Below are 57671 nucleotides of genomic sequence, written 5' to 3'. Positions count from 1 at the left end.
ACCAGATAACCACGTTGCATTCAATCTTGCATCGTCCGGGTCATACGTATCGATAAATTGAGGCACTCCTTTATAAGAGCCGGTTCCGCTAGGCGTAGCTTCCAGATTGTAAGTATCTTTATTTGCTTTATGCAGTGCATCGCGATAATATTGGAATCCATTAGCATAAATTTCATCATACGGAACCACCAGAATGTTTTCCAAAGAGTTTTCGTTATGTGTAGAAAATGGAGTCTTGTAATCTGCATCCAGTTGGTATTTACCCGAATTAAGAACGGCATTACATTCTTCTATACATTTATCCCACATAGGAGTACCTACATATACTTCTGCATTCAGATAAACATTAGCAAGTAGTGCATGCGCTGCCCATTTGGTGAATCGCCCGTATGTATCGTTTGTTTTGTCTGTGGGCAGATCTTCAATTACGGCCTTGATTTCGGATGTTACAAAGTCAAACATCTCTTGTCTGGTGGAATTGGAAGGCAGATCGTTTGATGGTTCTGTCATTAACGGCGCGTTATTCCAATTATCCATAATAATCCAGTAGTGGAAAGCGCGCAAAACACGTACCTCTGCTATCAATCGCTTTTCATTCTCGTTCGCTGCAAGTGGAAATTCTTTATTATTAAGCTGACTTAAAACCCGGTTTGCCAAAATTACTCCCGTATATTGATTTTTCCACAAATCGAGAATAAGCGTTTGCTCCGAATTCCACATGTGGCGGTGCATACGCCGGTATACACCGCCATCGTCCCATCCGCCAATCATATTTGCAGGCATTATTATTTCATCCGAAGAAATTTCTTGTGTCCGGTTTCCTGCGCCGTAGTAGCCTCTTAAGTTTGCATATATGGAACCAACGGCTTTTGTTGCGTCACCAAGAGTATAGTTATAAGAGCTTTCTGTGATGGAAGAATATACCTTTTCATCGAGGTTTGTGCAAGCAGAAGTCATAAGGAGTGCTGTTGCACCGAATGCCAATAGATGTATATTGAATTTATTCATGATTTTCTAGTTTTAGTAGATTAGAATGTCAGTATAGTTCCAAGAGTAAACGAGCGTGTGGACGGATAACGTTCACGGGTATCGCATCCCGGATTCAGGCCACTGGCGTTTACCTCCGGATCTACACCGCTGTAACCGGTTATTGTAAACAGATTGCTTCCTGAGAAATAAAGATTTACTCTCTTTAGATAATTATTTTTTAGATTGAATGTATAGCCTAATGTTATGTTATCGATTTTCCAATAGTCTCCTTTCTCTATATAATAACTTACATATTGTAACTCTTGCTGGCTACTTAACTTTTTGCCGTTCAGTTTAGGTCCGAAAGCCGTATTTAGCAGATTGCCTCTTGCCAGGAATATAGGGCTGTCATAAAATAATTTAGGCATATTCAATATATCAAACCCAAAAGCGCCGCGCATATTGACAGACAGATTAAAACCTTTGTAACTGAAGTTATTTATCCAACTCAAAAAATGTTTGGGTAAACCATTCCCAATAACTTTTTTATCATCAGGTTGCTGTTCCAATATAGGTTTAGGATTACCGTCTTTATCTTCAATAACCCAGCGTCCGTCTTCATCAATATCTACTACTTTGAATCCGTAAAAATCTCCAACTCCTCCGCCAACATACAAACGATGGGTACTCTGTTGGATTGGTTCGCCGGTATTCCCTTCATCCAGAAAACCTGATTTTAATTGAAAACGATCATTGGAAAGAGACAACAATTTGTTCTTATTGGTAGAATAATTGATAGTGCTTCCCCATGTAAATTCTTTTGTTTGTACAGGAATGAAATTCAGGCTGATCTCAAGCCCTTTGTTTTCCATTGTTCCTGCATTTGCGATGATGTTTTCGTATAAATAAGGAGGTTGGGCAACCTGGTATTGCCATAACATATCTTTTGTTTTACGCTGATATAAATCGATGCTACCACTGATACGTTCTTCCAGGAAACCGAAATCGATACCTACGTTCCATTCTTCTTTCTTTTCCCAACGGAGATCGGGATTTGAGTTGGAGGATGGTTTGATAGTCGGTATCCATCCGTCTGCTGTATAAAAATTATCACCTGTTGCCAATTTGCTTAATGATAAATAAGGTTCGGTAGGGATTGTTCCGGTAACACCGAATCCGGCACGTAACTTTAATGTGCTTAATATATTCTTTGTGCTTTCCATGAATCCTTCATTGAATAGATTCCAACCTGCAGAGAAAGCAGGGAAATTACCCCATTTATGGTCTGCACCGAACTTGGAAGAGCCTTCGTGGCGGATGCTTGCAGATAATAGATATTTATTATCAAAATTATAATTTACGCGGGCAAAGAATCCGATAAGCGTGCTTTCTTGTTTTTGAGTAAGTTGTGTCGCTTCACCTCTCTTCAAAGCGGCACCGGAGCCCATATCATTATAAGTATATTGATCAGATGGAAAATCCCAGTTAGTCATGGCAGACCTTTCAAATATGTCATTCTGGTATGAATAACCAACTAATCCTGTTACATCGTGTAGTCCGAATTGTTCTTTGTATTGGGAGGTCACTTCAAGTAAATTCTCTCTTTTGTAAATACTTTTCTTTGAAGCATAACCATTTTTGCTGTCTCTGATCGTGGAAAGATGTTTCTTTGTTTCTGCGTAACCCTGGGTTTCATTGAATGATGTACGGGAGCCTAATACCCTGATGAACCATTGACGGATAGGAGTAAGTGTTACTGTTCCGAATGTCCGCAATTGCGTGTTTTTCGCTTCGCCGCTACTTTCTTCTATAAGAGCAAGAGGATTGGCATATTCATGTATTTCGGTATGTTCAATCCAATTACCGTTGTCATCTTTTGGACGTTCTGTCGGATTGTTGATTAAAGCATTCCGATATATTTCACCTTTGAAACTGGACTTATAAGTACCGTTTTCTGCATTATCTTTTTCTCCCAACATACGGTACTTCTGTTCACGTCCCATGATGTTTAAGTTGAACTTCAATAAGCCATCCCACATGCTGTGGTTAACTTCCAGACGTGAAGTTAATACATCGTTGTTCGATTCTTTTATAATACCTTGTGCCGACTTATAATTAATATTCGCAATATAATTGGTATTTCGCGTACCACCTTTTAAGCTGGCATTTGTAACCCAGGATACAGGAGTACGTGTAATTTCGTCCAGCCAATCGGTATCATATCCAAAGTCGTTGGCCCCTGCAACGCCCTGACTTACAAGTTCGCGATATTCGCCGGCACTCATCATATTCAGCTTTTTCTTTACTTGCTGGGTCGTAACATAGGCTTGTATATCTATAGATAGAGGGGTTTCTCCCTTGGCTTTTTTTGTAGTGATAAAGATAACGCCATTGTTACCACGCGTACCGTAGATAGCTGCTGCCGAACCATCTTTTACCACATCGATACTTTCTATGTCTTCGGTGGCAACTGTAGTAAGATCACCGGGAACACCATCAATAATAACAAGAGGTGAAGTGCTGGACCTCAAAGTTCCTACACCACGTAACATAATTTGTGTGGAAGCAGTTGGATCTCCATTGGGTAATACTACTCCCAGTCCGGCTACTTTACCTTGTAATAACTGGGCGGCATCCTGTACGGCTCCTTTAACGAACGATTCGCTTTTAATACTGGCAATGGAGGAGGTCAATTCGCCTTTTTTCTGTGTACCGTAACCAACTACTACAACTTCGTCCAATACCTGGTTGTCGCTTTTTAGCTGAATGTTATAGCTGTTTTGATTATTAATGGCAACTTCTTGCGTTAGATAACCAATATAGGAAATTTGTAATATGCTTCCTGAGTTTGGGACTTCCAGAGTAAATTTCCCGTCAAGATCCGTAATCGTTCCGTGATCGGTGCCTTTAATAATTACATTAGCTCCAATAACCGTCTCTCCGCGATCATCTATTATTGTTCCTGTAATTGTCCTTTGAGACTGTTGTGCAACCGACGCTTCACGGCGCATTAACATAATATTGTTTCCTTCCATTGCATATACGACATCTGTTTTGTCGAAAATATCCGACAGAACTTCTGTAACTGTGCGGTTGGATGCCGTAACAGAGGTTTTACGGTGCAGATCCACTTCTTTACTGTTATAGATAAACAGATAATCCGTTTGCTTTTCTATTTCTTCCAGAACTTTCCGGGTGTCTACGTTTCGCACTTGTATGTTGACTCGCATCGTTTGGGAATTGACGGATGCAAACATGCCGGCGGTAAACATAAATAGCGATATTAAAGTTAACCTCATCCTTCTAATTGTTTTGTGTTGTGTTTTTTCAGGGCACAAGAATCTCTTATTCCAATTTTTTTTCATACTTTTGTTTTCTAATGATGTTAGCACTTGTAATTTTCGTAATAATTCATTAGGGTGCTGACTTTGACGCGGGGTGTGTGTGAATATACCCCGCGTTTTTGCACCACGATAATCAGGTTACATTCTTCATAGGCTTGTCTGAATTAAGATTAACAATGTGATTCGATTTATTTTATTGTAATTAGATTACGTTCGTCATCTTTTTCGTATGTAAATTTATGTTTGAGTTGAAGTACTTTTAGCACATGTTCGATACCGTCTTTTATACGGAATTTACCGGAATAACGATATTGAAGAAGCGGAGCCCGTTCTACCTTTATGGTTACATCATAGTAGAGTTGCATCTTTTCGATCAGATTTTCGATCGTTTCGTTTTCAAAGCAGAACAATCCGTCCTTCCATTTGAAATAATTATAATCAGGAATATGCTGTTTTGTTAGCTTTCCGTTGGTGAGCTGAGCAATTTCATTTGGTTGCAACCGCAAGTTTTTTGTCATATCCGGAGATGATATTTCGACAGCCCCTTTTAATAATGAAGTCTCAAACATATTACTTCTGTTGTATGCTTTCACATTGAATTCGGTTCCTAAAACATGTATGGCATATTTTCCTGTTTGGACTGTAAATGGGGCTTTTTTGTTATGCTGAACCGTGAAATATCCTTCTCCATCCAATTCTACGTTTCGTGCATCGGCTGTAAAATGATTCGGGAATCTAAATGTAGAATGGGAGTTAAGCCATACTTTTGTTCCATCGGCAAGAGTAAGCTCAACACGCTGGCCGGCCGGTACATAGACAGTCTGCATTTCCGGTAAAATCGTATCCTGATTGAATAATTGCTTGGTTACCATAAAACAGATGATAAGAATGGCTGCGATTTTGGTAAATTCTATGGCAATGCGATATAGATTAAATTTGTGTGCAGGTTTCTTGGTCTGGTTGTGGTCTTTTGTCACATTCCATAAAGAGATATCATATAGTTTGCGGGTAGCCATATATTGGCGCATATTTTCCGGGGATTGTTCGATCCATAACATCACGGACCTTTTCTCATCTTCGGTTGCTTCGCCTTTGATATATCGTAGTAAAAGTTCTTCCATGTAGTATTATATATTATGTGATTTATATAAATAACGATACATGGAAAGATATCCCTAGTAGAAAAGTAATATTATTATAAAAAAATCATCCCGATCATTTTTAAAAAACATCCCGATGATTTGAAAAAATGATCGGGATGTTTTTTAAATGATTAAGGATCGATATGGATCTTTAGTTTATGTTCAATTGTTTCCAAATCCAATTACTCCATTCCTCTGCTTGCTCGTCATACCAGAAGTGTCCGTCCTGCGGGTAAATATGTAACTCTTTAGGCGAAGTTATCGTATTATAAGCTGCTTGCATGGAGGTAGGAGGACATGTTTCATCGTTATATCCCCAACTGAACCATCCTGGGACGGTGAGGAATTTGGCAAAGTTTACGACATCATAATATTTGCAGACATTTTTAACCGCTTCCTTAACTTCTGTAGACTGACTAAGATAATGCGGCCATCCTCCGGCTCTTTTTTCCAGATAAGCCAGATGATCGCACATACCCGGCATTAAGGGAGCGTAAAAAGTTACACGTTTGTCTAATGCAGCAGTGATAACACTTAGGGCGCCTCCCTGGCTTGACCCGGCAACTCCTAATGTTTTATTATCAAATTGCTCAAGACTGCATAAAAAGTCTACAGCCCGTATGCAGCCGGCTATCACGCGGTTGTAGTAGAAAGCGTCACGGTCGGTATTGTTGATTTGCCAATAGTTTTTTAATGCACCGTTGAAAAGGTTGTTGTAAAAAGATTGCGTCATGGTGACCGGAATGCCGTGAATACCGATTTCCAGCGTTATGGCACCATGTGAAGCGGTGTAAACATCGCCGTTATAGGGGCGGATGCCTGCTCCGGGCACACGTAATAGTGCAGGATATTTACCTTCTTTCTTCGGTATGCAAAGAATGCCGTAGGTACGTGATCCGGGGCGGACGTTCTGGAAACTGATGTGATATACATTTACTTTGTCGGTACAACGTTCGGGCAGTAAAACCATTGTCGGGTTAAGATCTGTCTGACGGGCTTTTTCCAAAGTCGAATCCCAGTACGTCTTGAAGTCTTTAGGCATGTCCGTAACCGGTTTTATTTTTTCGGGAGCATAACCTACTGTGGCAAGGCCTGAATAATCTCTTCCATTTACATGGGCTGTTACTTTGCAGCGAAGGAATCCGGGAACAGGCATGCGTCCTTTCACTTCCAACTTGCCGTTTTTGAGCGGTTGATTTGTCTTTTTCTCTGCCGGATATTCGATTGGCCCCAACTCATAGTCGACTGTTACATCTTTCAGTTCGTTCTGCGCTTTGAATACACGGATAGTGAATGTGCATGGTTCGTTTTCGGTATACAGGCAATCCGCCTTGTCGGGCGAAACCATCACGGTAATCTCTTTGCTTTGTGCCTGTACTGCTGTAATAGAACAGAAAATCAAAATAAATAAACTAAGCGTGCGTTTAACATACGCTTTTTTCTCAAGTAGTGTTTTTCTCATGATACAGATAAATAATTTATTAATAAAGCTATGTTGCAAACTTACAGAAAAAAACTGAAAATGCCATTTTCGCCAAATATCAATTTTTTATATATGTCTAATAATTAGACAGTATTGTAAAATTATTGGACACTCCGGCTTTATTCCTGTATTTGTAATTCTCTGATGAATATAGTGTTGTCTGTTTTGGCACGTTTTTTGCGATTTTATAACCGTTCTTCTCTTATGAATAAATAAACCGCATAGTGCTAACTAAATTAGAAAATTATGAAATCTATATTCAGAAACTTATACAACGTTTTTCAGAGATCTAAGAGAGCTATGATTATAAATGTTTTAGGGTTGTCTGTTGCATTTGCAATTATTATTGTTGCAGGAATTAATTTTATGAATATGAGCATGGCTCTGATCCCTAAACGGATGAAGTCAATAAATATACATAAGTACTAGGAGGTACAAACTCGTCTATAAGAGTGAACTATATTTTTGAATCGATAATTGTAAGTTCACTTTCGTTTTTGATTGGATTGGTGTTCGTCTTTTTGGTTTCAAAAACGTCTATAACGTCTTTGTTTTCAGTATAATTGCTATTATTAGATCAATTACTGGAGTTTTAGGTCTTGTGTTTTTTGAAAATGAATACCGTCAAAAAGAGATAGGCATTCGTAAGGTGCTAGGCTCCGGTGAGATGGAGATATTAGCTTTGTTTAATAAAACCTATTTAACAATTTTGATTGTATGTTTTGCGATAGCATGTGCTATAGCTCATTATTTTATTGCTAAATGGCTGGAGAATTTTTCCCTGCAGACGCCTCTTTATTGGTGGGTATTCTTTGTTAGTGGATTATTCGTTGTGGTAATTACTGTAACGACTGTTAGTTGGCAGAGTTGGAAAACTGCTACGAGTAACCCGTTGGATGCTATAGTGAGATAATTTTCTCTTTCCCTACATTACCTAATGCAATTTAATAATTACATTTGCGGTTAAACTATATGATATAAAATGAGACGTATTTTCCTGATAGGCTATATGGGAGCCGGCAAAACAACGATAGGGAAGGATTTATCCAAACGGTTGGGGCTTTCATTTATAGATTTGGATTGTTATATAGAGGGCCGTTATCTTAAAACGGTGGGACAGCTTTTTGCCGAAAAAGGAGAAGATACCTTTCGCAAGATTGAACGTAATATGCTTCAGGAGGTATCCATGTTTGAAGATGTATTGATTTCTACCGGAGGAGGTACGCCTTGTTTTTTTGAAAATATGGAATTTATGAATCGAAACGGTAAAACCGTTTATTTGCGTGTTTCTGTGGATGAATTGGTAAAACGTTTAGAACTTTGTAAACATACCCGTCCGATTCTGAAAGGTCATTCAGGAAAAGAATTGAAAGATTTTGTTGCAGAGAGTTTGAGTAAAAGAAGTCCGTTTTATGAACAGGCGTCTGTCGTTTTTGACGCCGAAGTTATGTTGACGGATTCGGATGTGCAAACCATATCTGCGGCTTTGGAAAAGATATTATAGTATTATGTTATGGAAACGACAGGTTGTGGGCAGATTCAGGGAGCTTATATTCCTCAGGAGTTATTGAAGGAAATAAGTAAAATTGGTAATCGTTTGCTGATAGGTATTCCCCGTGAACGCAATAAGGATGAAAGACGTTTGATCCTTACACCGGAAGCAGTAGACATGCTGACAGGATGCGGACATCGTGTCTTGGTGGAAAGTGGTGCCGGATTAGGAATTAATTATTCTGATAATCATTTTTCCGAAGCAGGGGCAGAAATCGTTTCTACGGCAGCCGAAGTGTTTCAGGCCGATATTATATTAAAAGTGTTACCGCCGCTGGAAGCAGAAGTTGCATTGATGCGTCCGCGAACTACCTTGTTTTCGATGATTCAGTTGAATCTGTTTACTCAGGAAGCCTACGAGCTGATGATGGCAAAACGCATTAATGCGATAGCTTACGAGCTGATAGCGGATGATCATAAAAAATATCCGGTATTGAACGTAATTTCCGAAATAGAAGGAACGGCATCTATAACCATTGCCTCCGAATTGTTAAGTAACGTACAAGGGGGAAAAGGCATTCTGCTTGGAGGTATCCCCGGTGTTTCTCCCACTGAAGTTGTTATTGTGGGGGCTGGTAATGCGGGAACGGTAGCTGCGCGGGCTGCTTTAGCTTTGGGAGCCTCCGTGAAAGTATTTGATGATGATATAAATAAACTGCGGACTATCCAGCAAGTTTTGGGGCAAGGACTTTTTACCTCTACTTTTCACCCGAATGTATTACAAAATGCTTTTCGTAGTGCCGATGTTGTGATAGGAGCAATGCGATATATAAATACCCGCCACCGTTATGTAATTGCGGAAGAATTGGTCCGTACAATGAAAAAAGGAGCTTTGGTAATAGATTTGCGGATTAATCAGGGTGGCTGTTTTGAAACAACCTGTTGCTTATCTCCAGAGGAGCCGACTGTTTTTGAACAATATGGCGTATTGCACTATTGTAAGCCGAATATCAGTAACCGTGTAGCACGGACAGCATCAATGGCTTTTAGTAATATATTTGTTCCTTTACTTCTTTTTTATGGTGACGCAGGATCGATTCAAGGGCTGATAAAGGCGGATAGCGGTTTCAGGTCGGGAGTCTATATGTATTGCGGGAAACCGGTCAACAGTTATGTCTCTAATCATTTTAATTTATCCTCTAATAGTTTGGATTTATACCTCTCGGCGTTTTAAGTAATAAAAGTTTTGTACTCGTAAAGTTTATGCTTTACTTTGCAGTGCAGGGTCTTAAATTAATAAGCGATTAAGCTAATATATAATATTATGGCAGAACAGACAAAAGTTACAACTCTGGAAAAGGTTGTAGTGCGTTTCTCGGGAGATTCCGGAGACGGCATGCAGTTAACCGGAACAATCTTTTCAAATCTGTCGGCTATTTTCGGGAATGAAATATCTACATTTCCGGACTACCCGGCCGAGGTACGTGCTCCACAAGGCACACTAAGTGGCGTATCAGGATTCCAGGTACATTTGGGATCACGTAAAATTTTTACACCAGGTGATAAGGCTGACGTATTGGTTGCAATGAATCCGGCAGCATTAAAAGTAAATGTGAAGCATTTAAAGCCGAATGCAATTGTCATTATTGATACCGATTCATTCCAGAAAAATGATCTGGATAAGGCTTTGTTTACAACAGATGATCCGTTTGCCGAACTGGGTTTGAATAGCGTACAGGTGATCGCAGCTCCTATATCTACAATGGTAAAGGAAGGGCTGGTTGAGTTTGGTCTGGATAATAAATCAGCCCTTCGTTGCAAAAATATGTTTGCCCTTGGGTTGGTATGTTGGTTGTTTGAGCGTCCTTTGGATGAAGCTATGCATATGTTGCAGAATAAGTTTGCCAAGAAGCCGGATATTGCTAAAGCTAATATTAAGGTTTTGACGGACGGGTATAATTATGGTCATAATATACATGCTTCTGTTTCAACGTATCGTATTGAAGGTAAAAAAGCAACTCCCGGGTTTTATACGGATGTGAATGGTAATAAAGCAACTTCTTACGGACTGATTGCTGCTGCAGAAAAGGCAGGTTTGCAGTTATTTCTGGGTAGCTATCCTATTACTCCGGCTACAGATATTTTACATGAGTTGTCAAAACGTAAGGATTTAGGAGTTATTACCGTACAGGCAGAGGATGAAATTGCGGGTATTTGTACTTCTATCGGAGCCAGTTTTGCAGGTTGTCTTGCTGCAACATCAACTTCAGGCCCGGGTTTGGCCTTAAAAAGTGAAGCGATCGGTTTGGCTGTAATAGCGGAACTTCCTTTAGTTATTATTGATGTTCAACGTGGTGGCCCTTCAACAGGTATGCCTACCAAGAGTGAGCAAACTGATTTAATGCAGGCTTTGTACGGACGTAATGGTGAAAGCCCGTTAGTCGTTATTGCTGCTTCTACTCCTTGTGATTGTTTTGATGCTGCGTTTTGGGCTAGTAAGTTGGCTGTTGAGCACATGACTCCTGTTATTTTATTGACAGATGCCTTTATTGCTAACGGATCTTCTGCATGGAAATTACCTGATCTGGATAAGTATCCGGAAATTAAGCCGAACTATGTTTCCAATTATAATGATGAAAAAGTATGGAAAGCTTATAGGCGTGACAAAGACAGTTTTGTTCGTTATTGGGCTGTTCCGGGTACAGAAGGATTTGCTCATCGTTTAGGTGGCCTGGAAAAGGATTATGAAACGAGTGCTATTTCTACTGATCCGGCTAACCATCAGAAGATGGTTTCTACCCGTCAGGCCAAGATAGATAAGATTGCCGATTATATACCCGAATTGGATGTTGTTGGTGATAAGGATGCTGAATTGCTGATTGTTGGATGGGGAGGAACGTATGGACACCTGTATGAAACTATGGAAACAATGCAGGAAAATGGCAAGAAAGTTGCTTTTGCACACTTTAAGTTCATTAGCCCGTTGCCAAAGAATACGGCAGAGGTTCTTTCCAAATACAAAAAGGTTGTTGTTGCTGAACAGAATAATGGGCAGTTTGCAAATTACTTACGTAGCAAAATATCAGGATTTAATCCGTATAAATTCAACCGTGTAAAAGGACAACCTTTTGTTGTCTCACGATTAGTTGAGGAATTTACTAAAATAATGGAGGCTTAAAAAGATGGCAACAGAAGAAGTAAAATTTCAACCGAAAGATTATAAAAGCGATCAGTATGTACGTTGGTGTCCGGGTTGTGGAGACCATGCAGTATTGAATTGTTTGCATAAAGCGATGGCCGAAGTTGGAGTAGCTCCTCACAATATGGCTGTAATTTCTGGTATTGGGTGTTCTTCACGCTTACCTTATTATATGAATACTTATGGTTTTCATACGATACATGGCCGTGGTGCTGCTATTGCTACGGGTGTAAAGACAGCACGCCCCGATTTGAATGTATGGCTGATAACTGGTGATGGAGACTGTCTGGCTATTGGCGGTAACCATTTTATTCATGCTGTACGTCGTAATGTGGATATTAATATTGTGCTTTTCAATAATAAAATTTATGGTCTGACAAAAGGACAATATTCTCCAACGTCAGATAGAGGATTTGTTTCTAAAAGTTCTCCTTATGGAACTGTAGAAGACCCTTTTGTTCCGGCAGAGCTGGCTTTAGGAGCCCGTGGTAATTTCTTTGCCCGTGCTATAGATGTTGATTTGAAGAATACCACTGAAATCCTGGCAGCTTCGGCTCGCCATAAGGGAACATCGGTAACCGAAGTGTTAGTGAATTGCGTCATTTTCAATGATGCTATTCATAAAGGTATCGTTGATAAGGAATATCGAGCAGAACGTACTATTTTTCTTCGTCATGGAGAGAAAATGTTGTTTGGTAAGGATAACCAGAAAGGTATCGTATTGGAAGGTTTAAAGCTGAAAGCTGTAACAGTAGGAGAAGATGGTTATACAATAGATGATGTTCTTGTACATGATGCTCATGAAAAAGACAATACACTTCACATGATGCTTGCAATGATGGGAGATGATATGCCGGTAGCCTTGGGTGTGATCCGTGATGTGGATGCTCCTACATATGACGAAGCAGTTCACCAGCAGATAGAAGAAGTACAGGCCAAAAAACCGATTCGTAAGTTGCATGACCTGCTTATGAGTGGTGAAGTCTGGGAAATTAAGTAGCAAAATGAGGTGAATTGTAATCTCCACTGAGCAAATGGAATACATGTTTTGTTAAATGCATAGAAAAGAGTCATTATTACTGAAAAATTTCCTTAATAGGGTTCGGACTATAAAAAAATGTATTACTTTTGTACCGCGGTTAACAAGGGGAACTTAAAAACAGCAAGGTTAGAGTATAAGTATATTAAAACCGCTTTACTTACTGAGTGAGATAAAAATTATATAAGTCAATTATTTAAATTAATTCAAGATGGCTAATTTAGATTTAAGCAAGTACGGAATTACAGGTGTTACAGAGATTGTACACAATCCGTCTTATGATGTTCTGTTCGCTGAAGAAACAAAACCAGGTTTGCAAGGTTTTGAAAAAGGTCAGGTAAGTGACATGGGCGCTGTAAACGTTATGACAGGCGTTTATACAGGTCGTTCTCCTAAAGATAAATTCTTCGTAATGGACGAAACCAGCAAGAATACTGTATGGTGGACTTCTGACGAATACAAAAATGATAACAAGCCGGTAGATGAAAAATGCTGGAAAGCTTGTAAGGAATTAGCAACTAAAGAACTTTCTAACAAAAGATTGTTCGTTGTTGATGCATTCTGCGGTGCTAACGAAAATTCTCGTTTGAAACTGCGTTTCATCATGGAAGTTGCATGGCAAGCTCATTTCGTAACAAACATGTTCATTCGTCCTACAGCTGAAGAACTAAAGAACTTCGGTGAACCGGATTTCGTTATCATGAACGCTTCTAAAGCAAAAGTTGAAAATTACAAAGAACTTGGCTTGAACTCTGAAACTGCTGTTGTATTCAACCTGACTGAAAAGATCCAGGTTATCCTGAATACTTGGTACGGTGGTGAAATGAAGAAAGGTATGTTCTCTTATATGAACTATCTGTTACCGTTGCAGGGTATGGCTTCTATGCACTGTTCTGCTAACACAGACAAAGAAGGCAAGAGTTCTGCTATCTTCTTCGGTTTGTCAGGTACAGGTAAGACTACATTATCTACAGATCCGAAACGTCTGTTGATTGGTGATGACGAACACGGATGGGATGATGAAGGTGTATTCAACTTCGAAGGTGGTTGCTATGCTAAGGTTATCAATCTTGACAAAGATAGCGAACCGGATATCTGGAATGCTATCAAACGCGACGCTTTGTTGGAAAACTGTACTCTTGATGCTGAAGGTCATATTAACTTCGCAGATAAGAGCGTAACAGAAAATACTCGTGTTTCTTATCCTATTTATCATATTGAAAACATTGTTAAGCCGGTTTCTAAAGGACCTCACGCTAAACAAGTTATCTTCTTGTCTGCAGATGCATTTGGTGTATTGCCTCCTGTATCTATCCTGACTCCGGAACAGACTCAGTATTACTTCTTGTCTGGTTTCACGGCTAAATTGGCTGGTACAGAACGCGGTATTACTGAACCTACTCCTACTTTCTCTGCTTGTTTCGGTGCTGCATTCTTATCATTGCACCCAACAAAATATGGCGAAGAGTTGGTTAAGAAAATGCAGAAAACCGGTGCTAAGGCATATTTGGTAAATACAGGTTGGAATGGTACCGGTAAGCGTATTTCTATCAAGGATACAAGAGGTATCATCGATGCTATCCTTGATGGTTCTATTGATAAAGCTCCTACAAAGGTTATCCCTTATTTCGACTTTGTTGTTCCGACAGCTCTTCCAGGTGTTGATCCGAATATCCTTGATCCTCGCGATACATATGCAAGCCCTGCACAATGGGATGAAAAAGCTAAGGATTTGGCTACCCGCTTCCAGAAAAACTTCGCTAAGTTTACTGGCAACGCAACAGGTAAGGCTTTGGTTGCTGCTGGTCCTAAGTTATAATTGGTTAAAATTCGTTGGTAATTTTTACTTACGATTAGAAATATTTGAATTAAAAAGCTCAGAATATTACATTCTGGGCTTTTTTTTGTTATATATGAGTTAATTTTATTAGAATTGTGAAGTTGTTTTAAAAATATATTCATATCTTTACCCCAAATTATCTGTTATTACAGGGAAAGAAGGTATAATGATTAAAAAACTAATATATTTTGTCGGAATCTTGTTGTTTTTGTCATCATGTGGCAGGAATGATACTTACCAGATAGAGGGTAAACTTATAAATCTGGAAGACCAGACAATATATGCCGTTTTTGAAGGAGGTGATTATAAGGTTGTTGATACCGTAACTTGCGAAAAGCCAGGCGTTTTTGTAATTGAACAGGCACAAAATGATTTTAATTGTGTAACTGTGTTTTTTGAAAATAAAACCCGGTGGATTACTGCATATCTGAAGCCGGGAGAAAAAGTAACAATATCGGGAGATGCGCAATATCCTTTGTTGCTGCAAGTAAAAGGCGGACGTATTAATGATAAATTATCAGCTATGCGTAGAGGTATAGCACCTTTGCTAAAAGAATTTACCGATCTGAATCGTATATTAAACGAAAAGAAATACAATAGTGCGATAGAAGAAGCCGATGTAGCTTCACGTTTGGCAAATGTAAATTTGCAATTGTCGGAGCACGCTATGGAATATATAAAGGAAAATCCTGATGAAGAAGCATCTATTGTATTGATTCAGTTATTTTTTAATGATGCCGAAGATACACGTAAAACAGATGAATTATTAGCTTTGCTAGATCCGAAGATAAAGAGTTTTTATCTTGTGCGTGAGTTGGAACAAGCCAGTGCCCGTGCAAAACGGACAGCTATTGGAGCCGAAGCACCCGGATTTACAGTAAAAAATATATATGGGAATTCGGTTAGCCTTGATTCGTTTTCTCAGAAATATGTATTGTTGGCTTTTACTGCTCCCTGGTGTGACATGTGCCAAACAGAAGACCTTTATCTGGACAAGGTAGCAACTGAATATCCAAAAGAAAAACTAGATATTTTATTAATCAGCCTGGACGATAATCAAAAAGGCGTTCGCGATGTATTAAAGAAAGATAGCATTGACTGGAATCTGGTAACCGATTCAGCCGGACAAGCCACAATGCTTATCGATTTATATAATGTGAATGCTTTACCCCGTTGTTTTTTAATAGATGAAGAAGGTAAGATCCTTTTGAAAACGGATAATGGGGCGGAAATAAAACAGACGTTGGAAAATCTGATTGAAAGATAAGAAGTCCGACTATAACTTATAAATCTTAACTATGTTAGTAAAATCCTATGCTGCTGCCTTGCAGGGTATCTCGGCTACTGTTGTCACTATTGAAGTAAATTGTACGAAAGGAATCCAGTTCTTTTTGGTAGGGTTGCCGGATGTTGCTGTTCGTGAAAGCCATGAACGGATAATATCAGCATTACAGGTAAGCGGTTATAAATTTCCCCGAAATCGAATTGTTATAAATATGGCTCCAGCGGATATCCGGAAAGAAGGTTCGGCTTATGACCTTCCTTTGGCCGTAGGGATATTGGCTGCAGCAGAAGAACTGGATGTCTCTCTGCTTGATAAATTCCTGCTGATGGGTGAGCTGTCATTGGATGGAAGCCTTTTACCTATAAAAGGAGCTTTATCTATAGCAATTAAAGCCAGGGAATCGGGTTTTAAAGGTTTTATCCTTCCGAAGCAGAATGCTCGTGAAGCTGCTGTTGTAAATGATCTGGATGTGTATGGTGCAACTAATATTAAAGAGGTTATCGAGTTTATGAATGGTAACCAGATAATGCAACCAACAATTGTAGATACCCGGAAAGAGTTTTATGAGCAGCAGGACTTTTTTGATTATGATTTTTCGGATGTTCGCGGCCAGGAGAATGTAAAAAGAGCGTTAGAAGTTGCTGCAGCCGGCGGCCATAATTTAATAATGGTAGGGCCACCGGGAAGCGGCAAATCTATGTTGGCAAAACGTTTACCATCAATTTTGCCTCCTTTTACATTACGGGAATCACTTGAAACAACTAAGATACATTCGGTTGCAGGTAAGATAAGTGGTGATACATCTCTTATGGTTCAACGTCCGTTCCGTTCTCCGCATCATACAATTTCTACGGTAGCAATGGTTGGCGGCGGAAGCTTTCCTCAACCCGGAGAAATTAGCCTGGCACAAAATGGAATCCTTTTCCTTGATGAACTGCCGGAATTCAATCGTAGTGTTCTTGAAGTCATGCGCCAGCCGCTTGAAGATCGTAAGATAAGTATTTCCAGAGCACGTTTTACTGTCGATTATCCGGCTAGCTTTATGTTAATAGCCTCGATGAATCCATGCCCTTGTGGTTATTATAATCATCCGGAACGTCCCTGCTTGTGTACTCCCGGAGCTGTACAAAAGTATATGAACCGTATTTCCGGTCCATTACTTGACCGTATAGATATACAGATTGAAATAGTTCCGGTTCCTTTTGAAAAGATATCTGAGCAACGCCCTTCCGAGTCCAGTGCGCTGGTTCGTAAGCGTGTAGTGAAGGCTCGCGCAATTCAGCAAAAACGTTTTGTTGACTGCAATGATATTTATTGTAATGCACAGATGACTACCCGGTTGCTCCACAAATACGCTGTCCCTGACGAAACGGGTTTATTGCTTTTGAAAAATGCTATGCAGCGCCTTCATCTTTCTGCACGGGCATATGATCGTATATTAAAAGTATCCCGTACCATTGCCGATTTGGATGGTTCTTCCGATATACATTCTTCCCATTTAGCTGAGGCCATTAATTATCGTAATCTGGATAGGGAAAATTGGGGTACGTAATTCTCCTTAGCTATTTCTGTATTCCTGAGGCCCCATGCCTACATTTCTCTTAAAATATTTGCCGAAAAAAGACATATTTGTGAAGTTTAGTGAATATGCAATATCGTGAATAGTTAAATCTGTTGATTTTAATTGGGTTTTTGCATCCATAATTACCATTTGAGTAATGATTTCGATACAAGTTTTGCCAGTTACCTGTTTTACAATGGTGCTGAGGTGGGCAGGAGTGATGCCAAGCCGCTTGGCATACCACGCAACATTACGTTGCGTGGTGTAATTTTGCATAACGAGTTGTCCGAAGTCTTTACTTATTTGTTCGGCTTTGGACAGATTTGTTTTGTTTGGAACCTTGTCTTTATATATTGCTCCAACACCTAATAATATGCCTGATAGAAGATGGTTTAATATATCTTTGCTTAATTGAAAATTAGCATAAGTCTTGATCAATAGTTTAAAATAGTCTTCTATTAGATAGGCTGATTCTTCCTTTAGAGGTATAATAGGAGTTTCTTTTATTGAATATATGGCATCTAATGCTGGTTTTGTGATATTGGTATTGTTGATGAAATCAGAAGAAAACCCTATAAAATAGATACGTAAATCACCTTTTATGGTATGTATCTGGAAAATAGAACCTGGTAGAATTGTGATGAAACAGCATGGTTTTACCTGGAAACGGGTCAGATTAATAGATACTTCTATCTCTCCCTGCATGCATAGTACAAAAATCTGGGCTTTTAACCGGCATGGGAAATCAGTATAAAGACTCAGGATTTCTTTAGTGACATTTGTTCCTATTACCCAGTCATGCGGCAGATCTATTTTAGGTATATCGTTTTCCATTCTATGATATATTTCTGTATGTGCAAAGATAAAATGATTTTAGAAGCTGTCTGAAAATTAGGTTTTAATTTTACAATAGTTGGTTAAACAACGGATTGTTGTATAAGAAAAAAGTCGTGGGCAGGTAAGTTTTAAAATCATCGGGATGTTTTTGAGAAATCATCGAGGTGATTTTATAAAAACATCCCGATGAAATTTAAATAAGGTTCAAACAGGTTTATCAGCTTGCATTTTGCGAAGGGTCGATTTGCTTTTTTGTATAAGGTTTATTTCTGAAAAATAGGACACGAACGAAATGGCACTAATTCCTTTTTATGCAAAATCAGCATGTTAAAATATTACCTTTTATATAATTTCTAAAAAAAAGAACATGTAATCGAATAAATAGACCTTGCTAAGTTTATGCAGTTGTCGTTTCTTTGCATCGGTTTATTAATAGGTGAAGAAGGGTATTATTTTATTTTTTGTTTGTGTTTTATTGAGGCTGAATTAAGTAATTATTTACTATATAATGAAAAAAAGTAAATTAGCACATAGCCTGTTGGAGGCTATGTTGTATTCTTTCAGCATGCTGATCGTAGCAGCATGCCTTTTCTCGTGTGATACGGATAAATTGGGCGGTGTTGAACATGCCGGCTCTTTACAATTGAGTTTAGGGGCGGACACAACAGGCGTTGATAATGGTAATGTGGTTACTAAGTCGCCAGTGTTTAACTGGACTCCGTTTTTGGATACTGACCAGTACAAAATTGAAATCCTTCAAGGAAATGAGAATAGTGTTGTAAAGACATTCGACCAGTATAAGGATATGCCTGATGTTGTTGAACTGGAACGTGGTGACTACAAAATTCGTGCTTCAATGGGCAAACAAGTCGCTGCTGCATTTGATGCTCCTCGTTTTGAAGGAATTTCCGATTTTATAATTAAAGAAAATATGACTACCAAGCTGGATGTTACCTGTGAGTTGGTTAATGCCCGGGTGTTGGTGTTTTATACGGACAGTTTTAAAGCCGTTTATCCTAAATATACTGTTACGTTTGAAAGTTCTCATACAACGGAACCTTTTGTATTTGAACAAGATGAAAGCCGTTCCGGTTGGTTTCAGGTTAATACGGATGGAGAGGACTTGAAAGGAGTTCTTACAGCTACGCCCGATACGGGAGAAGTAAAGAAATATACCATAACTATTCCTTCTGTGAAACCAAAGGATAATGTTAGGGTAACATTCAATTCTACACCGAATACACGACCAGATAGAGGATTAACAGTAAAAGTGACAATCAATAATGAGACGATTGATGTACCGGTCAATATTTATGTACCCGACTATATGTTACCAGTAAAGGCTGTGGCTCTGGAAAGTACGGGTTTTGCTAATGAAGATGCCATTTCGTTGGCTGCAGGAGATAATAAAGATATGGCCAAGGTGCGTATTTTTGCCCCTGGCACGATCAAGTATTGCTGGTTGACAAAAAAGAAGGATGGAGCAGTTGTTGGAGAATATGATTTGGCAACGAAAGACGGTGCTATTAATGCTATAAATGCAAATGAAGGTTTGACATTGCCGGAGATATTAAAGAAAAAGGATGTAACTATCGATTTTACAGCAATGGTAAATAAATTGCCTCGTAATGCAGCAGGCGATAAAAGTGTTCATATTTATGATTATATATTGCAGGTACAAGACTCTTTAGTGAATCCGCATAAAAGTGATCCTTTGACCCTTCGTGTAAAAATGGTTCCGGACGTTGCGCCGAAAATAACAGTATATGGTTTTACCAGCGGTTTGGAAGAAAATATTATTGAAGGAGGAGTGAGTTCGGATGGAAGTAATACTTTGCAAAACTATAAAGCAACAGTGGAAACGAAGTCTGGTATTAGTTCTTGTTCTTTGGAAGTTATAGGTGTTGATGGAAACAAACAGACATATACAGGCTCTACATTACAAGAGTTGGCAACAAATGCTGGTATTGTGTTTAATGGACAAACTTTTGATTTTTCAGAATCTGTTAGTAAATTGGAAACGCCGGAAGGAAAAGTGTCAAAAGCTTCCTATGTGTTAAATGTAAACTCGTTATATGAAGGAACCACTTATACGGCGACAAGTAATTTGAATGTGGCTGTGGCTCCGCCTAAGTTTGAAATGACGATGAATGGTGATGCGGAATGGAATGGCGATGCCTATGCTAAGCGTGCACTTTTGAGAGCTAAAGTGGTACGTGGTAAAGTAGATGCGATTACAGGCTTTGAATATAAAGATGATTCTAATACATGGGTGCCTGTGCCAGAAAATGCAACTTTTGATGCAGATGAAGAAGCTGTCTCTATTTTGAAAGGCTTGACCCCTGAGAAGTCTTATGCAGTTAGGGCGGTTTATGGGAAACATAAATCTGAAGAAATGACATTTACAACAGAGGCAATTATGCAGTTGCCGAATGTTTCAGAAAAAGGGATTGATAAATGGACTTCAGAAACATATGGCAGTGGTGGACGAACAATTTGGTATCCGTGGGATAATAATGACGAGACGACAAAAGGATGGGATACGTCAAATAAAGAGTCTATGCAGAGTGGTAATGGTAATGTATATGAATCGGCTGCAAGTGTAATGGTAAAAGATGGAGAGACATTAATTCGTACGGTTGGTTGGGCTGCGAAAACGGGAATTTCTTGGATTATAAGTCATTATCTTTTAAAACAGACCGTAGGTATGTTATCGTTTAATAGTGATAATTCAAATATGACATTCACGTCTCGTCCATTATCTTTATCATTTAATTATAAATATTCGTTGAAAAATAATCGAAATTCTTCTTTTAATGTTTCTATAATAGTTAAAGATGATGAAGATAAAATTATTACAACAAAAGAATATGGAATGACATCAGGGACAGGTATATGTAATGTGATTTTAGACTATCCTAAGAGTTCCCGTATAGCAAAAAGTCTTGAGATATATTTAAAATCAGATGATGCTGGAGGAACGCTGGAAAAGGATGATGCTAAAGGCTCTGCATTTGCAGCTCCTGGATCAGAAATTATCGGTAGCCAATTAACAATTTCGAACCTTAAACTCAATTACGAATAACATTATGCAAAAGATACATTATATATTATTGTTGTTCCTTGCTGGTATAATAATTTCATGCCAGCAAGATGAGGAGATATCGGCTGTTGGTCGTTTATCTCTCGATATGGACACTAAGAACGGAACCGATATCCCTGTCGTTCTTAAATCTGCAGTTACTGTAGATGTAGACACATTTCATATTGTGATAAAGGATGCAAGTGGGAACCCGATCAAACAGAACTTCGATACGTTTGCTGAATTGAAGAAAGAAGGAATGCCTTTGGTGCTTCCGGTTGGTTCATATACAGCAGAAGCATCTTCGGGAGTGTTGCCGGAAGCTGCATTTGATAAACCGTGTTACCGGGGAAATAAACCATTTGCTATTGAAGAGAATACGGTAACGGAAATAAAGATACATTGTAAACATCAAAGCATCAAAGTATCTTTGAAATATACGGATAACTTCTTGAACATGATTAATTCCGACTTTAAAGTCTCCGTTACTAACAGCCGTGCGGAATTAATCTTTACCGAAAAAGAGAAGCGTTCCGCTTTCTTTACCGTAAGTCAGTTATTTACAGTTCATGTGACAGGTACCTCTAAAGAATTCGGAACCCGGATAGACTTTGCCGGAGATATTAAGCATATTAAGGATGGTGCAGAGCAGGAATTAAAAGCTGGCGATCATCTGATTGTAACGTTGGATGCCTATAAAGAATCACCTATCGTTAAATCCATACAAGTATTATGAAAACAGTATTATATACGATAGCCTTAATCATTTCATTTATAGTTGGATTTACTTCCTGTGAAATGAAAAAAGAGTTGACAGGCGGAATAAAACCTGTTGATCCGGATGAGGTTCCTTCCGATCCGAAAGTGGCGGGAGTGTTGGATTTAAAGTTGAATCTTCAGCCCGAAAGTGATACGCCGGAAACAAAAGCGAAGGCGGATGTGGCTGCTACTGTTGATATCAACGATTTTGGAGTGCAGATTATTGATTCGACAGGTACGGTAGTCAAAACTTTTGACTCCTACAGAGAATATCAGGAAACAAAAGAGTTGTTGCTGAGGAAGGGCAAATATACGATTCGTGCTTCGTGGGGAGAGCTCTATGAAGCTGCTTTCGATGCTCCTTATTTTATTGGAGATACATTATGTGAGATTGAGCCGGGAGTTGTGAGTACGATCAAGACGAATTGCATGCTGCAGAATGCTAAAGTGAATGTTGAATACAATGATGATTTCCTGAAAGTATTTAAAGACGATTATTCAGTGGTTGTCACTAATGGAGCCGGAGTTCTTACTCTGGATAAAGAGGAACAACGGGTTGCCTATTTCCGTTCGGATGAAAATATAAATCTGATTATTAGTTCTACTACGCATAAAGGATTGGATATTGTGTCGAAGCACAAGATAGAGAAGGCAGCTCCTAATGCGTTGTATAATATTATATTGGGTATAGATGTCAGTGTTGATTCAGTAATAGATCAATTGGTAAAACCCGGGATAACAGTAGATATAACTATGCATACCCGTGACACGGTAATTAATATAGAAGCGCCTACATTGCCTCCTGATCCGGATGATGGAACAGATGAGCCGGGGGGAGCTATATCTATAACCGGAAACGGATTGGATTCTCCGCTTGAAATGACGGATGCCGAAGCTACTGCCGGCTCTGTTCCTGTAAAAGTGACAATTAAGGCCTCTGCCGGGTTGAAGAATGTAGTTGTCAAAATTGTAGCTCCGGCTTTGGAGGCAATTTTGGGTCCGGAAAATCCGTTTGATTTGCTTAATCTGACGCCAACAATGACTGGGATATTGGATGGTGTAGGCTTAGTACGTCCGAAGGAAGGAGATACGGAATATACGTTGGATGTGACATCTATGATGAAAATGCTTGGAGGTGCTGGAACTTATAAGTTTGAGGTGAATGTTACTGATAAGGCTGGAAATAGCTTGCCTAAAACATTAACAATAATCATTAAGTAATGAGAAATATGAAACGATATATAGGCGTGTTGCTATTTCTTTTGGTATTCTTCCCGTCGTGTGAAGAAAAAGATAACCTGATAGAAGAAGGCTATCTGTATGTTTCTACAACAAAAGACTTGGATGTGATAACGCGGTCTGAAGCAGACGTGGAACCGGTAAGCGTGGCAATTTGCAAGGCGGCAACGGGTGATACGGTGAAATTTTTTGAAAATTATGATAAAGATTTGGGAGCTAAGGGAAAAGTACAACTTCCTGTAGGCTTGTATCATGTAAAGGCTGGTACCAAATATGCAGGAAAAGCAGCTTTTGATAAACCGTACTATTTTGGAGTAGATACAATCGAAGTGGTGAAAGCAACCATGAAAGAAGCAGAGGTCGTTTGTACATTAGCGAATGTGAAGGTAACTGTAAAATATTCCGATTTACTCAAAAAGTTTTTTACCGGGTATAAAGTTACAGTTGGTAATGCTAGTGGCGAGCTTATATTTGACGAGGAAGAGGTTCGAGCAGGCTATTTTACACCTTCAAAGTTAAATGTAACATTGAATTTGGTAAATAATGACGGAACAGCCTATAAGATCGTAAAGGAATTGCCGAATGTAAAAGCAAGAGAACATTATCGTTTGAATTTTTCAATAGGGGAAGAACCGGATAGTCCTGAAGCCGGTGGTGATTTTGATATTACTGTGGATGAAGAAACGAATGATATAGAATGTACGTTGAAGATCCCGGTATTTGAAGATGACTTTGGAAGAAATATGCCGAAGATAGTGACAACACCGGATGGCGAATTGAATATAAAGGAGACAAATCCTGCCAATACTCAATTGTCTTCAGCAATTACTTCAAAAAATGGTTTGCAATTGTTGGCATTAAAACTTGTGTCTACCTATTTTAATGAAACAGAAGGGCTTCCTGCTTATATCGATTTGATGAAAATGGATGATAATGTGCGAAGCAGATTGTCTGGCCTGGGAATTAGTATTCCTCAATTAGCAGAAGCTGCTATAGAAACAAATCTGGATTTTTCTGGTTTGTTAAGTAAGTTGCCTCTGAAGGATGGAAAGAAAACATCACATTCTATCACGGTTATTGCTCGTGATAAGTTGGGGCAGCAAGTAGAGGATACTGTATTGATAGAGGTAAGACCGAATGTGGCTGTAGAAACAACTGTTGGTGTATGGTCTACATTTGTTTATTTATCTGCAACAGCGGGTACGAATGAAAATATAGCTGTTTATTATAAAAAGCAAGATGATGAATCTTGGATGATGGCACCACTGACCCCGTCAGATATAAAAGAGACTGCCGATGGAGACTATATATTCTCTGTGAAAATTAAAGATTTAATAAAGAATACTGCTTATTCTTATAAAGTAATAGCTGATAGAGATGAACAGGAAGGTAGCTTCCAAACAGGGGATGAAGCACAGATACCTTATTCTAATTTTGATTCGTGGTATACGAAAAGCAAAGCACAATATGTTGGAACAGAGAGTAACCATCTTTGGGACTCTGGAAATGAAGGTGGAGCAAGCTTTGGTTTTGTTCCTACAACGGAAGAAACTACAGATGTTATAAAGGGGTCTGCTGCAAAGTTGGCATCAACATACGCAGTAGTGAAATTTGCTGCAGGAAACCTTTATACAGGGGATTTTGTGGAGTTGTATCAGACGACGCAGGCTCGGCTGGATTTTGGAATTCCTTATTCTTGTAAACCAACAGCCTTGAAAGGATATTATAAGTATTCTCCGGGGACAATTGACAAAGGAAGTTATTTGAATTTGAATGGAACAGTAGATAGTTGTCATATTTACATCGCTTTATGTGATTGGACTAAACCATTCAGAGTGGAAACAGGTTCTCAGACTTTTGTTGATTTAAGTGTGGATAATAAAAGTATTATTGCATTTGGTGAGTTGAAAACTAATAAAAAAATGGAGAAGTATGAACAGTTTAGGATAGACCTTGAATATAGAGATAAATACCGTCAACCAACTTATATATTAGTTGTTGCTTCAGCTAGTAAATATGGTGACTATTTCACAGGAAGTACCAGTAGTGTATTATTGATTGATGAATTTGAATTATTGTTTGATGATCCGCAAGATAAAATAAAATAAATGAAAAAAAGACTGTTATTTCTGATCTGTTTCTTTCCTCTTTTTGTCTTTGCCAAAGAGACGAAGGAAACAAGAAAAACAAAATATGATCGTGGAATTGTAATGAAAACCTTTATACCAAAAGGTCAATGGATGGTAGGTGCCACGTTCTCTTATTCGGAGCATGTTGATGATAATTTTGAATTTTTATCAGTACTGAAAGAGATAAATAGTGAAGGATATACATTTAAGGTGACACCTTTGGTGAGCTACTTTATTCGGGATAATATTAGTATTGGAGGCCGTTTTGCTTATTCGCGTACCTTTACAAAACTGGATAATATTAAATTGGCGTTGGGCGATGACCTGAGTTTTGAAATACAGGATTATAATAGTACGGCTAATACGTATTCCGGAGCTATTTTTCTTCGTACTTATTTGAATTTGGGTGATAGCAAACGGTTTGGACTGTTTAACGAAGCACGTCTTAGTTATGGCTATTCGCAAAGTAAAGGCACTACGGGATTGGGTGTTGATTTATCTGGGCTGCACGAACTAAAGCATAATCTAAATATTGGCGTAGCTCCGGGTATTACGTGCTTTGTGAATGATTTTACGGCCGTAGAGGCATCGATTAATGTAGCAGGTCTGAATTTTAACTGGTACGACCAGACAAAAGATCAGGTTTATAAAGGTTCCCGCCATTCCAGTTCTGCTAATTTTAAAATAAATCTGTTATCTATTGATTTAGGTATTGTTTTTTATCTGTAAACAAATAATATGACTACATATAAGCTTTCCATAATAGGAATATTGGTTTGTATACTTGGTTCCTTTCAGAGCTGTATAGAAAATGATATTCCTTATCCTACAATCAAAGGAGAAATTCTTGAAATTGATATGGATGGGATGATATCCGCTAAAATAGACGACGATGCCAATACCGTTATGGTAAAAGTTGCTGATACGCTGGATTTAGTAGATATACGTATAAAAAAACTTGTGGTAACAGAAGGAGCAAAAGTTATTCCTGATGCGTTGAGTTGTATTGATTTTGCTCATTTTCCAGATACAGGTTTTGTATCGGTGGACAGCTTACCTGTAACTGCCAATACCCGAATGAATTTTAAAAAGCCTGTTCCATTATTATTGAAGATATACCAGGATTATCAGTGGACAATAAATGTTTCACATGAAATCAATCGTATATTCCAGGTGAAAAATCAAACAGGTACGCCTTTGGTTGACGAGTTGAACAAGCAGGTTATCATCTATGTGGATAAAGACGAACAACCCAAATTCGATAATATAGAAATAGAGAACATGCAATTGGGAAGTTCCATTGCAGAGACTAACCCTAATCCTGTTACGGTTCATGATTTTCGACGTCCTCAGAAGTTTGAAGTAAAAGCGTTCGGGGAAACTGAAATATGGACTGTAAGTATAATGCATCCTTCTGATGATGAGAAGTCTGCTCAGTTATCTGCATGGACTAAACGAGCTTATTTATCCGGTACGACAAAGACGAAGCAGGTTTCAGCACAATATCGTAAAAAAGGAGAAGATTCTTGGGAGTCTGTACTTCCGAATGAAATAACTATTGAAGAAAATGGTTCATTCCTTGCTATGATGACTCATTTGCAACCGGAAACAACGTATGAATATGAGTTAACAGTGGATGGTAAAACAGAAGGACTGAAAGAGTTTATTACGGATGCTATTCAACAAGTTCCAAACCTTAATTTTGACTCATGGTTTTTAGAAGGAAAAGTATGGTATCCGGATATTGATCTATCTGCGGATAATTATTTCTGGGACACAGGAAATAAAGGAGCAAGTTTGGCTGGAGGCTCAGATCTTCCAACTATGGAAGAAAAGAAAAATGTGATAAAAGGGAGCGCTATAAAAATGGCTTCCAAATATGTTATTATAAAATTTGCTGCCGGAAATATATATTCAGGTAGTTTTGTAGGCTTGGCAGGAGGAACAAAAGGAGCGGAACTTGATTTTGGCCGTCCATATACAGGGCGCCCTTCCCGGATGAAAGGATATTATAGTTATGCACCTGGAATTATTGATAAAGCGGATAATGATAAATATGGGTATATGAAGGGGCAAAAAGATTCCTGTCATATATACATAGGGTTGTTTAATTGGACAAAGCCTTTCCGGGTAAATACAGTAACGGAGACATTTGTTGATCTTACCTGGAATAATGAGTCTATGATTGCATTTGGCGAGTTAAAAACAGATCAGTCAACAAGCGGTTACCAATCTTTTAATATAGAACTTAAGTATCGAGACTATTTTACAAAACCTACTTATATAGTTATAGTAGCTTCAGCTAGTAAATATGGTGATTATTTTGTAGGAAGTACAAGTAGTGTATTATATTTGGATGAGTGCAAATTGGTGTTTGAGTGACAAAGAATAGAAAGAAACTGCTCCGCTTATCATCCAATTATTGGATGATAAGCGGAGCAAATTGTTTGTAAGTGGTTGATTATTCCTTTATATGTTTCTTCAATACCGGATAAAGTAATTCCGAATATCTCATAAAGCCTAAGTCTGTGAAATGAATCCCATCGACGGTTGCTTCTGCATCGTGGCCGATCATATCTTTGGAGGAAAGCATATAGATATTTTTTTCTCCTTTTTCTTTTAACGAACGGAAGATTGCATTGATCTCGTCGTTTTTGTCTTTTACCTCCCTGGCAATTTGCTGGTCGAAACGTGTATGAGTGAATATGGGATCTTCTATAAATAGGATTGGTGTATCTGGATGTTTTTCGCGAATGATGGTATAGAACTTAACAGCCCGTTCTTTCATTTGCTCTACACTGGCATTAGGCACGAAGTCTAATACGAACATGGAGGCATCCACTTCGGAGATCAATTCTGCTATTTCGAGATCCAACAATGCGTTACCACTAAATCCCAGATTTATACATTCCCGGTTTAACCAGCGGGAAAGAATATTTGTGTGTGCCATGCCTGGACGATTGGCACATCCTCCCTGAAGAATACTGCTGCCATAAAATACGATGGGTTTTTCTCTTACGGGCAAGTTTATTTTAGGTTGTGTAATTTCTGCAAGCGAGTCAATACCGATACTTAAAGAAACTGTTCCGTCGTATAATGGGAGATATAGCATATATTCCCGTTCTTCCGGTTTCATGTTGGAAATTATAGTTGCCGTATTATCTTTTCCTGTTGGCCGTCCGCTATTAACGAATGTCCATTTTCCGTCAAGCAGACAATAAAGGTCAAGTCCTTTTGTTCCTGTCGGGGTCATGTGGTTCATGAGATTGTTGGTCAGAACCTCCCATTTGGCAGCTATGGTTGTGGAGTTGGAATGAAAGCGGATGGCAAGCCCCGCGCTGTTTTTACCAAGTTCCCAGACGGGCCCTCTCGATATGGACTTTAGAGATTCAGGCAAACGGCTATAGCGTGTATAAGTATTCTCTGTAGCTTTACCTAAAAGAGGAAAATTGGATGCATCGTGATAAACGATTTGTCCTTTTATTGAAAAAGAAAACGAGAAAAGAAGTAATGAAATTAAAATAACAGGTGTTTTCATAATGTATATTATTAAAAATTGATTCAAAGGTATGAAATAGAATAAGAATCTCCAATATCAGACTTTCATAATAATTCCTTACCTTTGCATCTTAAAAAGAGAACGCAAAGATATGGAAAAACAATTTAAGAGGACGCTGATAACTACGGCGTTGCCGTATGCAAACGGACCGGTACATATTGGTCATCTTGCCGGTGTGTATGTGCCTGCCGATATTTATGCACGTTATCTTCGTTTAAAAGGTGAAGAGGTTTTGATGATAGGGGGTTCGGATGAACATGGTGTGCCTATTACATTACGGGCAAAGAAAGAGGGGATTACTCCTCAGGATGTTGTTGATCGTTATCATGCTATTATAAAGAAGTCTTTTAAAGAATTTGGAATCTCATTTGATATTTACTCCCGGACGACATCTCCTACGCACCATCAAATGGCTTCCGACTTTTTCCGTACTTTATATGATAAGGGAGAATTTATTGAAAAAACAAGCGAACAGTACTATGATGAAGAGGCCAAACAGTTTTTGGCCGACCGTTATATTACCGGAACTTGCCCCCATTGCGGTAATGAAAAAGCGTATGGCGACCAATGCGAAGCTTGTGGTACGTCTTTAAGCCCTACGGATCTGATTAACCCGAAATCGGCTATTAGTGGTAGCCAGCCTGTAATGAAGGAGACCAAGCACTGGTATTTACCGCTGGATAAATGGGAACCATTTTTGCGTGAATGGATTTTGGAAGGGCATAAAGAATGGAAATCGAATGTGTACGGTCAATGTAAAAGCTGGCTGGATATGGGGTTGCAACCTCGTGCAGTAAGCCGCGACTTGGATTGGGGTATTCCCGTACCGGTTGAGGGAGCCGAAGGTAAGGTTCTTTATGTGTGGTTTGATGCACCTATTGGTTATATTTCTAATACAAAAGAGTTGTTGCCTGATAGTTGGGAGACTTGGTGGAAAGATTCTGAAACGAAGATGGTTCATTTTATCGGAAAAGATAATATTGTATTTCACTGTATTGTGTTTCCTGCCATGTTGAAGGCCGAAGGTTCTTATAATTTACCGGAAAATGTACCGGCTAACGAGTTTCTGAACCTGGAAGGTGATAAAATCTCCACTTCGCGAAACTGGGCTGTTTGGTTGAATGAATATTTAGTAGATATGCCGGGTAAACAGGATGTATTACGTTATGTCCTGACTGCAAATGCTCCGGAAACAAAGGATAATGATTTTACCTGGAAAGATTTCCAGGCACGTAATAACAATGAGTTGGTTGCCATCTTAGGTAATTTTGTCAACCGTGCATTAGTGCTTACCGAGAAATATTTTGAAGGAAAAGTACCTGCTGCAGGTGAACTGACCGATTATGATCGTCAGACTTTAAAAGATTTTGAAGATGTAAAAGCCAATGTAGAACGTTTGTTGGATACCTATCATTTCCGTGATGCACAGAAAGAAGCTATGAACCTGGCACGTATCGGTAATAAGTATCTGGCAGATATGGAACCATGGAAGTTGGCAAAGACAGATATGGCCCGTGTCGCTACAATTATGAATATTGCTTTGCAGATTACTGCAAACCTGGCAATTGCTTTTGAACCATTCCTTCCGTTCAGCATGGAAAAATTGAATAAAATGTTGAATGTGCAACCGCTTGGTTGGTGTCGTTTAGGTGCGACAGATTTGTTGAAAGCCGGACATCAATTGGGAAAAGCTGAACTTTTATTTGAAAAGATAGAAGATGCTGTTATAGAGGCTCAGGTGCAAAAACTATTGGATACCAAAAAAGCAAACGAAGAGGCTAATTATAGAGCAAAACCGGTACGTGAAAATATCGAGTTTGATGATTTTCTGAAATTAGATATCCGTGTAGGTACAATTCTGGAATGTGCTAAAGTGCCGAAAGCAGATAAACTTTTGCAGTTCCGTATTGATGACGGTCTGGAAAAACGTACGATCGTTTCGGGTATTGCACAACATTACAACCCGGAAGAATTGGTAGGTAAACAGGTTTGTTTTATTGCAAACCTGGCTCCACGTAAGTTAAAAGGTATAATTTCGGAAGGTATGATCCTTTCTGCAGAAAATTTTGACGGTAAATTGGCCGTTATTACTCCTGAGAAAGAGGTAAAACCAGGTAGTGAGGTAAAGTAAATAACTACTTAATACGATATTATTATGGAAGGAAAGAATATTCCGATGGTGGATTTGCGTAGTCAGTATCATCGTTTAAAAGGTGAAATTGATGAGGCTATTTTAACTGTAAATGAAAGCACAGCTTTTATTAATGGTCCACAGGTAAAAGAGTTTGCAACTCATCTTGAGGAGTATTTGGAAATTCCTTTTGTAATACCTTGTGGTAACGGAACGGATGCGTTACAGATTGCATTGATGGCATTAGGGCTGCGTCCGGGAGATGAGGTAATTGTTCCTGCATTTAATTATGTGGCAGCAGTGGAAACCGTTACTCTCTTAGGATTGGTTCCGGTGTTGGTCGATGTAGACCCGTGGACATTTAATATTAATCCCTGGCAGATCGAACAGTGTATTTCCAGACGGACTAGAGCGATTATTGCAGTACACTTATTCGGACAGGCATGTGATATGGGAATCATTTTGGGAATTGCAAAATCTTATCATTTGTATGTTATAGAAGATAATGCCCAATCCTTGGGGACTGGTTATATTTGTGAAGACGGGACTGTAAAAAAAGCCGGAACGTTAGGCCATGTCGGTACTACTTCATTCTTCCCTTCCAAGCCGTTGGGATGCTATGGCGACGGAGGTGCTTTGATGACGTCCGATCGTCGGTTGGCAGATCGAATCCGGATGATAGCCAGTCATGGACAGACCGAAAAATATCATCATAAATTGGTAGGTTGTAATTCACGCTTAGATACGATACAAGCAGCCATTCTGGATGTGAAGTTGAAATATCTGGATGAATTTAATGATAATAGAATAAAATTGGCTGTCCGGTATGATGAAATGTTGTCTTCTTGTAAGCATATTGAAGTTCCTCAAAAATCAACTTTCTCACAGCATATATTTCACCAATATACATTGGTTGTGAAAGATGGAAAACGAGATTCTCTCCAACAATACCTGAAAGAAAAGGGAGTTGCGTCTACAGTCTATTACCCAATACCTTTGCAGGATCAGGAGGCATTTAAGGACACAGCCTTTATTCCTTATAAGATAAAGGTGGCAGGCGATTTGTCAAAATCCGTATTATCAATTCCGATTTACTCTGAAATGACGGTTGAAACACAGGATTATATTATAAAAACGATTTTGGAAGCAGATCAAAAGATCTGATAGGAATATAGAATGAAACAAGGTAATAAAATTCGTTTTGCTGTTATAGGTTGCGGCCATATAGGTAAACGTCATGCAGAAATGATAACCCGTGATGAAGGGGCGGAACTGGTAGCTTTGTGCGATATCCGTACTAAAGGAGAATTGGAAGTTGATATTTATACAGTTCCTTTTTTTCAGAGCCTGGAAGATTTGCTAAACTCCGGTTTGGATATTGACGTAATTAATATCTGTACTCCTAACGGTTTGCATGCACCAATGGCAATTCGCGCGATAGAGACCGGCCATCATGTCGTAATAGAGAAACCAATGGCATTAACTCTCCCTGATGCTGAAAAAGTTGTATATACTTCTCTTAAATATTGTAAGCAGGTATTTTGTGTAATGCAGAACCGTTATTCTCCTCCTTCTGTGTGGATAAAGGAGATGGTAGAATCCGGAAAGTTGGGTAAAATTTATATGGTACAGCTTAATTGCTATTGGAATCGTGACGAACGGTATTATAAGGCTGGTGGTTGGCATGGCGATGCAGCTTTGGATGGAGGGACTCTTTTTACTCAATTCTCCCATTTCATAGATATAATGTATTGGCTTTTTGGTGATATATGTAATATCCAGGCTCGTTTTGCTGATTTTAATCATAAGGATTTGACCGCTTTTGAAGATTCCGGTTTTGTGAATTTCCAATTTGTAAACGGAGGAATGGGATGCCTGAATTATTCTACATCTGTCTGGAATAAAAATATGGAGAGCAGTATGTTGGTCGTAGCTGAAAACGGTAGTGTTAAAATCGGCGGCCAATACATGAACGAAGTAGAGTATTGCCATATTAAAAATTATGAAATGCCCGAATTAGCTCCTACTAATCCGGGTAACGATTATGGACCATACAAAGGATCTGCGCAAAACCATAACTTTGTTATCCGTAATGTTGTGAATGTATTATCCGGCTCCGCTGCTATTACTACGAATGTACTGGAGGGCATGAAGGTTGTGGATATAGTGCAGCGGATATATGCATTGAAATAATAAAACCATCCCGATCATTTTAGGAAACCATCCCGATGATTTTGAAAAATCATCGGGATGGTTTATAATTGCTTGTATGGGAAGTCTTATCCTTATGCAGGATGTTTTACCAAAACCTTTAAAATTCAAACGGAATTTAGATTATATTATGTGAAAAGGATTTTGATTCAAATAACGAAAGCCCGAAACCAGATAAATAACTACCATTTTATGAACTTTAATTTATTCAAATTCCTATCTTTGTGGCACTTTTAGTTGTCCTCAGATGGGGGTGACGAGCTTTTGTGTATCTATAAGAGAATTCCATAATGTATAGCTTAAGGATTAAAAGGGAGATAAAATGAAACAAATTCTGGTCACCGGTGGAGCCGGCTTTATCGGTTCGCATCTTTGCGAACGTCTTTTGAAAGAGGGTAATAGCGTTATTTGTATGGATAACTATTTTACCGGGAAAAAGAAAAACGTCCTTCACTTATTAAACAATCCTTATTTCGAATTGGTTCGCCATGATGTAACATTTCCTTATTATGTGGAAGTAGACGAAATTTATAACTTGGCTTGCCCTGCTTCTCCGGTTCATTATCAGTTTGATCCGGTAAGTACAGTGAAGACATCGGTTATCGGGGCTATTAATATGCTGGGCTTGGCGAAACGTATAAAAGCCCGTATATTACAAGCTTCTACCAGTGAAGTATATGGAGACCCGGCGGTACATCCACAGGAAGAAAGCTACTGGGGAAATGTGAACCCGATAGGACTTCGTTCCTGCTATGACGAAGGTAAACGTTGTGCGGAAACCTTATTTATGGATTATCATCGTCAGAATAAGGTAGATATAAAGATCATCCGGATATTCAATACTTATGGCCCAAATATGCGTCCTGATGATGGTCGTGTAGTTTCTAATTTTATTGTACAGGCTCTAAAGGGTGAGGATTTGACAATTTACGGTGATGGTACACAGACTCGCAGTTTTCAGTATGTGGATGATTTGGTGGAAGGTATGATCCGTATGATGGCTACAGAGAATTTTACAGGTCCTGTTAACTTAGGTAATCCGGGTGAGTTTACTATGCTGGAGCTAGCAGAGATGATTATCCGTCTGGTTGGTTCGAAGTCAAAGATAACTTTTATGCCATTGCCATCAGATGATCCAAAACAACGTAAACCGGATATTTCGCTGGCAAAAAAAATGTTGAATGGTTGGGAACCTAAAGTGAAGCTGGAAGAAGGATTGAAGCCTACCATCGAATATTTCCGTAATTTATAATAGACAGTAATTCTGATATGAAAATCGCTATAGTAGGGACAGGGTATGTTGGTCTTGTCAGTGGTACTTGTTTTGCAGAAATGGGTACCGAAGTTTTTTGTGTGGATGTAGATACTAAAAAGATAGAAAACCTGAATAACGGAATTATGCCTATTTACGAACCAGGTCTTGAAGAAATGGTAAATCGTAATAAAAAAGCAGGCCGTTTGCAATTTACTACAGATTTAACAGAATGCTTGAATGAGGTGGAAGTAGTCTTCAGTGCCGTAGGTACACCTCCCGATGAAGATGGTAGTGCTGACTTGAAATATGTGCTGGAAGTTGCCCGTACAGTTGGACGTAACATGACGAAATATTTATTGCTTGTTACAAAGAGTACCGTTCCGGTTGGTACGGCTAAAAAAGTACGTCAGACTATACAGGAGGAACTGGATAAGCGGGGGCTGGATATACCTTTTGATGTAGCCTCTAATCCCGAATTTTTAAAAGAAGGAGCTGCTATCAAGGACTTCATGAGCCCTGACCGTATAGTTGTTGGTGTGGAGTCTGAACGGGCACAGGAATTGATGACTCGTTTATATCGCCCTTTCCTGTTGAATAACTTCCGTGTAATCTTTATGGATGTACCTTCTGCAGAAATGACTAAATATGCTGCCAACGCTATGTTGGCAACCCGTATAAGCTTTATGAACGACATTGCTAACCTCTGTGAAATTGTGGGAGCCGATGTCAACATGATTCGTAAAGGAATAGGCACAGACGATCGTATCGGCCATCGTTTTTTATATGCCGGTTGTGGTTATGGAGGCTCTTGTTTTCCGAAGGATGTAAAAGCATTGATAAAAACTGCTAATAAAAGCGGATATCCGATGCGTATCCTTCAGGCAGTGGAAGACGTAAATGATGAGCAAAAATCTATTCTTTTCCGAAAATTGGAAAAACAGTTTGGCGGACAATTACAAGGCAGACGCATTGCCATTTGGGGGTTGGCTTTTAAACCGGAAACAGACGATATGCGTGAGGCACCTTCTCTGGTTATTATAGACAAACTTCTGAAAGCCGGTTGTGATGTTCGTGCTTACGATCCGGTAGCTATGGATGAATCCCGCCGTCGTATTGGTGATATTATCTACTACGCTAAAGACATTTATGATGCTGTTGTGGATGCTGATGCTTTGTTGCTCATCACCGAATGGAAAGAGTTCCGTATGCCTTCATGGACTGCCGTTCATAAGTTAATGGCAAATCCATTGGTAATAGATGGACGTAATATTTATGATATCAAAGAAATGGAGGAATATGGGTTTGAATACCATTGTATAGGACGGTAAAAGACAGATATTAAATTAACAGATAGACCAAGACCTTAATTATGAAAAAAGAAATCGTTAAATTTCAGGAAGTTGAAGACCGGATTATTATTGTAAGAGATCAGCGAGTATTATTAGATTCGGATGTTGCATATCTTTATGGAGTAGAAACCAAGAGAATTAATGAAGCTGTTAAAAATAATCCATATAAATTTCCAAGTGGATATGTTATTGGATTAAATAACAAAGAGTTAATGTCTTTGCGGTCGAAATTTCCGACCGCAAATTGGGCTAAAATAAAAACCGTACCTAAAGCCTTTACCGAAAAAGGACTCTATATGCTCGCCACCATTTTAGAGAGTGAGCGTGCAACTCAGACTACGATAGCTATTGTAGAGATGTTTGCCAAACTAAAGGAACTTTCCCATACTGTTTCCGCTTTATCCGAAGCAAACGGACAGGAACAAAAAAGTCTGATGCAGAAAAGTGGAGAATTGATAGCTGATCTTTTGGATGATGAACAGAAAGTAACAGATTCTGAAACAACAATCTGGGAGAATGAGTGAGGATGAAAAGTTGTAATTTTATTATCGGTTCACTGAATAGTTGAATTTGGTAGTATTAAAAGTGAATATTTAATAAAATCTTTTTAATCGTTTTTAAAGGTAAACGATATGATTAAGAACTAGAACGATGAATTTGCCTATATCAGTATTTGAACTGTCATTATACTATTTTGTTCCAATTATTACGTTGTTGTTTCTTTATGGATTAGGAAGGGGCATTAAATATGTTCTTTTTAATAGAATAGAAGAACTTTCTGCCTATTCTATTATAGCATCTTCTATTTTGGGACTAACAGCATTTGTTATAATTTATTCAATTATAATGACAAAAGGATTGACAGTTAATTGGATATTGCTAGGTTTATTTCTGATATATTGTTTTACCTGTAAAAAATGTTCATTTAATAATTTAAAACTTCATACGACTTCTTCTTGGAAGGTCTATTTGTTAATAGTATTCTTGATAAATACTATATTCTATATCTATTATGTGTATCGCATAATTGATTTCGATAAGGGAGCTTTTTCTCCTTATTTTTGTGATTTAGACTATTATGCTAAAGTGTCTCAGTACTTAAATAAAGGGTATGAGAATGGTCTTCTTGAATATAACTTTTTCAAGTATATAGCACCTCAACCATACCATTATTTTGAATTATGGACGAATGCTTTTTTATATAAAATATTTGGACTGAATGCTGTTATTACTTATATGGTTTCTATGCCAATGCTGTTTAATATTTTGATATTTTTCTCTTTATTGGCAGTAGTAGAAATACGGAAAAAGATATCCTGGATGTATTTAGGCTTGGTTTTGACGGCCTTCTTAATGGTGGATGTAATATCATATTTGTCCGAATTTGTCTCATTAATTAAAGGAAGTACGTATCGGTTGAATTACCCTAAAATGTTGCCAGTGATTATGTTTTTTCAAATGGCTGTAGTTACTTATTTGTACGGAAAAAAGAAATACTCATATTATTTACTTTTGGCAATTCCGATCCTTAACATAATTCTATTGGTAGGGGTATGGGGGACGATAGGTATCTTTTTGTTTTGGTATACATATAAAGTGAAATTTGTTGATTGGAAACTTTGGTTGCCTTATTTTTTTGTAATAGTATGCTATTTGCTGTATATTTTGCAATCTTCCTCTCGCAGTACGCATTGGGGAGAACCATTCCATTGGAATTTATTCCGTCTTTATATTACTCAACCGATACTTTACATACTTGCATATATTCATTTTATTATAGGAATAATTATTATAGGTTGGAAAGATAGAAAGAATGTAGCTTTGAACCCTCTCCTTAATATAGGATATGTATATGGCATATTGTGCTTTATTACTATCACAGTGAGTATAATAATGCGTCCTTATAACTATGATGCAACGCAGTTCATTAGTGGCACTCTTCCTATTTTTATGTATACTCTTCTCTCTGTTACTTTTTTGATTATGGTAACTAAACAAGAATTTTCTGCACACAAAAAAATATTTTTATTTTGTTTTTGTGGAAGCAGCTTGTGGTTTACGTGTAAAGTATATAATAAAGATCTTGTACCTTTGAATTCTATGAATCTGGAGTATGAGTCAACGATAGTAAAGTTTTTACCTGAACAAGATGAATACCGTATTGGTTTTTATATTGGAGAGCATATTAGGCTGGGAGAAGGTGGAAACTATGTCTCTGGAGTAGTTGATGCTATAACGTTCCCTGATGCGTTGGACTATTATTATAATAATGTGATTCACTATTCTATAAATAAAGGAAATAATGATGCCGAATGGTCTACTGACCATACACCTTACCGTGATTATTATGCGAAGTCTAAAGTTTCATCATCCGATATATCGGATGATGAAATTAGAATAAATTTCATCATTGAGAATCGTATAGAATATATTCGTATTTTAAAGAGTGCAAAGCCTTCAGAATACTTTCTTTCTCATTTGTCTTTATTAGTAGAGGATGTAGAAAATGGGGAGTGTTTTTATAAAGTAGTTGAATAGTATAGATGGAAAAAGACACTTTAAAGCAAAAGACTGTGAAAGGACTCTTTTGGGGCGGTGTAAGTAATGGGGTACAACAATTGTTGGGAGTGTTGTTTGGCATTTACTTAGCTCGTATTTTGAATGCAGAAGATTACGGTTTGGTTGGTATGTTAGCTATCTTTTCAGGGATTGCAGGTACCATTATAAATAGTGGCTTTACTGTAGCATTAACTAATAAGCAAGATGTAGCGCATGAGGATTATAATGCGGTATTTTGGTTTACATTCTTTGTTGGCTTAGTTTGTTATATAATATTATTTTTTTGTGCTCCATTTATTTCTGATTTCTACAAACGACCGGAGTTAACTAATTTATCTAGGGTTGTTTTTTTAAGTTTTTTTTTTAATGGATGCGCAGGGGTTTCTTATACGGTGTTGTTTAGACAATTAATGGTGAAAAAACAGGCGCAGATTGATATAACTGTTATGGCTTTATCTGGTATAGTGGGAGTTACTCTTGCGATGAAAGGATATGCTTATTGGGCATTAGTATTTCAAAGTATGATTTTTATTTGTGGAGGGGCTTTGCTGCGTTTTATATTTGCTCCATGGAAACCTTCTTTTGATATTAATTTTCAACCATTAAAAGGTATGTTTTCATTTAGTTTAAAACTATTTATTACTAATATATTTCAACAATTAAATATTTATATTTTTCCTGTATTGTTAGGGCGATTTTATAATGCTACAGATGTTGGATTTTTCACTCAAGGACAGAAGTGGGTAGTTATGGGTAGTCAATCTTTATGGGGGATGTTTTATGCCGTTGCCCAGCCTGTTTTAGTGGAAGCTTCAAATAATAAGGAACGGCAGATAAATGTGTTTCGTAAAATGTGTCGTTTTGGGGCATTTGTTTCTTTTCCTGTAATGTTTGGATTGGCATTTGTTTCGCATGAGTTTGTTTGTATAGTGCTTGGCGAAAAATGGTTACCTTCTGTTCCTGTTTTACAAATTTTATCAGTATGGGGAGCTTTTTTATTTTTACAAATTCTATACAATCAGTTATTAATAGCTCATGGTCGTTCAGAGCTTTATTTAAGTGGAACTATATTTCAGGGATTATTGCAAATTGTTTCAGTTTTAATTGCTTTTAAATGGGGCATAATGGTTATGGTTAGTGTGTATGTATTTAGCTTTTTATTATCATTATTATATTGGCACCATTGTGTGAATCAAGAAATAGAATTATCATTGAAAATGGTTTTTCTAGACGTAGGAACATATTTATTTATAATCATAGTGACACTTATTATAGTGTATTTTTTATCACTAGAAATTGTAAATATTTATTTGTTGATAGGGTTTAAGATCTTTTTTTCTGCAATTATCTATCTTAGTTTAAGTTATTTATTAGGATCAAAAATTTTAAAAGATACAATTCTGTTAATAAAAAATAAGTCGTTATGAAAAAAAAGAAATTATCAGATGTAGACTATATTGCTTCTTATTTTCTTCATCCTATACTTTTGAAATGCTTTGAAAAAAACGCTAAAGGCAAATTATTGGATATAGGATGCGGAAATAAACCTTATGCGAGTTATTTGGAAAAATATGTAGATACTATTTATGGCTGTGATTTTGTACAATCAGATGAAGGTAATGTTGATTTAGTATGTGATGCAATAAATATTCCTTTGGATGATGAATCATTTGATACCATAATCTCTACACAGGTATTAGAACACGTATATGATACAAGAAAATGTGTATCGGAAAGCTATAGATTATTAAAACCTGGAGGGACATATATAATATCTGTTCCTTTTGTTTGGCCTGTTCATTTAGCTCCATATGATTATCATCGTTTTACAAAATTTGGAATAAATAAATACTTGGAGGAAGCCGGTTTTTGTGATATACGAATTTATTCGAATGGAGGAAAGTGGGCTATGATTGGGCAAATGATAAGTTTAGGGTTGTTTTTCCCTGTACAGGGAAAAACATTTCTTAATGCCATTAAGAAATGTTTTTTGTGCTTATCAAATAAGTTCTTTGTATTTATGGACAAAAAGTGTTTTAATGACGATTACACGCAAAACTATGTAGCGGTCTGTAAGAAATAAATGAATCTAATTTTAAATTTGGCGAAATACTGGTGAATAAATTCTATTTATGTTAAATCTAAAAATAGACAGCAAAACAATGATTTTTTAATATGTGTCTGCTTAATTAATAAAATATGAATATTCTTTTATGCAATAACTCTCCGTTTACACCAAATAATAGCTTCTATTGGTTTTATAAACAATTGACAGATCAGTTGACTAACGATAGTTATGAAAGTTGTCTATATTTTGCGTATTTAGAAAGATCCGAAGAAAGTGTAAATGGAGTTTTATTGCCTGATAATAATAGGTATAATACACAAAAAAATGTAGAAACTATTGTTCATTTTATACGCGAGAAGAAAATTCAAGTTATATTTAATTTTTATTTGCCTATCTGGGAAATAGAAGATTTTTTTTCGGCAATTAAGAGAGAAATACCAACTATAAAATTTGTAGAGTTAATACACAATTGTCCGAATCATACAATACAATTGAAAAAATATTGCTTACTAAACTCTTTCCCTCGTATAAGATCAAAAACGATTAAAGACAGCATAATAAGTCTTTTTCCTAATTTGTATTTGTTCCTATTGAAGAAAAAAATTTCCAAAGATAACAGGCACGCATACAATCTCCATGATGCAGTTGTGGTTTTGTCTCCTTCTTACATTAAAGAATATTTAGCAATAGTAAAAGTAAAGAACCCTCATAAAGTTTTTGTAATTCCGAACTCATTAGCTCCATCTTCATTTTATCAAAGTAATATTCCGATTGAAGAGAAATCAAAAGAAATAGTTTTTTGTGCGAGTTTGCGTGTAGAAAAAGCAGTTTGGATATTATTAAAAGTGTGGGAGAAAATACAATATAAAATACCTGAATGGAGACTTACCATAGTTGGAGATGGGGAATATATGTTTTATTGTAAAGAAGTTATTGATAGTTTAAATTTAGAAAGAATAGAGCTTAAAGGTTTTACTAATTCTAGACCTTTAATAGATAGAGCATCAATATTATGTTTAACGTCTGTAATAGAAGGATTACCTACTGTTTTTTTAGAAGCAATGTCAATGGGAGTAGTTCCTGTTGGTTTTAATTCATTTTCTGCCATTTACGATATGATTGATAATTGGAAGAATGGAGTTATTGTTCCTGCTTTTGATATCGAAAAATATGCTGAAAGTTTGGTTGAGTTAGCTAGCAATGATGAATTGAGATGCAGTATGGCAAAGGAGGCAAAATTTAAAGTTCAACAATACAACATTTCGGATGTTTATGCTAAATGGCTTTATCTTTTTAAAAAAATAAAATTATTATAATAATGGAAGTGAATTTAAAATATAGATTGTTTAAACTGATAAAAGTAATAAAACTGTTTAATATTTTGGGGATTAAGTCGTTTTTATGTCTTTTTACTCCTTTCTACATGAGAGGAAAGGTAATAAAAGTGGGAAGATTTTATTTAAGGTTAGGAACTAGTGATATAGGTATATTGGAGCAAATATTTTGTTCGAAGGAGTATGAGATAGCGTTATCGTCTCCGAAATATATAATTGATTGTGGTGCAAATATTGGTTTAGCAACATGTTATTTTAAAGAAAAATGGCCAGAAGCTAATGTTATAGCTATTGAACCAGAGGATTCCAATTTTGAATTATTAAATTTAAATACAGTAAATCTTTCGAATGTAAATTTGTTAAAAGCAGCAGTTTGGAATAAATCTAGCTATTTAAGTTTTAATTCTAGCGATGCGAATTTTGATGCTTTTTCAGTAAAAGAGTCAAATACTTGTACAAGTATTTCTGCTATTACAATAGCAGAAATACTTGTACAAGTATTTCTGCTATTACAATAGCAGAAATAATATGTAGATATAATTATCCTAGAATTGATTTGTTGAAGATTGATATAGAAGGAGCTGAAAAAGAAATATTCGATGAAACAGCTCATCAATGGCTTCCTTTAGTAAATGTTTTAATAATAGAATTACATGATCGGATACAAGCTGGATGTGCTAAATCAGTTTTGTCTACGTTATCCATATATGATTATATATTAGATGTAAAAGGCGAAAATCTTATTATAACATTTAAAAAATAAAGAATAGTTTATATGATTTGTTTTCTTGATTTATTATGATAATTGTATGGATAAAAAAGTGAAAAGTATTCTGAGAACAAATTTTTCTATAAAACTCCTGTTCAATACTTTGATAGGATATAAAAGTGGAGAGCGTACTTTGAAAGCATCATTAGCTTATTTTATAAAAGGAGTTTCGAATAAATTAAATATTTTTTCTACTGCAGTAAATAGGTGGTATTTATTGATAGATCAAAAAGAATTTGATAAATTATGGTTGATAGATTTTAGATTTTATAATTTCAAAGGAGCCTTAGTCCCCTTTGAAAAACATTTTCCTGTGAAAAATGTTTTTCAAGATACGTTCTACTTTTATGTTCTTTTTAATGATAACTATGATTCTGAATTGGTACGGAAATTGGATACTTATTTAAATGAAGGACCATATGGTTACGAAGGAGATGGTATAAATGTTAAAGTAGAGAAGGGAGATGTTGTAATTGATGCTGGAGCATGGATTGGAGATTTTTCAGCATATGCCGCAGCTAAAGGTGCAATAGCTTATGCGTTTGAACCAACTAGTACAACTTTTGAAGTTCTAGAACGAACTGCTAAACTAAATGAAGGCCGATTTTATGCTATAAAGAAAGGGTTAGGAAATATTTCGGGTATCTGTAACATGTTTATAGATAATGACAAAGGAGAGGCTAATTCTATTGCAATATTACAAGAGGGGAAAAATGAAAAAATAGAGATTACAACTTTAGATTCGTTTGCTCAACAGGCTAATTTAGAAAAAATATCTTTTATAAAAGCTGATATAGAGGGTGCAGAAAGAGATATGCTGTTAGGTGCACGAGAAGTTTTGAAAAAGTTCTCTCCTAAACTAGCAATTTGTACTTATCATTTGCCTGATGATCCGGAGGTGTTAGAGCGTATAATTTTAGAGGCAAATCCAAGATATAAAATAATTCATACTAAAAGTAAATTGTTTGCTCAAGTTAAATGATAAATAATGAAAAAAGTATCACTAATATTTCCCGTTTATAATGTTGCTTTCTGTGTGGAAAATAGTTTGTTGAGTGCTCTTAGCCAAACATATGAAAACATAGAATATGTTATTATAGATGACAGGGGAGAAGATGATAGTATGAAAATTGTGTATAGGAGTTGTAATAACTACCCACAAAAAAATATAAAGATAATAGATCATGGAGTCAATAAAGGACTTGGCGCGACTAGAAATACAGGAATTAAGTATGCATCCGGAGATTATATTTTATTTATGGATAGTGATGATATTTTAGAAAAAACGGCAATACAACAATTTATAGATTCATTAGATGATGATTATGATATGGTGGTTGGATCTTATGTTAGAAAAGTGCAAACGAAAGAATATCCATTACATTTAAAAAATGAAGTTTTGGATAGAGAGATTTTATATCATTATCTTGTTGGTAAGAAATACTATCCTCAAGTGTGGAATAAATTGTATAAACTTTCTTTTATCAAAGAAAATTCTCTTTCTTTTATTGAAAAATGTAACCATGAAGATAATCCTTTTACATTCTATTTTTCAGCATGTAATCCAAAAGTCCGTATATTGGCAACTATAACGTATCAATGGATATTTAGAACGGAATCGGTTACTTCAGTATATAGAGAAAAAAATGTAGAGGATCTGTTGTCTGGATATAAGTTTATGTGTGATGTGGCGAGAAAATTTTCGATATCAGACTTATATGTTATTAGATATTTAAATAACTTTAGATTATTTCCTTTATGGCTGTTATTAAAGAGAATTGTGATATCTAAGCAAGAAAATACATTACTTATGGGATTGATGGAGCCTGTTTCATCTTTTGAGTCAATAAACCAGTTGAGAATGCCATTTAAGGAAAAACTGAAATTTATGATTTTTTATTTGCCTTTTTCTTTAAAAAAAATGATTTTGAAAATAATTTCTTGTACCCAGAATGTATAATACCCCAATCCTTTTTTTGATTTTTTCTCGTCCGGATACTACAATACGAGTATTTGAGCGTATTCGACAGATAAAACCTACTCGCCTCTATGTCGCAGCAGATGCTGCAAGGGAAAATAATCCTGATGAAATAAAACGTTGTGAAGAAACAAGGGCTATTATTTCAAAAATAGATTGGCCCTGCGAGTTAAAAACTTTATATCGGATAAAAAATTTAGGATGTAAAGTTGCTGTTTCAGAAGCCATAACTTGGTTTTTTGAACAAGAAGAATATGGTGTTATTTTGGAAGACGATTGTTTGCCGGATTTGTCTTTTTTTCCTTTTTGTGAGGAACTTCTTGTTAAATATAAAGATGATGATCGTATAGGTCATATTGGAGGGAATAATTTCTTTCCCGGAATTGTTGATAAAGGCTTGAGCTATGATTTCTGTTCAATTTCTCATATTTGGGGGTGGGCATCTTGGCGTAGAGTCTGGAAAAATTATGATGTGAATTTTTCGTATTGGGAAGAATCAAAAAAGAATCAATTAAAAAGAAAATCATTATTTAAGAGTTTGAGAGAGGAAATTTATTTTTCTTCTTTTATAGAAGATACTTTAGCCGGTGATAAGGGGATTAATACGTGGGATGTACAGTATTGGTTTATGCTTCGTACGCAAAATCAGTTGTGTCTTTATCCATCTGTCAATTTGGTGACAAACATAGGATTAAATTCCATAGGGGCTACGCATATGTCATCGAAGAATAGTAAATTGCATATTGAATCGATGCAAATAAATTTTCCATTATTACATCCAAAGTATGTGTTGGCAAATAAAATAATTGATGATAAGACTGTTAGGAAAAACTTTTTTTCATATAAAAGATTTATGCGTTTCCTGGTCAACTTAATATAAGCGTTATGCAAAAAAATAAAATAATTAGTTTACCAAAGATACTGGATCGTCGTGGCAATCTTTCTTTTATCGAAGCAAAAAATCATATTCCATTTGAAATAAAGCGAACTTATTGGATATATGATGTTCCTGGAGGAGAAATACGAGGAGGACATGCTTATAAAGAGAATGAAGAATTTATTGTCGCCTTGTCCGGCAGTTTTGATGTTGTTTTAGATGATGGCAAAGAAAGAAAAGTTTATTCATTGAATCGGTCGTATTATGGTTTATATGTTCCTAAAATGTATTGGAGGGAAATGGAGAACTTTTCAACTAATTCATTAGCATTGATTTTATCTTCAACAGATTATGATCAATTTGATTATATTCGTGATTATGATGAGTTTTTGAAACAAATAAATAATAAGTAAATGACTGTATTTGATTGTTCTATAATACAATTACCTCGGATTGAAAATGAAAAAGGAAATATAACTCCTATTGCCGGAAGAAAAAATATACCTTTTGAAATAGAGAGAGTTTTTTACACGTATGATATTCCTGGGGGAGAAGCTAGAGGGGCGCATGCCCATAAAGAATGCCATCAACTATTGGTTGCCGCTAGCGGTAGCTTTGAGGTTGTTTTAGACGATGGAATAAATAAAAGAACGGTGTTATTAAATCGACCATTTTATGGGTTGCATATACCTCCAGGTATCTGGGCGGCAGAACAAGGATTTTCTTCGGGATCGATTTGTCTGGTTTTGGCTTCTCATAAATATGAAGAAGAAGATTATATTAGGGATTATCCAAAATTTTTAATTTATAAAAATGATATTACGACATCCATTATCTGATATTCAATCTGAAAATATTGGAGATAATACTCGCATTTGGCAATTTTGTGTAATATTGAAAGATGCAAAGGTGGGTCAGAATTGTAATATTTGTGCCCATGTTCTTATTGAAAATGATGTGGAAATAGGAAATAACGTAACAATAAAATCCGGTGTGCAAGTTTGGGATGGCGTGACTATAGAGGATAATGTCTTTGTTGGTCCTAATGTGACATTTACTAACGACCTATTTCCCAGATCTAAAGTATATCCTAAAAGCTTTGAGAGAACATTGTTGAGAAAAGGATGTTCTATTGGAGCTAATTCAACGATTGTGGCAGGGGTTGTAATAGGAGAATCTGCTTTCGTAGGTGCAGGAAGTGTGGTGACAAAAGATATCCCGTCTGGAACACTTTGGTATGGTAATCCTGCTAAAATGAAAGGTTATATTGCGGAAGATGGAACGGTTGTAAAATTGTAATAAGATGATTAAATTTTTGGATATAAAACAAATAACGGATAAATACTCTCATGAAATACATGATGCCGTATCACGTGTAATAGATTCTGGTTGGTACCTTCAAGGAAAAGAAAATGAACAATTTGAAACAAATTATGCAAACTATATAGGTACATCTTATTGTATAGGTGTGGCCAATGGCCTTGATGCATTGAATTGGGTCTTGCGTGCATATATAGAAATGGGAGTAATGTCTGAAGGAGATGAAATAATTGTTCCTGCTAATACGTATATCGCATCTATATTGGCTATAACAGATAACAATTTGAAGCCAGTTTTGGTAGAGCCTTCTCTGGACACCTATCAGATTGATGATACACGGATTGAAGAGGCCATTACAAAACGTACAAAAGGAATTATGATTGTTCATCTATATGGACAATGTGCTTATACGGACAAGATTGGAGATATATGTAAGAAGTATAATCTGAAACTTATTGAAGATAATGCGCAAGCTCATGGCTGTTTGTTTAAAGGACAAAAAACGGGCTCCTTAGGCAGTGCCTCAGGACATAGTTTTTACCCAGGTAAAAACTTAGGAGCTTTAGGTGATGGAGGAGCTGTTACGACTAATGATAAAGAGCTCGCTTTCATAGTACGTTCATTGGCTAATTATGGTTCTTCAAGAAAGTATGTATTTCAATATAGAGGCCGCAATAGTCGATTAGATGAGATACAGGCAGCGGTTTTAAATGTGAAGTTGAAATATTTGGATGCGGATAACAAAATTCGAAAGGAAATAGCAGCGTATTATATGCAGCGTATAACGAACCCGAAAATTATATTGCCTCAGGTTGAAGATTGGGATTCACATGTTTTCCATTTGTTCACGATTCGTTGTTCTGGGCGTGATAAACTCCAGCGATATCTAATGGAACAAGGTGTTCAAACGTTGATTCATTATCCGATTCCTCCCCATAAGCAGGAATGTTATAAAGAATGGAATTCTCTATCATATCCAATAACAGAACTAATTCATCGTGAAATTTTGAGTTTGCCGATGGGACCTTGCATAAATAATATGGATATCGATAAAATAGTGGATGTTATAAATCAATTTGAATTATAATATCTGAATTACAAAAAAAGGAATAAATAAAGTAGAGCATGTCTGATAAATTACTTTCTATTATTTTATTGAGCTATTATAGTGGTGAGCGTATATGCACTTCTTATTTCCAACTAAAAGAATTGTTGGATGGAGAGAATATTCCATTTGAATTTATAGTAATGGATGATGGATCTACCGATATGTCTTTTGAGATTGCTAAAAAGCTGGGAAGTAAATATTCTAATGTAAAAGCATATCAATTGAGTCGAAACTATACTAGTAATTATTCCTGGTTTGCTGGCTTATCAGTTTGTAAGGGTGCATGTGCAATTGCTTTACCTGATGATGAACAGCAACCATACCATACAATAATAGATATGTATCGATTGTGGGAACAGGGACATAAAGTAATTATACCAAATCGTATAACGAGAGATGATCCTTGGAGTAGTCGGATATTTTCTATTTGTTACTATAAAATAATAAATGTCCTTTCTGAAATAACTTATCCGGAAGGTGGTGCAGACTTAGCTTTTATTGATAGAGAAGTGATAGATGTATTAAACAACCGCATTCACCCTATTAATACAGCTGTTATTCCTGAGATTTTTCGTTTAGGGTTCTCTCCACTCTATTTTCCTTATGAACGCCCTTTGGGATTAAATCAAGGAAAATCCAGATGGACATTTAAGAAAAAAATTCGTTTGGCAAAAGATGTGTTTTTTTCATCTTCATCTTTTCCTATAAAATTTATCACGAATCTTGGATTTTGGACAGCATTTTTATCCGTGGTTGTTATGATATTTTATGGTTATATTGCGTTATTTGGAAACCGTCAATTTTGGGGAGTAATAGTTCCTGGATGGGTCTCTATTATTTTATTTATTACTTTTTTTGGAGGACTTATTCTGTTAAGTTTAGGGATAATAGCGGAATATATTTGGAGAATATATGAAGAAGTAAAAGGAAGACCGGGATATATAATAAAAAAGAACGAATAGTATATAAGTTTAGTTTTTTGAGATTATAATGAAAACATTATATAGACGAATAGTTTTTAACAAGCCTGACAATATACTCATCCAGCTATTCCGATATACATTGGTTGGAGGGACTGCCTTTATAGTAGACATAGGACTACTCTACCTATTAACAGAATATCTATATATACACTATATAATATCCGCATCTTTATCATTTATCGCAGGATTATTAGTAAACTATATAATCAGTACCCATTGGGTATTTGACAAAGAGTCTTCTATAGTAACAAATAAGAGCTTGGAGTTTCTATTTTTTAGTTTGATTGGAATTATAGGGTTAGGATTAAATGATGCACTGATTTGGGCATTTACAGAATTTTTAGGCCTATATTATATCTTATCTAAAATAATTACAGCTGTTCTAGTCTACTTATGGAATTTCCTTGCTCGAAAATATTTCATCTTTAATAAAAAATCATCATGACAGAATCTACAAAAACCGCAATTATTGCAGGCGCAGGTCCGGCAGGTCTGACTGCAGCGATTGAATTCCTTCGGAAAACAAATATTCATCCTGTTATTTATGAGTCAACAAATGATATCGGAGGAATTTCAAAAACCGTATGCTACAAAGGTAACCGAATGGATATAGGTGGACATAGATTTTTCTCTAAAGAAGATACTGTCATGAATTGGTGGGCAGAAATGATGCCTCTACAAGAAATGCCTGCCAAAGATGAAATATTATTAAACAAGACGAACTCGGATTTAACTAAAAATGGTATTAATCCGGAAAAAGAAGATCGGGTTATGCTTGTAAGACAACGGGTATCACGTATATTCTATTTACGCAAGTTCTTCGATTATCCCATTTCATTGAAATTAGAAACATTTTCAAATATGGGGCTATTCAGAACCATAAAGGCAGGAACAGGTTATTTGTTATCAACTATTCATAAAAGAAAAGAAAATTCATTAGAAGATTTCTACATTAATCGCTTTGGTGAGCCTTTGTACAAAATGTTTTTCGAAGATTATACCGAGAAAGTGTGGGGAATACACCCTGCCAAGCTGGGGGCAGATTGGGGGTCGCAGCGGGTAAAAGGACTTTCACTTATTACAATTTTGAAGGATATGGTAAAAAAGACTTTTACTTCTCCCAAATCAATTGATCAAAAGCAAATTGAAACCTCTCTTATTGAAAAATTCATTTATCCTAAATATGGGCCGGGGCAACTTTGGGAAACCGCAGCTAAAGAAGTAGAAAACAAATCCGGTGAACTATATAAAAATCAGGAAATTGTAAAAATCAATATAGAAGAAAACCGCGTAATCTCTGTAACTACTCGTTCTATAGAAGGAAAAACAGAGACTCGACCTTGTGATTATTTCTTGTCCTCAATGCCTATAAAAGATTTAGTAGCATCACTATCCGGAATCTCTATTCCTGAGGAGATTCAAAGTATTGCAAAAAAATTACCTTATCGGGATTTTATTACAGTAGGATTATTAGTAAATAAGCTCCGGATAAGGAATAAGACTAAAATAAAAACATATCTGGAACGGGTTCCTGATACTTGGATATATATCCAAGAGCGTGATGTAAAAATCGGGCGTCTGCAAGTTTTTAATAACTGGTCTCCTTATCTGGTTGCCGATTATGAAAATACGATGTGGATTGGCTTGGAGTATTTCTGTACAGAAGGTGATGACATGTGGAATATGCCCAAAGAGGAGTTTATAAAAATGGCAATAGAAGAACTAGTTAAAATAGATATCATAGATAAACAAGACGTACTAGATGCCGTTCAGGTGAAAATAAAAAAAGCTTATCCTTCTTACTTTGGCAGTTATTACCAATTAGACAAAGTAAAAGCTTTTCTCGATAAAATACCGAACCTATATTGTATTGGAAGAAACGGACAACACCGATACAACAATATGGATCATTCAATGATGACTGCAATTGCCACTGTTGACAATATAAAAAATGGTATTATAAGTAAAGAGAATATATGGTCTGTAAATACGGAGGAAGAATACCATGAAGTCAAAAAATAAGTTTGATTATTATGTTATTTAATTCTGCTGTTTTTTTATTCTTTTTTCCAGTTGTTTTTATTCTTTATTGGTTCGTTTTCTCCCGTAATGTGAGATTACAAAATATATTTATTATTCTATCAAGCTATTTTTTTTATGGTTGGTGGAGTTGGAAATTACTTTTACTACTTATTGCTGTAACTATAATTAGTTATTTGAGTGGTTCCGTATTGGAATTATTTAAAGATCGAAATAAACAAATATGGATATTAAGGTTTGCTGTTTTTATTAACATTGGAATATTGTTTTTGTTTAAATACTACGATTTTTTTGTTGTAAATTTTGTGTCGGCATTTCACTTGTTTGGAATAAATTTAGATATAAATCCTTTATATTTGATATTACCAATAGGTATTAGTTTCTATGTATTTCAAGCATTGGGATATACAATAGATGTTTATAATAAGAAGATACATCCTTCAGAGGATATAATTTCATTTTTTGCTTTTATAAGTTTTTTCCCTCAACTATTATCCGGACCTATCGGAAGAGGAAGCCATTTATTACCCCAATTTTCGTCTAAAAGAAATTTTATTTATACAGAAGCAGTAGATGGGCTTAGACAAATTTTATGGGGATTGTTTAAGAAGATTGTAGTTGCAGATAATTGTGCCATATTAGTAAATGGTATTTTTGAGAATTACAATACAGTTCCTGCTAGTACCTTATTGTTTGGGGCGTTTTTCTTTACAATTCAAATATATGGAGATTTTTCCGGTTATTCCGATATTGCTATTGGATGTGCCAAATTATTAGGTATACAATTGGGGGATAATTTTAAATATCCTTATTTCTCCAGAAATATTGCAGAATTTTGGAGGAGATGGCATATTTCATTAACGACATGGTTTCGAGATTATATTTACATACCACTAGGAGGTAATAGGTGTAGTAAAGCAAAGGTTATCCGAAATACATTTATCGTTTTTCTTGTCAGTGGCTTATGGCATGGAGCTAATTGGACTTTTATTATTTGGGGATTATATCATGCAATGTTCTTTTTACCGTTATTATTATTGAATAAAAAACATAAATTCCAATCTGTAGTAGCGGATAATTCATTATTTCCTTCATGTTATGAATTTTTACAGATGTTGTTGACATTTATTTTAGTTATGTTTGGTTGGGTAATATTTAGATCAAATACGATATCTCAAGCTTATGGTTATATTAGTAATTTGTTATTTTATAAGACGCTGTTTGTCGTTCCTGTTTTTCCAGGAATTCCCATTGATATATTGTTTTTGATCGTACTTTGTTCTGCAATTCTTTTTATGTTTGTGCAAGAATGGTTGAATAGAAAAGGTAAGCATGGTTTAGATTTACAAGTTACTTCTCAATGGAGAAGATTATTATTGTATATGTGTATTCTTATGTTTATTTCTTATTATTCTTCAAGTGTACCTGCTTCTTTTATTTATTTTCAATTCTAATTTATGAGACTGTTTCTTTTAAAAATAATTTATTTTTTTAGCCTTTTGCTATTATGGTGTTTGGTTAATTTTTTATGGGGCAGTTTTTTTTTATCTAAGATAATATGTGGTTCAGAAAAGAAAGATCAAATATATGTATTTGGAGATTCTCATACAGAATATTCTTTGTTACCTAATGATGATAACCAATTGAAAAATCTGTCAGTTAGCGGTGAACCTTTAAGAGATACATATTATAAATATCTTAGTTTAAAAAAAGAAATAGGAGATAGCTCTACTGTTATTGTTGGAGTCGGGTATCATTCCTTTTATTTTTATACAGAAACTGATACATCTAAATTACAAGTAAATGAAATGTATAATATTATAAATGATAATAGTCTACTCCTTTTTTATTTTCAAAAAATGGAAAAAAGAGAATGTATAAAATTTCTTCCATTTCTTTATTCTTTGCCTATATATGTATTGAATAAGGAACGATATGGAGGATATAAAGAAATGAAAAGAAATCTAGACTTGTCTAAAGATGCTGCATGTCAAAGATTCAGAAAACATTTTGAGAATAAATCATTTGATCCGAATACAATTTCTTTTTTGCGGGAAATTTGTAATAATAAAGCAGAACGTGTTATTATATATTTTGCTCCAGTACACTCTAATTATTATAAGTTAATTCCGGATACAATTAAATCGAGGGTTGATAGTTTATTGGCTAGTCTTGTGGATAATAAGAAGGTTTTTTTATTAAATTATTCAAATGTAGAACTTGATGATTCTTGTTTTTATGATTCTGACCATTTAAATTTAAAGGGAAGTGAAAATATAACCCGGGTATTGTTGGAAAATATTGATGAAATAAAATATGGAAAGAAAGAATAGAATTATAAGTAGGTCTATTTTGGTTTTGTTATTAATGAGTATTGTTTTGTATTCTATTATTTGGGGAGAGAAAGTTCCTTTAAATGATGGTGCTGGTTGGGATGGTTCAATATTCAGAAATATGGCATCATCTTTTTGGGATTCTCCAGTCGGAGTTTATAATAGTTATTCTATTCAACGCATATTCCCTTTTGTGTTAATAAATTTAGTATATATATGTTTCAATATCCCTATAGATAATGCTTCTTTGATGCTAGGAATGCATATAACAAATGTTTTGTTTCTGGCATTAGGAATTTATTTCTTTTTTCGTATCAGTGATTTTTATAAATATTCTGTTAAAGTTGAAATAATAGCATTTGTTTCATTATTTTTCAATGTGCAGACTTTGAAATTTATAGGATATATGCCTTTTATTACAGACTACGTAGCTGTAAATTTAGCAATAGTCCTATTTTATTATTTTCTTACAAAACAAGATTTTAAAATGTTAATAGTAGGTTCTATTGGAGCATTTAATTATCCTACGTATCTGTTAATTACTCTATGTTTATATGTTTTGCCACGTGTGTCATTTGACATTAGTAACCCTATTATGGATATGAAATACAAAAGATATATGATGTTTGTCAAATCTTTTTTTGTTTATTGGCTAATTCCTATATTGGTTTTAATTGTTTATTATACTAATGTTTATTCTGTAGGAAGTGTTGGATTAATACATTTTTGTGATCGTACATATACTCCACTGATTCATGAATATATGTTAATAATATCATGTCTTTGTACAATGTGGTATATATATAGGATGCTCAAACCTATAAATTTTAATATCCGTGACTTTTTCAATTTGTTCTTAATAAATATAAAATTGAAAAGAATTTTAACAGGTCTTCTAGTCTTTTTGGTAATAAAATTATTAATTTCTTTTTTAGCGGACCCTAATGCTATTCCTTATTATAAGTGGGATGTTTTCGCTAAAAATTTAGTTCAAGGGCAGGCACGCTTGCCGTTTTTATATATAGAAACACGTTTGATGTATTGGGGATTAATTTATTTGCTAATTATTTTAAATTGGGGAAGATTATGTAAAGTATTGGGAAATTATGGATTTGGGTATATAGCATTAACTTTTCTTATGATGATATTTTCTGTAGATGTAGAAAGTCGGCGTTCTTTTAATTTATTGCCTTTTATTTTATTTCCATTATGTGAGATTTTTAATAATACACAATTCCGAAAGACTGAAATTGTGGCGTATGTATTTATATCATTATTATTTTCAATGTTTTGGTTTAATATTAATGTCCCCGGTATTAATAATGCATTTGAAAATTGGGAGACGGAAGTTTTGAATTTTCCAGCTCAGCGATATTTTATGTTTGGAGGAACGCTACAAAGTACAGAGGTCTATTTAGGAGTTTCAGCAATATTGATAATTATTTTCTTTGTATTTTGGATTGGATATAAAAGAGGTTTATTTAAAAATTTTCTAAGATAATCATTATGTACTCTTTTTTATATTATTATTTAGTCCTTATATTTTTACTACTTGTTTTTTTTCTTTTAGGGGCTTCTCTTTGTTACATTTTTAGATATCGAAAAATACAGCCAATTTCAGCGAAGAGTATTTTTATAAATTTCTTTGTTGGAATGAATTTTTGTATATCGCTATTTTCTTTATTCTGTACGCAAGGTCTAACTATTAATTGGCTTATTGTTATTATAGGATTTCTGTATTATTATCAGACAAAAGAACAGAGAAAAGATAAATTGGTACTTAAAACAAATAGAAGTGTTTTGTATTATATTTTTATATTTTTATTCTTTACATTGGCCTTGTTCTCATTTTATTATTTTTTTAATTATTCGATAGATACGCATTGTTTTAGACCTATAGAAATAGATAATTATTTTCATGCTCAATTGTCTGAATATTTAAGAAAAGGCTATGAAAATACATATTTCACATTAAATTTAACAAATAATGCTAATGCTTTATCACCATACCATTATTATGAAATATGGTTATCTTCTTTAATATCTATAATTCCGGGGGGAATAACATTATTTTCATATACTGTTGTAGTACCTGTAATTGGATTAACAATAATCTTGTTTGGTTTTTTGGCTATCATTGAAACACAAAAAAAGATAGCTTGGTATATACCAATTTTAATATTACCGACTGTCTTACTTTCTGATTTAGCAATTATTTTACATGAATATTTTTCATGGATGTACTATCCAACTCGCTTAGGGGGAGTAATTAATGCAACAAAACAAAACTATATGGCTGTTTTTTTTATGGCTGGAGTATTATTCTATTTAGAGAAAAATTGGCGCGCATTGTTTTATTCACAAATGATGTTGTTGGCTGTAACAACGATGGCTATTCCTATTGTATGTGGAGTTACAGGTTGTGTCCTTCTGGAATGTATGATTAGAAATAAAGCATTTATGTGGTCATATACATTGCCATTTGTGTTTTTGGTATTTTGTTATGGACTGTATACGTTTATTTGTACGAAAGATGGGGATATTCCTATGGGGATAGACAAAGAAATACCATGGTATAAATTGAGGATGCTAATAACAATCCCTTTAGCACAAATATTGAAATATTTTCCATATTTATTTTTAATTATTATACTTGGCTCTCAGGAAATTAGGCGTTTCTTGGGAGAAAATAAGTATCCAATTATTGCATTTGTGGCTTTCCCTGTTGTATTTAGTGTTGTTATGCGTTCGGTGCATCCAGATGCTGATCAATTTATAAGTTGTGTGTATCCGGCTTTTTTTTGTATTATTATCCCTTCTTCGATATTATTTTTATGGACAAATAAAACTAAATTGTCAGTGTTTCCAAAAGTAGCATTTACTGTGGTTTATTGCTGTATGCTAATAGTTAGCTTATTGACTAATTTATATATTATGGAGCGTAAAGTTCTTCCAATTTCTCCAGAGCGCTTAAATTACGAAAAAAGAATAATAAATCTTGTTACATTGGACAAAATGGATAATATTGGTATTTATTCTCCTAATTATATATATAAACCCTCTGAAAATATCATGAGCTATTATGGTGCCTATACTACTTATCTGAACACTGTTCGAAATGACATAGTGTATTGGCAAATTAATAAACGAGAACATAGTATTTTTGGAAAAGTACCTTATGAATTTGCATTGGAGAAAAATGGTAATCAGTTTTTGAATGAAGATGATTTTCGTATGGCATTTATGGAAGCAAAAGGAATTGAATATTTTTTTGCATGGAACGATGCTTTGCCTTCTGATAAATTTTTAAAGTATTTTGAAATTATATATTCAGATCCTCAATCAGGAGAAATTCTTTTCAAAAAAAAATAGAATGAAACTCCTTTTCCTAAACACCTCCGAACGTACTGGCGGTGCTGCCGTTGCTGCTAATCGTCTCATGCATGCTTTACAAAGTGCAGGTATAGATGTGAAAATGCTTGTACGTGATAAAACAACAGATAATTGTTCTGTTGTATCATTGAATGACTCTTTTGTAAAGCGAAAGATTAACTTTTTTCGTTTTGTCTGGGAAAGGCTGGTAATATTTATCTGTAACCATTTTAACCGGAAAGATTTATTTAAAGTTTCAATAGCTAATACTGGTACAGATATAAGTAAGCATCCATTAGTACAAGAAGCAGATATTATTCATTTGCATTGGATTAATCAGGGTTTTCTTTCCTTGAAAGATATTCGAAAGTTGATAAAACTTGGTAAACCTATTGTCTGGACAATGCATGATATGTGGCCATGTACAGGGATATGCCACCATGCATGGGGATGTGATAAATTTATGTTGTCATGTGGTCAATGTAAGTTTTTGGACAGTAAAAGCAATATTGATTTATCTTATCGCATATTAAAAGGAAAAGGCTTTATTATAAAGTCGGATATCCATATCGTTGCTGTGAGTTCTTGGCTGAAAAATCTTGCGAAGAAAAGTGCTCTTACTAAAAGACTAAATATTTCGGTTATTCCGAATGTTATAGATACTGCAATATTTTATCCGACGGTTAGGAAGGATGCACGTTTGTTATTATCAATTCCTATGCAAAAACGTGTGGTATTGATGGGAGCAGCCCGCATTGATGATCCGATAAAAGGGCTGGATTTTTTGCGAGAAGCATTAGGTGTTTTGTCGAATGGATGTAGAGATGATATTTTATTAGTATTATTTGGAGGAATGAAGGGCGATATATCCTTTTTATCTTCTTTTCCGGTAGAAGTTCTTTATTTGGGGTCTATTTCTGATACTCAAAAAATTGCTCGGCTATATGCAGCTGCAGATGTTACTGTATGTCCCTCTTTTTATGAAACATTTGGACAAACGATAACGGAAGCGATGGCTTGTGGGTG

Annotated in this window: 47 protein-coding genes (2 of these 47 cut by a window edge); 41 read left to right on the top strand and 6 right to left on the bottom strand. The window is 35.9% G+C overall.

The genetic code is table 11. The features are described 5' to 3' along the window. The 4 genes from C4S38_RS10235 to C4S38_RS10220 form a co-directional block, all read right to left on the bottom strand. On the bottom strand, positions 1 to 1008 hold the 5' portion of the coding sequence (locus C4S38_RS10235) for a RagB/SusD family nutrient uptake outer membrane protein (RefSeq protein ID WP_103983667.1). The gene continues 606 nt to the left of window position 1, outside the view; only the first 1008 of its 1614 coding nucleotides appear in the window; the start codon lies at positions 1006 to 1008; its stop codon lies off the left edge, out of view. A 20-nt stretch (positions 1009 to 1028) separates the two neighbouring features. After that, positions 1029 to 4268, bottom strand: coding sequence for a TonB-dependent receptor (locus C4S38_RS10230; protein WP_103983666.1), 3240 nt, complete (start codon positions 4266 to 4268; stop codon positions 1029 to 1031). A gap of 233 nt (positions 4269 to 4501) precedes the next feature. Then, the gene (locus C4S38_RS10225) at positions 4502 to 5434 is read right to left on the bottom strand and encodes a FecR family protein (protein ID WP_103983665.1); all 933 of its coding nucleotides are present in this window, start codon (positions 5432 to 5434) and stop codon (positions 4502 to 4504) included. 172 nt (positions 5435 to 5606) lie between these two features. Further along, positions 5607 to 6917: an acetylxylan esterase gene (locus tag C4S38_RS10220; protein ID WP_103983664.1), complete on the bottom strand. Its 1311-nt coding sequence runs from the start codon at positions 6915 to 6917 to the stop codon at positions 5607 to 5609. 490 nt (positions 6918 to 7407) lie between these two features. Between C4S38_RS10220 and C4S38_RS10210 the strand changes: the two genes are divergently transcribed. The 8 genes from C4S38_RS10210 to C4S38_RS10175 all read left to right on the top strand — a co-directional run bounded on the left by C4S38_RS10210 (position 7408) and on the right by C4S38_RS10175 (position 17344). Then, the gene (locus C4S38_RS10210; RefSeq protein ID WP_103983662.1) at positions 7408 to 7851 is read left to right on the top strand and encodes an ABC transporter permease; all 444 of its coding nucleotides are present in this window, start codon (positions 7408 to 7410) and stop codon (positions 7849 to 7851) included. Between the two features lie 69 nt (positions 7852 to 7920). Further along, the gene (locus C4S38_RS10205) at positions 7921 to 8442 is read left to right on the top strand and encodes a shikimate kinase (protein ID WP_103983661.1); all 522 of its coding nucleotides are present in this window, start codon (positions 7921 to 7923) and stop codon (positions 8440 to 8442) included. Between the two features lie 9 nt (positions 8443 to 8451). Next, positions 8452 to 9663, top strand: a complete 1212-nt coding sequence (locus C4S38_RS10200) for an alanine dehydrogenase (protein WP_099464687.1) — start codon at positions 8452 to 8454, stop codon at positions 9661 to 9663. 90 nt (positions 9664 to 9753) lie between these two features. Beyond that, positions 9754 to 11607, top strand: a complete 1854-nt coding sequence (locus C4S38_RS10195; protein ID WP_103983660.1) for a 2-oxoacid:acceptor oxidoreductase subunit alpha — start codon at positions 9754 to 9756, stop codon at positions 11605 to 11607. A 4-nt stretch (positions 11608 to 11611) separates the two neighbouring features. Continuing rightward, positions 11612 to 12628 (top strand): 2-oxoacid:ferredoxin oxidoreductase subunit beta, encoded by a 1017-nt coding sequence (locus C4S38_RS10190; protein WP_103983659.1) that lies wholly within the window; start codon positions 11612 to 11614, stop codon positions 12626 to 12628. Positions 12629 to 12878: 250 nt separating this feature from the next. Continuing rightward, a complete protein-coding gene (gene pckA, locus C4S38_RS10185) occupies positions 12879 to 14486 on the top strand; it encodes a phosphoenolpyruvate carboxykinase (ATP) (RefSeq protein ID WP_099464684.1) in 1608 nt (535 codons plus the stop codon). A 187-nt stretch (positions 14487 to 14673) separates the two neighbouring features. Further along, positions 14674 to 15774 carry a TlpA disulfide reductase family protein gene (locus C4S38_RS10180; RefSeq protein ID WP_103983658.1) on the top strand — a complete coding sequence of 367 codons (1101 nt, stop codon included), beginning with the start codon at positions 14674 to 14676 and terminating at the stop codon, positions 15772 to 15774. Positions 15775 to 15805: 31 nt separating this feature from the next. Next, positions 15806 to 17344 (top strand): YifB family Mg chelatase-like AAA ATPase, encoded by a 1539-nt coding sequence (locus C4S38_RS10175; protein ID WP_103983657.1) that lies wholly within the window; start codon positions 15806 to 15808, stop codon positions 17342 to 17344. 6 nt (positions 17345 to 17350) lie between these two features. On the opposite strand, the gene C4S38_RS10170 is transcribed toward C4S38_RS10175, so the two are convergent. Further along, entirely contained in the window at positions 17351 to 18187 is an 837-nt protein-coding gene (locus tag C4S38_RS10170; protein ID WP_103983656.1) for a helix-turn-helix domain-containing protein, read from the bottom strand. Positions 18188 to 18698: 511 nt separating this feature from the next. Between C4S38_RS10170 and C4S38_RS10165 the strand changes: the two genes are divergently transcribed. The 6 genes from C4S38_RS10165 to C4S38_RS10140 are packed head-to-tail and all read left to right on the top strand — an operon-like array spanning position 18699 to position 27781. Beyond that, the gene (locus C4S38_RS10165) at positions 18699 to 21275 is read left to right on the top strand and encodes a DUF4493 domain-containing protein (RefSeq protein ID WP_103983655.1); all 2577 of its coding nucleotides are present in this window, start codon (positions 18699 to 18701) and stop codon (positions 21273 to 21275) included. Positions 21276 to 21279: 4 nt separating this feature from the next. After that, positions 21280 to 22008: a DUF4493 domain-containing protein gene (locus C4S38_RS10160; RefSeq protein ID WP_103983654.1), complete on the top strand. Its 729-nt coding sequence runs from the start codon at positions 21280 to 21282 to the stop codon at positions 22006 to 22008. Beyond that, entirely contained in the window at positions 22005 to 23252 is a 1248-nt protein-coding gene (locus C4S38_RS10155; RefSeq protein WP_103983653.1) for a DUF4493 domain-containing protein, read from the top strand. Before C4S38_RS10160 ends, C4S38_RS10155 begins: the two co-directional genes overlap by 4 nt. 8 nt (positions 23253 to 23260) lie before the next feature. Then, the gene (locus C4S38_RS10150; protein WP_160034703.1) at positions 23261 to 25378 is read left to right on the top strand and encodes a PCMD domain-containing protein; all 2118 of its coding nucleotides are present in this window, start codon (positions 23261 to 23263) and stop codon (positions 25376 to 25378) included. Then, positions 25379 to 26128, top strand: a complete 750-nt coding sequence (locus tag C4S38_RS10145) for a hypothetical protein (protein WP_234999342.1) — start codon at positions 25379 to 25381, stop codon at positions 26126 to 26128. Positions 26129 to 26137: 9 nt separating this feature from the next. Next, entirely contained in the window at positions 26138 to 27781 is a 1644-nt protein-coding gene (locus C4S38_RS10140; protein ID WP_103983651.1) for a PCMD domain-containing protein, read from the top strand. Positions 27782 to 27860: 79 nt separating this feature from the next. Here the strand turns inward: C4S38_RS10140 and C4S38_RS10135 are convergent, their stop codons facing one another. Further along, positions 27861 to 28937, bottom strand: coding sequence for an SGNH/GDSL hydrolase family protein (locus C4S38_RS10135; RefSeq protein ID WP_103983650.1), 1077 nt, complete (start codon positions 28935 to 28937; stop codon positions 27861 to 27863). A gap of 112 nt (positions 28938 to 29049) precedes the next feature. Here C4S38_RS10135 and metG point away from each other — a divergent pair, with 112 nt between their 5' ends. From metG to C4S38_RS10000, 27 genes are all read left to right on the top strand, one after another. Beyond that, positions 29050 to 31089, top strand: a complete 2040-nt coding sequence (metG, locus tag C4S38_RS10130; RefSeq protein ID WP_103983649.1) for a methionine--tRNA ligase — start codon at positions 29050 to 29052, stop codon at positions 31087 to 31089. 24 nt (positions 31090 to 31113) lie between these two features. Next, positions 31114 to 32253, top strand: a complete 1140-nt coding sequence (locus tag C4S38_RS10125) for a DegT/DnrJ/EryC1/StrS family aminotransferase (RefSeq protein WP_103983648.1) — start codon at positions 31114 to 31116, stop codon at positions 32251 to 32253. A 12-nt stretch (positions 32254 to 32265) separates the two neighbouring features. Then, on the top strand, positions 32266 to 33282 hold the full coding sequence (locus tag C4S38_RS10120; protein WP_099464672.1) for a Gfo/Idh/MocA family protein: 1017 nt from the start codon (positions 32266 to 32268) through the stop codon (positions 33280 to 33282). A 340-nt stretch (positions 33283 to 33622) separates the two neighbouring features. Then, positions 33623 to 34552 (top strand): UDP-glucuronic acid decarboxylase family protein, encoded by a 930-nt coding sequence (locus C4S38_RS10115; protein WP_103983647.1) that lies wholly within the window; start codon positions 33623 to 33625, stop codon positions 34550 to 34552. Positions 34553 to 34569: 17 nt separating this feature from the next. Then, positions 34570 to 35883, top strand: coding sequence for a UDP-glucose dehydrogenase family protein (locus C4S38_RS10110; RefSeq protein ID WP_103983646.1), 1314 nt, complete (start codon positions 34570 to 34572; stop codon positions 35881 to 35883). Between the two features lie 41 nt (positions 35884 to 35924). Further along, entirely contained in the window at positions 35925 to 36428 is a 504-nt protein-coding gene (locus tag C4S38_RS10105; RefSeq protein WP_103983645.1) for an ORF6N domain-containing protein, read from the top strand. A gap of 127 nt (positions 36429 to 36555) precedes the next feature. After that, positions 36556 to 38442, top strand: a complete 1887-nt coding sequence (locus C4S38_RS10100; RefSeq protein ID WP_103983644.1) for a hypothetical protein — start codon at positions 36556 to 36558, stop codon at positions 38440 to 38442. 5 nt (positions 38443 to 38447) lie between these two features. Next, on the top strand, positions 38448 to 39890 hold the full coding sequence (locus tag C4S38_RS10095; protein ID WP_103983643.1) for a lipopolysaccharide biosynthesis protein: 1443 nt from the start codon (positions 38448 to 38450) through the stop codon (positions 39888 to 39890). Further along, entirely contained in the window at positions 39887 to 40546 is a 660-nt protein-coding gene (locus C4S38_RS10090; RefSeq protein WP_103983642.1) for a class I SAM-dependent methyltransferase, read from the top strand. Before C4S38_RS10095 ends, C4S38_RS10090 begins: the two co-directional genes overlap by 4 nt. Before the next feature lie 116 nt (positions 40547 to 40662). Beyond that, entirely contained in the window at positions 40663 to 41847 is a 1185-nt protein-coding gene (locus C4S38_RS10085; protein WP_103983641.1) for a glycosyltransferase, read from the top strand. A gap of 2 nt (positions 41848 to 41849) precedes the next feature. Beyond that, positions 41850 to 42383 (top strand): FkbM family methyltransferase, encoded by a 534-nt coding sequence (locus C4S38_RS10080; RefSeq protein WP_103983640.1) that lies wholly within the window; start codon positions 41850 to 41852, stop codon positions 42381 to 42383. Continuing rightward, the gene (locus tag C4S38_RS10075) at positions 42317 to 42628 is read left to right on the top strand and encodes an FkbM family methyltransferase (RefSeq protein WP_103983639.1); all 312 of its coding nucleotides are present in this window, start codon (positions 42317 to 42319) and stop codon (positions 42626 to 42628) included. Before C4S38_RS10080 ends, C4S38_RS10075 begins: the two co-directional genes overlap by 67 nt. A gap of 46 nt (positions 42629 to 42674) precedes the next feature. Then, positions 42675 to 43616, top strand: a complete 942-nt coding sequence (locus tag C4S38_RS10070; protein ID WP_146059476.1) for an FkbM family methyltransferase — start codon at positions 42675 to 42677, stop codon at positions 43614 to 43616. Between the two features lie 6 nt (positions 43617 to 43622). Then, positions 43623 to 44594 (top strand): glycosyltransferase family 2 protein, encoded by a 972-nt coding sequence (locus C4S38_RS10065; RefSeq protein ID WP_103983637.1) that lies wholly within the window; start codon positions 43623 to 43625, stop codon positions 44592 to 44594. Continuing rightward, a complete protein-coding gene (locus C4S38_RS10060) occupies positions 44587 to 45492 on the top strand; it encodes a hypothetical protein (RefSeq protein WP_103983636.1) in 906 nt (301 codons plus the stop codon). Before C4S38_RS10065 ends, C4S38_RS10060 begins: the two co-directional genes overlap by 8 nt. A gap of 5 nt (positions 45493 to 45497) precedes the next feature. Next, complete coding sequence (locus C4S38_RS10055; RefSeq protein ID WP_103983635.1) at positions 45498 to 45902, top strand: sugar 3,4-ketoisomerase; 405 nt, start codon at positions 45498 to 45500, stop codon at positions 45900 to 45902. Beyond that, on the top strand, positions 45903 to 46328 hold the full coding sequence (locus C4S38_RS10050; RefSeq protein ID WP_103983634.1) for a sugar 3,4-ketoisomerase: 426 nt from the start codon (positions 45903 to 45905) through the stop codon (positions 46326 to 46328). Further along, positions 46303 to 46788, top strand: coding sequence for an acyltransferase (locus C4S38_RS10045; protein WP_103983633.1), 486 nt, complete (start codon positions 46303 to 46305; stop codon positions 46786 to 46788). Before C4S38_RS10050 ends, C4S38_RS10045 begins: the two co-directional genes overlap by 26 nt. 4 nt (positions 46789 to 46792) lie before the next feature. Beyond that, positions 46793 to 47896, top strand: a complete 1104-nt coding sequence (locus C4S38_RS10040) for a DegT/DnrJ/EryC1/StrS family aminotransferase (RefSeq protein WP_103983632.1) — start codon at positions 46793 to 46795, stop codon at positions 47894 to 47896. 38 nt (positions 47897 to 47934) lie between these two features. Then, a complete protein-coding gene (locus tag C4S38_RS10035; RefSeq protein ID WP_103983631.1) occupies positions 47935 to 48879 on the top strand; it encodes a glycosyltransferase in 945 nt (314 codons plus the stop codon). Between the two features lie 28 nt (positions 48880 to 48907). Then, positions 48908 to 49345, top strand: coding sequence for a GtrA family protein (locus tag C4S38_RS10030; protein WP_103983630.1), 438 nt, complete (start codon positions 48908 to 48910; stop codon positions 49343 to 49345). Then, positions 49342 to 50922: an NAD(P)/FAD-dependent oxidoreductase gene (locus C4S38_RS10025; protein ID WP_103983629.1), complete on the top strand. Its 1581-nt coding sequence runs from the start codon at positions 49342 to 49344 to the stop codon at positions 50920 to 50922. The genes C4S38_RS10030 and C4S38_RS10025 overlap by 4 nt, the downstream gene beginning before the upstream one ends. Before the next feature lie 11 nt (positions 50923 to 50933). Next, on the top strand, positions 50934 to 52394 hold the full coding sequence (locus C4S38_RS10020) for an MBOAT family O-acyltransferase (protein WP_103983628.1): 1461 nt from the start codon (positions 50934 to 50936) through the stop codon (positions 52392 to 52394). Between the two features lie 3 nt (positions 52395 to 52397). After that, on the top strand, positions 52398 to 53273 hold the full coding sequence (locus C4S38_RS10015) for a hypothetical protein (RefSeq protein WP_146059475.1): 876 nt from the start codon (positions 52398 to 52400) through the stop codon (positions 53271 to 53273). Beyond that, on the top strand, positions 53257 to 54774 hold the full coding sequence (locus tag C4S38_RS10010) for a hypothetical protein (protein WP_103983626.1): 1518 nt from the start codon (positions 53257 to 53259) through the stop codon (positions 54772 to 54774). The genes C4S38_RS10015 and C4S38_RS10010 overlap by 17 nt, the downstream gene beginning before the upstream one ends. A gap of 152 nt (positions 54775 to 54926) precedes the next feature. Beyond that, the gene (locus tag C4S38_RS10005) at positions 54927 to 56645 is read left to right on the top strand and encodes a hypothetical protein (RefSeq protein WP_103983625.1); all 1719 of its coding nucleotides are present in this window, start codon (positions 54927 to 54929) and stop codon (positions 56643 to 56645) included. Beyond that, a protein-coding gene (locus tag C4S38_RS10000; protein WP_317044659.1) for a glycosyltransferase family 4 protein crosses the window boundary here: on the top strand, positions 56590 to 57671 show its 5' portion. The gene runs 241 nt beyond the window's last position; 1082 of the gene's 1323 nt are visible here — the first part of the coding sequence; its start codon is at positions 56590 to 56592; its stop codon lies beyond the right edge, outside the window. The genes C4S38_RS10005 and C4S38_RS10000 overlap by 56 nt, the downstream gene beginning before the upstream one ends.

Source organism: Parabacteroides chinchillae (assembly GCF_900108035.1).
GTDB classification, from domain to species: domain Bacteria; phylum Bacteroidota; class Bacteroidia; order Bacteroidales; family Tannerellaceae; genus Parabacteroides; species Parabacteroides chinchillae.
This window is presented reverse-complemented; position numbering and strand designations above follow the sequence as displayed.

Coding starts and splice junctions, on each gene's coding strand:
- C4S38_RS10110 (WP_103983646.1), top strand. CDS start 34,570: ATGAAAATCGCTATAGTAGGGACAGGGTATGTTGGTCTTGTCAGTGGT.
- C4S38_RS10065 (WP_103983637.1), top strand. CDS start 43,623: ATGAAAAAAGTATCACTAATATTTCCCGTTTATAATGTTGCTTTCTGT.
- C4S38_RS10220 (WP_103983664.1), bottom strand. CDS start 6,917: ATGAGAAAAACACTACTTGAGAAAAAAGCGTATGTTAAACGCACGCTT.
- C4S38_RS10070 (WP_146059476.1), top strand. CDS start 42,675: ATGGATAAAAAAGTGAAAAGTATTCTGAGAACAAATTTTTCTATAAAA.
- C4S38_RS10145 (WP_234999342.1), top strand. CDS start 25,379: ATGAAAAAAAGACTGTTATTTCTGATCTGTTTCTTTCCTCTTTTTGTC.
- C4S38_RS10020 (WP_103983628.1), top strand. CDS start 50,934: ATGTTATTTAATTCTGCTGTTTTTTTATTCTTTTTTCCAGTTGTTTTT.
- C4S38_RS10095 (WP_103983643.1), top strand. CDS start 38,448: ATGGAAAAAGACACTTTAAAGCAAAAGACTGTGAAAGGACTCTTTTGG.
- C4S38_RS10125 (WP_103983648.1), top strand. CDS start 31,114: ATGGAAGGAAAGAATATTCCGATGGTGGATTTGCGTAGTCAGTATCAT.
- C4S38_RS10180 (WP_103983658.1), top strand. CDS start 14,674: ATGATTAAAAAACTAATATATTTTGTCGGAATCTTGTTGTTTTTGTCA.
- C4S38_RS10040 (WP_103983632.1), top strand. CDS start 46,793: ATGATTAAATTTTTGGATATAAAACAAATAACGGATAAATACTCTCAT.
- C4S38_RS10170 (WP_103983656.1), bottom strand. CDS start 18,187: ATGGAAAACGATATACCTAAAATAGATCTGCCGCATGACTGGGTAATA.
- C4S38_RS10105 (WP_103983645.1), top strand. CDS start 35,925: ATGAAAAAAGAAATCGTTAAATTTCAGGAAGTTGAAGACCGGATTATT.
- C4S38_RS10120 (WP_099464672.1), top strand. CDS start 32,266: ATGAAACAAGGTAATAAAATTCGTTTTGCTGTTATAGGTTGCGGCCAT.
- C4S38_RS10090 (WP_103983642.1), top strand. CDS start 39,887: ATGAAAAAAAAGAAATTATCAGATGTAGACTATATTGCTTCTTATTTT.
- C4S38_RS10025 (WP_103983629.1), top strand. CDS start 49,342: ATGACAGAATCTACAAAAACCGCAATTATTGCAGGCGCAGGTCCGGCA.
- C4S38_RS10085 (WP_103983641.1), top strand. CDS start 40,663: ATGAATATTCTTTTATGCAATAACTCTCCGTTTACACCAAATAATAGC.
- C4S38_RS10100 (WP_103983644.1), top strand. CDS start 36,556: ATGAATTTGCCTATATCAGTATTTGAACTGTCATTATACTATTTTGTT.
- C4S38_RS10225 (WP_103983665.1), bottom strand. CDS start 5,434: ATGGAAGAACTTTTACTACGATATATCAAAGGCGAAGCAACCGAAGAT.
- C4S38_RS10205 (WP_103983661.1), top strand. CDS start 7,921: ATGAGACGTATTTTCCTGATAGGCTATATGGGAGCCGGCAAAACAACG.
- C4S38_RS10060 (WP_103983636.1), top strand. CDS start 44,587: ATGTATAATACCCCAATCCTTTTTTTGATTTTTTCTCGTCCGGATACT.
- C4S38_RS10230 (WP_103983666.1), bottom strand. CDS start 4,268: ATGAGGTTAACTTTAATATCGCTATTTATGTTTACCGCCGGCATGTTT.
- C4S38_RS10175 (WP_103983657.1), top strand. CDS start 15,806: ATGTTAGTAAAATCCTATGCTGCTGCCTTGCAGGGTATCTCGGCTACT.
- metG (WP_103983649.1), top strand. CDS start 29,050: ATGGAAAAACAATTTAAGAGGACGCTGATAACTACGGCGTTGCCGTAT.
- pckA (WP_099464684.1), top strand. CDS start 12,879: ATGGCTAATTTAGATTTAAGCAAGTACGGAATTACAGGTGTTACAGAG.
- C4S38_RS10135 (WP_103983650.1), bottom strand. CDS start 28,937: ATGAAAACACCTGTTATTTTAATTTCATTACTTCTTTTCTCGTTTTCT.
- C4S38_RS10050 (WP_103983634.1), top strand. CDS start 45,903: ATGACTGTATTTGATTGTTCTATAATACAATTACCTCGGATTGAAAAT.
- C4S38_RS10155 (WP_103983653.1), top strand. CDS start 22,005: ATGAAAACAGTATTATATACGATAGCCTTAATCATTTCATTTATAGTT.
- C4S38_RS10055 (WP_103983635.1), top strand. CDS start 45,498: ATGCAAAAAAATAAAATAATTAGTTTACCAAAGATACTGGATCGTCGT.
- C4S38_RS10035 (WP_103983631.1), top strand. CDS start 47,935: ATGTCTGATAAATTACTTTCTATTATTTTATTGAGCTATTATAGTGGT.
- C4S38_RS10150 (WP_160034703.1), top strand. CDS start 23,261: ATGAAACGATATATAGGCGTGTTGCTATTTCTTTTGGTATTCTTCCCG.
- C4S38_RS10195 (WP_103983660.1), top strand. CDS start 9,754: ATGGCAGAACAGACAAAAGTTACAACTCTGGAAAAGGTTGTAGTGCGT.
- C4S38_RS10080 (WP_103983640.1), top strand. CDS start 41,850: ATGGAAGTGAATTTAAAATATAGATTGTTTAAACTGATAAAAGTAATA.
- C4S38_RS10140 (WP_103983651.1), top strand. CDS start 26,138: ATGACTACATATAAGCTTTCCATAATAGGAATATTGGTTTGTATACTT.
- C4S38_RS10005 (WP_103983625.1), top strand. CDS start 54,927: ATGAATTTTTGTATATCGCTATTTTCTTTATTCTGTACGCAAGGTCTA.
- C4S38_RS10010 (WP_103983626.1), top strand. CDS start 53,257: ATGGAAAGAAAGAATAGAATTATAAGTAGGTCTATTTTGGTTTTGTTA.
- C4S38_RS10045 (WP_103983633.1), top strand. CDS start 46,303: ATGATATTACGACATCCATTATCTGATATTCAATCTGAAAATATTGGA.
- C4S38_RS10190 (WP_103983659.1), top strand. CDS start 11,612: ATGGCAACAGAAGAAGTAAAATTTCAACCGAAAGATTATAAAAGCGAT.
- C4S38_RS10115 (WP_103983647.1), top strand. CDS start 33,623: ATGAAACAAATTCTGGTCACCGGTGGAGCCGGCTTTATCGGTTCGCAT.
- C4S38_RS10015 (WP_146059475.1), top strand. CDS start 52,398: ATGAGACTGTTTCTTTTAAAAATAATTTATTTTTTTAGCCTTTTGCTA.
- C4S38_RS10160 (WP_103983654.1), top strand. CDS start 21,280: ATGCAAAAGATACATTATATATTATTGTTGTTCCTTGCTGGTATAATA.
- C4S38_RS10165 (WP_103983655.1), top strand. CDS start 18,699: ATGAAAAAAAGTAAATTAGCACATAGCCTGTTGGAGGCTATGTTGTAT.
- C4S38_RS10200 (WP_099464687.1), top strand. CDS start 8,452: ATGGAAACGACAGGTTGTGGGCAGATTCAGGGAGCTTATATTCCTCAG.
- C4S38_RS10030 (WP_103983630.1), top strand. CDS start 48,908: ATGAAAACATTATATAGACGAATAGTTTTTAACAAGCCTGACAATATA.